59 protein-coding genes, 1 pseudogene and 1 riboswitch (1 of these 61 only partly in view) are annotated in these 54,219 nt (G+C 63.5%); of the genes and pseudogenes, 25 read left to right on the top strand and 35 right to left on the bottom strand.

Annotated elements, in window-relative coordinates; genetic code table 11:
* The 4 genes from NKJ18_RS21245 to NKJ18_RS21230 all read right to left on the bottom strand — a co-directional run.
* Positions 1–899 carry the 5' portion of a sugar ABC transporter permease gene (locus tag NKJ18_RS21245; RefSeq protein WP_352759524.1) on the bottom strand. 361 nt of this gene lie to the left of the window's left edge, so the window shows 899 of its 1,260 coding nt (coding positions 1–899); its start codon is at positions 897–899; its stop codon lies off the left edge, out of view.
* Positions 896–1,720 carry an ATP-binding cassette domain-containing protein gene (locus tag NKJ18_RS21240; protein WP_023688990.1) on the bottom strand — a complete coding sequence of 275 codons (825 nt, stop codon included), beginning with the start codon at positions 1,718–1,720 and terminating at the stop codon, positions 896–898. Before NKJ18_RS21240 ends, NKJ18_RS21245 begins: the two co-directional genes overlap by 4 nt.
* Positions 1,721–1,873: 153 nt before the next feature.
* On the bottom strand, positions 1,874–2,938 hold the full coding sequence (locus NKJ18_RS21235; RefSeq protein WP_023672498.1) for an ABC transporter substrate-binding protein: 1,065 nt from the start codon (positions 2,936–2,938) through the stop codon (positions 1,874–1,876).
* Positions 2,939–3,166: 228 nt separating this feature from the next.
* Positions 3,167–4,051: an AraC family transcriptional regulator gene (locus NKJ18_RS21230; protein ID WP_352535894.1), complete on the bottom strand. Its 885-nt coding sequence runs from the start codon at positions 4,049–4,051 to the stop codon at positions 3,167–3,169.
* 309 nt (positions 4,052–4,360) lie between these two features.
* Between NKJ18_RS21230 and NKJ18_RS21225 the strand changes: the two genes are divergently transcribed.
* The 4 genes from NKJ18_RS21225 to NKJ18_RS21210 all read left to right on the top strand — a co-directional run bounded on the left by NKJ18_RS21225 (position 4,361) and on the right by NKJ18_RS21210 (position 8,237).
* Positions 4,361–5,422, top strand: coding sequence for a maleylacetate reductase (locus NKJ18_RS21225; RefSeq protein ID WP_352759523.1), 1,062 nt, complete (start codon positions 4,361–4,363; stop codon positions 5,420–5,422).
* 301 nt (positions 5,423–5,723) lie between these two features.
* Complete coding sequence (locus NKJ18_RS21220; RefSeq protein WP_352759522.1) at positions 5,724–6,605, top strand: metal ABC transporter solute-binding protein, Zn/Mn family; 882 nt, start codon at positions 5,724–5,726, stop codon at positions 6,603–6,605.
* Between the two features lie 26 nt (positions 6,606–6,631).
* Positions 6,632–7,426 (top strand): metal ABC transporter ATP-binding protein, encoded by a 795-nt coding sequence (locus tag NKJ18_RS21215; protein ID WP_352759520.1) that lies wholly within the window; start codon positions 6,632–6,634, stop codon positions 7,424–7,426.
* Positions 7,410–8,237 (top strand): metal ABC transporter permease, encoded by an 828-nt coding sequence (locus NKJ18_RS21210; protein ID WP_352759518.1) that lies wholly within the window; start codon positions 7,410–7,412, stop codon positions 8,235–8,237. The genes NKJ18_RS21215 and NKJ18_RS21210 overlap by 17 nt, the downstream gene beginning before the upstream one ends.
* Before the next feature lie 740 nt (positions 8,238–8,977).
* Here the strand turns inward: NKJ18_RS21210 and NKJ18_RS21205 are convergent.
* Entirely contained in the window at positions 8,978–9,331 is a 354-nt protein-coding gene (locus NKJ18_RS21205) for a cupin domain-containing protein (RefSeq protein WP_352759516.1), read from the bottom strand.
* 461 nt (positions 9,332–9,792) lie between these two features.
* Here NKJ18_RS21205 and NKJ18_RS21200 point away from each other — a divergent pair, with 461 nt between their 5' ends.
* Positions 9,793–11,751 carry an acyltransferase family protein gene (locus tag NKJ18_RS21200; RefSeq protein WP_352759514.1) on the top strand — a complete coding sequence of 653 codons (1,959 nt, stop codon included), beginning with the start codon at positions 9,793–9,795 and terminating at the stop codon, positions 11,749–11,751.
* A 49-nt stretch (positions 11,752–11,800) separates the two neighbouring features.
* Here the strand turns inward: NKJ18_RS21200 and NKJ18_RS21195 are convergent, their stop codons facing one another.
* Positions 11,801–12,793, bottom strand: coding sequence for an HNH endonuclease (locus tag NKJ18_RS21195; RefSeq protein ID WP_023685451.1), 993 nt, complete (start codon positions 12,791–12,793; stop codon positions 11,801–11,803).
* A 244-nt stretch (positions 12,794–13,037) separates the two neighbouring features.
* Here NKJ18_RS21195 and NKJ18_RS21190 point away from each other — a divergent pair, with 244 nt between their 5' ends.
* On the top strand, positions 13,038–14,312 hold the full coding sequence (locus NKJ18_RS21190; protein ID WP_023689001.1) for a DUF763 domain-containing protein: 1,275 nt from the start codon (positions 13,038–13,040) through the stop codon (positions 14,310–14,312).
* A gap of 147 nt (positions 14,313–14,459) precedes the next feature.
* The gene (locus NKJ18_RS21185) at positions 14,460–15,227 is read left to right on the top strand and encodes a COG3904 family protein (protein ID WP_155923295.1); all 768 of its coding nucleotides are present in this window, start codon (positions 14,460–14,462) and stop codon (positions 15,225–15,227) included.
* Between the two features lie 57 nt (positions 15,228–15,284).
* On the opposite strand, the gene NKJ18_RS21180 is transcribed toward NKJ18_RS21185, so the two are convergent.
* Positions 15,285–16,169, bottom strand: coding sequence for an NmrA family NAD(P)-binding protein (locus NKJ18_RS21180; protein WP_352759512.1), 885 nt, complete (start codon positions 16,167–16,169; stop codon positions 15,285–15,287).
* Between the two features lie 203 nt (positions 16,170–16,372).
* On the opposite strand from NKJ18_RS21180, the gene NKJ18_RS21175 reads away from it, so the two are divergent.
* Positions 16,373–16,681: a hypothetical protein gene (locus NKJ18_RS21175; protein WP_023672486.1), complete on the top strand. Its 309-nt coding sequence runs from the start codon at positions 16,373–16,375 to the stop codon at positions 16,679–16,681.
* A gap of 65 nt (positions 16,682–16,746) precedes the next feature.
* Here NKJ18_RS21175 and NKJ18_RS21170 read toward each other — a convergent pair whose 3' ends face one another.
* The 3 genes from NKJ18_RS21170 to NKJ18_RS21160 all read right to left on the bottom strand — a co-directional run bounded on the left by NKJ18_RS21170 (position 16,747) and on the right by NKJ18_RS21160 (position 18,775).
* On the bottom strand, positions 16,747–17,346 hold the full coding sequence (locus NKJ18_RS21170) for a DUF6456 domain-containing protein (protein ID WP_023751861.1): 600 nt from the start codon (positions 17,344–17,346) through the stop codon (positions 16,747–16,749).
* A gap of 275 nt (positions 17,347–17,621) precedes the next feature.
* Positions 17,622–18,314: a GcrA cell cycle regulator gene (locus NKJ18_RS21165; RefSeq protein WP_023693856.1), complete on the bottom strand. Its 693-nt coding sequence runs from the start codon at positions 18,312–18,314 to the stop codon at positions 17,622–17,624.
* 86 nt (positions 18,315–18,400) lie between these two features.
* Positions 18,401–18,775, bottom strand: a complete 375-nt coding sequence (locus NKJ18_RS21160) for a hypothetical protein (protein WP_023672483.1) — start codon at positions 18,773–18,775, stop codon at positions 18,401–18,403.
* An 80-nt stretch (positions 18,776–18,855) separates the two neighbouring features.
* On the opposite strand from NKJ18_RS21160, the gene NKJ18_RS21155 reads away from it, so the two are divergent.
* Positions 18,856–19,518 carry a LexA family transcriptional regulator gene (locus tag NKJ18_RS21155; protein WP_023672482.1) on the top strand — a complete coding sequence of 221 codons (663 nt, stop codon included), beginning with the start codon at positions 18,856–18,858 and terminating at the stop codon, positions 19,516–19,518.
* A gap of 168 nt (positions 19,519–19,686) precedes the next feature.
* On the opposite strand, the gene NKJ18_RS21150 is transcribed toward NKJ18_RS21155, so the two are convergent.
* From NKJ18_RS21150 to NKJ18_RS21135, 4 genes are all read right to left on the bottom strand, one after another.
* On the bottom strand, positions 19,687–20,694 hold the full coding sequence (locus tag NKJ18_RS21150) for an ABC transporter substrate-binding protein (protein ID WP_352759510.1): 1,008 nt from the start codon (positions 20,692–20,694) through the stop codon (positions 19,687–19,689).
* Entirely contained in the window at positions 20,691–21,473 is a 783-nt protein-coding gene (locus NKJ18_RS21145) for an ABC transporter ATP-binding protein (protein ID WP_023695506.1), read from the bottom strand. Before NKJ18_RS21145 ends, NKJ18_RS21150 begins: the two co-directional genes overlap by 4 nt.
* A complete protein-coding gene (locus NKJ18_RS21140; RefSeq protein ID WP_023831086.1) occupies positions 21,470–22,312 on the bottom strand; it encodes an ABC transporter permease in 843 nt (280 codons plus the stop codon). Before NKJ18_RS21140 ends, NKJ18_RS21145 begins: the two co-directional genes overlap by 4 nt.
* 255 nt (positions 22,313–22,567) lie before the next feature.
* Positions 22,568–23,176: a YkoF family thiamine/hydroxymethylpyrimidine-binding protein gene (locus tag NKJ18_RS21135; RefSeq protein ID WP_023751860.1), complete on the bottom strand. Its 609-nt coding sequence runs from the start codon at positions 23,174–23,176 to the stop codon at positions 22,568–22,570.
* A riboswitch (TPP riboswitch) is annotated at positions 23,167–23,279 on the bottom strand. It overlaps the preceding gene by 10 nt.
* Positions 23,280–23,489: 210 nt before the next feature.
* On the opposite strand from NKJ18_RS21135, the pseudogene NKJ18_RS21130 reads away from it, so the two are divergent.
* A pseudogene (locus NKJ18_RS21130) lies at positions 23,490–23,879 on the top strand (GSU2403 family nucleotidyltransferase fold protein); the annotation flags it as partial.
* Between the two features lie 265 nt (positions 23,880–24,144).
* Positions 24,145–24,396: a hypothetical protein gene (locus NKJ18_RS21125; protein ID WP_023684826.1), complete on the top strand. Its 252-nt coding sequence runs from the start codon at positions 24,145–24,147 to the stop codon at positions 24,394–24,396.
* A 155-nt stretch (positions 24,397–24,551) separates the two neighbouring features.
* Here the strand turns inward: NKJ18_RS21125 and NKJ18_RS21120 are convergent, their stop codons facing one another.
* The 4 genes from NKJ18_RS21120 to NKJ18_RS21105 form a co-directional block, all read right to left on the bottom strand.
* Positions 24,552–24,791: a DUF2934 domain-containing protein gene (locus NKJ18_RS21120; protein ID WP_023740111.1), complete on the bottom strand. Its 240-nt coding sequence runs from the start codon at positions 24,789–24,791 to the stop codon at positions 24,552–24,554.
* 92 nt (positions 24,792–24,883) lie between these two features.
* Complete coding sequence (locus tag NKJ18_RS21115) at positions 24,884–25,099, bottom strand: hypothetical protein (protein WP_023670360.1); 216 nt, start codon at positions 25,097–25,099, stop codon at positions 24,884–24,886.
* A gap of 98 nt (positions 25,100–25,197) precedes the next feature.
* Entirely contained in the window at positions 25,198–25,527 is a 330-nt protein-coding gene (locus NKJ18_RS21110) for a DUF1236 domain-containing protein (RefSeq protein WP_023670359.1), read from the bottom strand.
* A 342-nt stretch (positions 25,528–25,869) separates the two neighbouring features.
* Complete coding sequence (locus tag NKJ18_RS21105) at positions 25,870–26,172, bottom strand: hypothetical protein (protein ID WP_352759508.1); 303 nt, start codon at positions 26,170–26,172, stop codon at positions 25,870–25,872.
* A 160-nt stretch (positions 26,173–26,332) separates the two neighbouring features.
* Here NKJ18_RS21105 and NKJ18_RS21100 point away from each other — a divergent pair, with 160 nt between their 5' ends.
* A complete protein-coding gene (locus NKJ18_RS21100) occupies positions 26,333–26,662 on the top strand; it encodes a hypothetical protein (protein ID WP_023705173.1) in 330 nt (109 codons plus the stop codon).
* Positions 26,663–27,035: 373 nt separating this feature from the next.
* On the opposite strand, the gene NKJ18_RS21090 is transcribed toward NKJ18_RS21100, so the two are convergent.
* The 3 genes from NKJ18_RS21090 to NKJ18_RS21080 form a co-directional block, all read right to left on the bottom strand.
* Positions 27,036–27,257, bottom strand: a complete 222-nt coding sequence (locus NKJ18_RS21090; RefSeq protein ID WP_023670355.1) for a hypothetical protein — start codon at positions 27,255–27,257, stop codon at positions 27,036–27,038.
* 266 nt (positions 27,258–27,523) lie between these two features.
* The gene (locus tag NKJ18_RS21085) at positions 27,524–27,931 is read right to left on the bottom strand and encodes a hypothetical protein (protein ID WP_352759505.1); all 408 of its coding nucleotides are present in this window, start codon (positions 27,929–27,931) and stop codon (positions 27,524–27,526) included.
* A gap of 153 nt (positions 27,932–28,084) precedes the next feature.
* Complete coding sequence (locus tag NKJ18_RS21080; protein ID WP_023689015.1) at positions 28,085–28,321, bottom strand: hypothetical protein; 237 nt, start codon at positions 28,319–28,321, stop codon at positions 28,085–28,087.
* 233 nt (positions 28,322–28,554) lie between these two features.
* Here NKJ18_RS21080 and dinB point away from each other — a divergent pair, with 233 nt between their 5' ends.
* Positions 28,555–29,796, top strand: a complete 1,242-nt coding sequence (gene dinB / locus NKJ18_RS21075; protein ID WP_023824431.1) for a DNA polymerase IV — start codon at positions 28,555–28,557, stop codon at positions 29,794–29,796.
* A 27-nt stretch (positions 29,797–29,823) separates the two neighbouring features.
* Here dinB and NKJ18_RS21070 read toward each other — a convergent pair whose 3' ends face one another.
* Entirely contained in the window at positions 29,824–30,789 is a 966-nt protein-coding gene (locus NKJ18_RS21070) for a LysR family transcriptional regulator (RefSeq protein WP_352759503.1), read from the bottom strand.
* A gap of 111 nt (positions 30,790–30,900) precedes the next feature.
* On the opposite strand from NKJ18_RS21070, the gene NKJ18_RS21065 reads away from it, so the two are divergent.
* From NKJ18_RS21065 to NKJ18_RS21040, 6 genes are all read left to right on the top strand, one after another.
* A complete protein-coding gene (locus tag NKJ18_RS21065) occupies positions 30,901–31,524 on the top strand; it encodes an SDR family oxidoreductase (protein ID WP_352521045.1) in 624 nt (207 codons plus the stop codon).
* Positions 31,525–31,535: 11 nt separating this feature from the next.
* Entirely contained in the window at positions 31,536–31,811 is a 276-nt protein-coding gene (locus NKJ18_RS21060; RefSeq protein WP_352521046.1) for a hypothetical protein, read from the top strand.
* A 2-nt stretch (positions 31,812–31,813) separates the two neighbouring features.
* A complete protein-coding gene (locus tag NKJ18_RS21055; protein ID WP_352443676.1) occupies positions 31,814–32,404 on the top strand; it encodes a DUF924 family protein in 591 nt (196 codons plus the stop codon).
* 201 nt (positions 32,405–32,605) lie between these two features.
* Positions 32,606–32,704 (top strand): hypothetical protein, encoded by a 99-nt coding sequence (locus tag NKJ18_RS21050; protein WP_023670351.1) that lies wholly within the window; start codon positions 32,606–32,608, stop codon positions 32,702–32,704.
* A gap of 58 nt (positions 32,705–32,762) precedes the next feature.
* Positions 32,763–32,861, top strand: coding sequence for a hypothetical protein (locus NKJ18_RS21045; protein ID WP_023684816.1), 99 nt, complete (start codon positions 32,763–32,765; stop codon positions 32,859–32,861).
* Positions 32,862–32,934: 73 nt separating this feature from the next.
* Positions 32,935–33,027, top strand: coding sequence for a hypothetical protein (locus tag NKJ18_RS21040; protein WP_023689018.1), 93 nt, complete (start codon positions 32,935–32,937; stop codon positions 33,025–33,027).
* Between the two features lie 90 nt (positions 33,028–33,117).
* Here the strand turns inward: NKJ18_RS21040 and NKJ18_RS21035 are convergent, their stop codons facing one another.
* The 8 genes from NKJ18_RS21035 to minC all read right to left on the bottom strand — a co-directional run bounded on the left by NKJ18_RS21035 (position 33,118) and on the right by minC (position 39,594).
* Positions 33,118–34,287, bottom strand: coding sequence for a hypothetical protein (locus NKJ18_RS21035; RefSeq protein WP_352759500.1), 1,170 nt, complete (start codon positions 34,285–34,287; stop codon positions 33,118–33,120).
* Between the two features lie 144 nt (positions 34,288–34,431).
* Entirely contained in the window at positions 34,432–35,313 is an 882-nt protein-coding gene (locus tag NKJ18_RS21030; protein ID WP_023693874.1) for an EamA family transporter, read from the bottom strand.
* 311 nt (positions 35,314–35,624) lie between these two features.
* A complete protein-coding gene (locus tag NKJ18_RS21025) occupies positions 35,625–36,206 on the bottom strand; it encodes a dihydrofolate reductase family protein (RefSeq protein ID WP_352759498.1) in 582 nt (193 codons plus the stop codon).
* A gap of 165 nt (positions 36,207–36,371) precedes the next feature.
* Positions 36,372–36,908 carry an SRPBCC family protein gene (locus tag NKJ18_RS21020; protein ID WP_023684811.1) on the bottom strand — a complete coding sequence of 179 codons (537 nt, stop codon included), beginning with the start codon at positions 36,906–36,908 and terminating at the stop codon, positions 36,372–36,374.
* Positions 36,905–37,351 (bottom strand): ArsR/SmtB family transcription factor, encoded by a 447-nt coding sequence (locus NKJ18_RS21015; protein ID WP_352759496.1) that lies wholly within the window; start codon positions 37,349–37,351, stop codon positions 36,905–36,907. The genes NKJ18_RS21020 and NKJ18_RS21015 overlap by 4 nt, the downstream gene beginning before the upstream one ends.
* A gap of 269 nt (positions 37,352–37,620) precedes the next feature.
* Positions 37,621–37,893, bottom strand: a complete 273-nt coding sequence (gene minE, locus NKJ18_RS21010) for a cell division topological specificity factor MinE (protein ID WP_023684809.1) — start codon at positions 37,891–37,893, stop codon at positions 37,621–37,623.
* The gene (minD, locus tag NKJ18_RS21005) at positions 37,890–38,705 is read right to left on the bottom strand and encodes a septum site-determining protein MinD (protein ID WP_023670342.1); all 816 of its coding nucleotides are present in this window, start codon (positions 38,703–38,705) and stop codon (positions 37,890–37,892) included. Before minD ends, minE begins: the two co-directional genes overlap by 4 nt.
* 61 nt (positions 38,706–38,766) lie before the next feature.
* Positions 38,767–39,594 (bottom strand): septum site-determining protein MinC, encoded by an 828-nt coding sequence (gene minC, locus NKJ18_RS21000; protein ID WP_352759494.1) that lies wholly within the window; start codon positions 39,592–39,594, stop codon positions 38,767–38,769.
* Between the two features lie 201 nt (positions 39,595–39,795).
* On the opposite strand from minC, the gene NKJ18_RS20995 reads away from it, so the two are divergent.
* The 3 genes from NKJ18_RS20995 to NKJ18_RS20985 all read left to right on the top strand — a co-directional run bounded on the left by NKJ18_RS20995 (position 39,796) and on the right by NKJ18_RS20985 (position 42,078).
* Positions 39,796–40,179 carry a hypothetical protein gene (locus tag NKJ18_RS20995; RefSeq protein WP_352759492.1) on the top strand — a complete coding sequence of 128 codons (384 nt, stop codon included), beginning with the start codon at positions 39,796–39,798 and terminating at the stop codon, positions 40,177–40,179.
* Positions 40,180–40,280: 101 nt separating this feature from the next.
* Positions 40,281–41,396 carry a GmrSD restriction endonuclease domain-containing protein gene (locus NKJ18_RS20990; protein WP_352759490.1) on the top strand — a complete coding sequence of 372 codons (1,116 nt, stop codon included), beginning with the start codon at positions 40,281–40,283 and terminating at the stop codon, positions 41,394–41,396.
* 13 nt (positions 41,397–41,409) lie between these two features.
* Positions 41,410–42,078, top strand: a complete 669-nt coding sequence (locus NKJ18_RS20985; RefSeq protein WP_352759487.1) for an MAE_28990/MAE_18760 family HEPN-like nuclease — start codon at positions 41,410–41,412, stop codon at positions 42,076–42,078.
* A 141-nt stretch (positions 42,079–42,219) separates the two neighbouring features.
* Here NKJ18_RS20985 and NKJ18_RS20980 read toward each other — a convergent pair whose 3' ends face one another.
* Positions 42,220–43,002: a hypothetical protein gene (locus NKJ18_RS20980; protein WP_352759486.1), complete on the bottom strand. Its 783-nt coding sequence runs from the start codon at positions 43,000–43,002 to the stop codon at positions 42,220–42,222.
* A 445-nt stretch (positions 43,003–43,447) separates the two neighbouring features.
* On the opposite strand from NKJ18_RS20980, the gene NKJ18_RS20975 reads away from it, so the two are divergent.
* Together NKJ18_RS20975 and NKJ18_RS20970 are read left to right on the top strand one after the other, a co-directional pair.
* The gene (locus NKJ18_RS20975; RefSeq protein ID WP_352759484.1) at positions 43,448–43,978 is read left to right on the top strand and encodes a FecR domain-containing protein; all 531 of its coding nucleotides are present in this window, start codon (positions 43,448–43,450) and stop codon (positions 43,976–43,978) included.
* 20 nt (positions 43,979–43,998) lie between these two features.
* Entirely contained in the window at positions 43,999–45,861 is a 1,863-nt protein-coding gene (locus tag NKJ18_RS20970; RefSeq protein ID WP_352759482.1) for a CHASE2 domain-containing protein, read from the top strand.
* Positions 45,862–45,976: 115 nt separating this feature from the next.
* Here the strand turns inward: NKJ18_RS20970 and NKJ18_RS20965 are convergent, their stop codons facing one another.
* The 4 genes from NKJ18_RS20965 to NKJ18_RS20950 all read right to left on the bottom strand — a co-directional run bounded on the left by NKJ18_RS20965 (position 45,977) and on the right by NKJ18_RS20950 (position 52,234).
* Positions 45,977–46,288, bottom strand: a complete 312-nt coding sequence (locus NKJ18_RS20965; protein WP_352759480.1) for a DUF2934 domain-containing protein — start codon at positions 46,286–46,288, stop codon at positions 45,977–45,979.
* Positions 46,289–46,373: 85 nt separating this feature from the next.
* Complete coding sequence (locus tag NKJ18_RS20960) at positions 46,374–46,964, bottom strand: BA14K family protein (RefSeq protein ID WP_352759478.1); 591 nt, start codon at positions 46,962–46,964, stop codon at positions 46,374–46,376.
* A 188-nt stretch (positions 46,965–47,152) separates the two neighbouring features.
* Positions 47,153–50,962: a methionine synthase gene (gene metH / locus NKJ18_RS20955; RefSeq protein ID WP_352759476.1), complete on the bottom strand. Its 3,810-nt coding sequence runs from the start codon at positions 50,960–50,962 to the stop codon at positions 47,153–47,155.
* Positions 50,963–51,112: 150 nt separating this feature from the next.
* Positions 51,113–52,234 (bottom strand): KamA family radical SAM protein, encoded by a 1,122-nt coding sequence (locus tag NKJ18_RS20950; protein ID WP_352759474.1) that lies wholly within the window; start codon positions 52,232–52,234, stop codon positions 51,113–51,115.
* Between the two features lie 201 nt (positions 52,235–52,435).
* Between NKJ18_RS20950 and NKJ18_RS20945 the strand changes: the two genes are divergently transcribed.
* On the top strand, positions 52,436–54,082 hold the full coding sequence (locus NKJ18_RS20945) for an acyl-CoA synthetase (protein ID WP_352545418.1): 1,647 nt from the start codon (positions 52,436–52,438) through the stop codon (positions 54,080–54,082).
* Positions 54,083–54,219: the final 137 nt, after the last annotated feature.

The following is a 54,219-nucleotide window of genomic DNA, read 5'->3' as shown; positions in this document are numbered from 1 at the left end:
GCGCGGCGCGCCGCTTCGCGGTTGCCGCCGACGGCGGTCATCGAGCGGCCCCATTGGGTGCGGGTCAGCGCATAGTTCATCGCCACCACCAGGCCGACGAACAGGCCGAACATCCACGGTATGCCGCGCGCCTGGTTGAGATAGCCGACGATCAGTTCGAGCAGGATGGTCAGGGCGGCGACGCGCACGATGAGGCCGCCGACCGACGGCGCCGACAAATTGACGGCCCGGCGGCGGCTGACGGTGCGCAGGCCGGTGACCAGCATTACGATGCCGGGCAATGCCGCCAGTGCATAGGACAGCCAGTCCGGCATGACCAGCAACTGGCCGAAATTCACCAGGTTCGAGCCATAGGGCAGATTGATCGAGCCGGTGGAGCCCAGAATATACAGTTGCAGGCCGAGCACGGCGAGCAGGCCGGCGAGCGTCGAGACGAAGCTTGGCATGCCGAGCCGGTTGAACAGCAAGGCATAGAGCGCGCCGATGAAACCGCCGACGGCAACCGCGGCGAGGATGGCGAGCGCCACCGGCCAGCCCTGGTTGACCCACAGCGTGCCCACCATGGCCGAGGCAAAGCCGCTGATCGAGCCGACCGACAGGTCGATCTCGCCGACCATCAGCACGAAGACTATGCCGAGCGCGATGACGCCGACGGTCGAGCAGTCGAACAACAGATTAACGAGGTTGCTTGACGAAACGAACACCGGGTTGAGCGCGGTGAACACGCTCCAGATGATGACCAGGCCGACGATGACCGGCAACGAGCCGAGGTCGCCGGAGCGGACGCGGTCGAAGAAGGCGCTGATGGCGCCACCGACGCCGGCCTGGTGCTTGACGCGGACGTCGCTGCGGTCGAGCGCCGTCGACGAAGAGGTGTCCTGCTTGGGCTCCGCGCTCATGGCCGCTGCTCCTGGTTGTGCGCTTGTTCGGCGGCCTTGCGCCGTTCGGCGCGGCGCGACACTGCATTGTTGGCGGCGCCGGTGATGGCGCTGACCAGTTCCTGGTTCGAGGCGTCGGGTTCGAAGACGCCGTTGTTGCGGCCGAGCCTGAGCACGACGATGCGGTCGGCGACGGCGCGCACGTCCTCCATATTGTGACTGATCATCAGCACGCCGAGCCCACGCTCGCGCACCCGGTCGATGAGGTTCAGCACTTCCGCCGTCTGGGCGACGCCAAGAGCGGCGGTCGGCTCGTCGAGCAGGATGACCTTGGGGTCGAGCAGCAGCGAGCGGGCGATCGCCACGGTCTGGCGCTGGCCGCCGGACAGCGAGGCGACCGCCTCGCGGACGCTTGGAATACGCGCCGACAATTCGTTGAGCAGCGTCCAGGCGCGAATTTCCATCGCCACCTCGTCCAGCCGCAGCGGGTTGATCTCCTTGCCTAGAAAGATGTTGGCGACGACGTCGAGGTTTTCGCACAGTGCGAGATCCTGGAAGACGGTGGCGATGCCGAGCGTCAGCGCGGCGCTCGGGTCGGGCATCGTCACTTGCCTGCCGCGGAAATTGATGGTGCCCGAGCTCGGCTGGTGGACGCCGGCCAGAATCTTGACCAGCGTCGACTTGCCGGCGCCATTGTCGCCGACCAGCGCCACCACCTCGCCGGCATGGACATCGAGATCGATATCGGTGAGCGCCGAAACGGCGCCGAAATTCTTCGAGATGCCGCGCAGGCTGAGCACCAGCTCGCCTGCCGAAACCGGTCCGTCAGAGATGTCAGACATGGTGGCAAACCTTTCCGGATGGGCGGTCAAGAGTGACTGCGAACTTCCGGCCGCCGCAAGGGCGGCCGGAAAGCAGGATCAGGATTCTAGGTCATCCTTTTATGCATGTCGTTATCCCAAAACCGCTGCGCACTTTTGGGGCGACCTGCATTGTCACTTTGTGATGCCGAGCTTCTTGCAGCCTTCGGCATAGCGGTCGACGCAAAGCTCTTCGGCGGTGTTGATCTTCTTGTCGATGATCTCGGCCTTGAGGTTTTCCTGCGTCACCACCGCCGGCGTGAACAGCTGCGACGGGGTGTCGTAGAGGGTCATTTCGGCCTTCGGCGTCTCGCCCGACAGAAGCTGGACGGCGACGTTGGCTGCAGCCGCCGCAACGATCTCGCTCGGCTTGGAGATGGTGTTGTACTGGTCGCCGGCGATGATCAGCTGCAGGGCGGCGATGGTCGCATCGTTGCCGGTCACCGGCGGCACCGGATCGACACCGGCGGCCTTGAAGGCGGCGATGGCGCCACCACCGGTGCCGTCATTGGCCGCAACGACGCCGACGATCTGCGTGGAGAAGCGGGTGATCTGGCCGCTTGCCCATTGCTGCGCCTTCGGCGGCGCCCATTCCGGCGTGTCGTATTCGGCAAGGATCTTGTAGCCGCTGTTGTCGAGGCTGGAATGGATGCCCTTCTTGATCAGCCCGGCGGCCGCGTCGGTCGGCGATCCGTTGATCTGCAGCAGGCCGCCGCTGGCGGGGTCGACCTTCAGCGCCTTGAGGTGTTCGACGAGCGAGTCGGCAATGGCCTTGCCGATGCCTTCATTGTTGAACGAGACGTAGAAGTCGGCAGGTGCGGTCGGGATCGGGCGATCATACGCGATGACCTTGACGCCTTGGCTCTGCGCCAGCTTGACCAGCGAGGCGGCGGCGGTCGAGTCGACAGGGTCGAGCACGATCGCCTTGGCGCCTTGCGAGATCACCGAGTTGAACTGCTGCTGCTGGCGCGAGGCGTCGGCATCGGCGTTCTGGTAGATCACCTTGCAGCCGGGGCAGAGTTTTTTCATCTCGGCGACGAAGCCGGGATAGTCGTGCTGCTCGTAGCGCGTCGAGGCCTGGTCGGGCATCAAGAAGGCGACCGTGGCGTCGGTAACCGGGGCGGCAAAGGCAGCGGTGCCGCCAAGAAGAGAAAGAGTGAGCGCGATGGCTCCCGTCGATTTCCAGGCAAATCTGGTCATTTCGATAGCTCCGTTTCAAGGAATGGTTTCATGAAGCCTTGGACACCACATGGCGCCGGGCCTTGACTGCAGTCGGCTGTTGCGAGGAACAACGGAGCACTTGATCCGTGCTGCGCATCCTCTTGATATCTCTGGATTTCGGGACAAGCGATCTCCAGCACGGGGCGCCTCCAACGCACCCCGCGTTCTTACCTCAGTAAATGTCTAGGCTCCTCCCGGTCCTCCCTGTTAGGCGGCAATCTCCGCGCTGACGTTTTCCGCCAGCAGGGCCCTGAAGCGCGAAGGCGACATGCCTTTCTGGGTCAGGAACTGGCGGTTGAAATTCGAGATGTTGTTGTAGCCGGCGGCGTAGCAGATCTCGGTGATCGGCATGTCGGCCTCGCTCATCAGCAACTGGCAGGCAAGGTTGATGCGCAGCCGGTTGACGTACTGAACCAGCGCCATGCCGGTATGACGGCGGAAGCTGCGCGAAAACGCGCTCGGGCTGCGCCCGGCAATCGCCGCCAGATCGCTTTCGCTGAACGGCTCGGTCAGGTTGGCGTTGATAAAGGCAAGCGCCTTGTTGACGCCGGCCGACATGAAGCCTGAGGGATCCGGCAGATAGCTGGCGCTGGTCAGCGTCCGTACATCGGCGGCGCGGCTCAGAATATCGATCAGCTCCATGAACAGCGCGATGCGGCGAACGCCTTGCGCCTCGACTAGTTCGGCCAGCACAGGTGCGGCGAGCTTGGCGGTAGCGGTGGAGAACAGCGCGCCGCGGCGGCTGAGCTCGAGAATGTTTTCACAACCGGCAAGTTCCGGCAACGCGGCGGTGGCGTCTGCGATGAACTCTTGCGAGAATTGCACGACGCGGCCGCGCAGCGGCACGCTGGCGCCTGCCGGCACGTCGCTAACCCAATTGTGCGGCAGGTTCGGGCCAGTGAGCACGAGATTGCCGGGCTCGAACTCGCCGATGAAGTCACCGACGAAATAATGGCCCGTGGTGGCGACGACGTGATGGATTTCGTATTCGGGATGGAAGTGCCAGCGCACCGTGCGGAAGGGGTAGCCGTGGGCCCAGGCCTTGAACGACTCGCCGCGTCTGATCTGGACGACTTCCAAGTCCGGATTCATGTCAGTTCCTCCCGGCGCCGGTCCGGTCATGCGACCAGTTGCAGTGCCATCTCCCGCAGGCCGCGTTTGCCGCTCTCTGCAGTGATCGAAGCTTAGGCGGCAATTCATGCAGCCGCCACCACGGTGTGTCCACCTCACTGATACTTTTTTGACGTTTTTGTGGTCAAGGCGATACGTTTGCGAGTACGCGGGAGAGATCAGGCCCCGCTTGCGAGACGGTGACGACGCAAACGATGTCGCCGGCGGCGAGAGCTGGTCGCTCGATTTCGGCTCCGTCACAGTGATAATATGCAAAGGGAGCGGATCGGCATGACAAGGACGTTCACCTACTCCGGCAGCCCTGCGCATATTGTCTTCGGCAATGGCGCGTCGTCCGAGGTGGGCACCTGGATCGAAAAACTCGGCTGCAATCGCGCGCTGGTGCTGTCGACGCCGCATCGGGCTGCCGACGGCGAGGCGCTTGCCAAATCCCTCGGCGCGCTGGCGGCCGGCAGCTTTTCGGGCGCCGCCATGCACACGCCGGTCGAGGTAACCCAAACGGCAATGGCCAAGGCGACCGAGGTCAACGCTGACTGCGTTGTCGCGCTTGGCGGCGGCTCGACCACCGGTCTCGGCAAGGCGATCGCCTGGCGCACCGACCTGCCGCAGATCGTCATCCCGACCACCTATGCCGGCTCGGAGGTGACGCCGATCCTCGGTCAGACCGAGAACGGCGAAAAAACCACAATGCGTGACGCAAGGATCCTGCCGGAAGTGGTGATCTACGATCCAGAGCTGACCGTCGGCCTGCCGATAGCGATGAGCGTCGCGTCAGGACTCAACGCCATGGCGCACGCGGCCGAAGCGCTTTACGCGCAGGATCGGAATCCGATTTCCACCCTGATGGCGAAAGAAGGATTGCGCGCCATGACGGCGGCGCTGCCGGTGTTGACCAAGGAGCCTGGAAATATCGATGCACGCGGCGATGCGCTTTACGGCGCCTGGCTGTGCGGTACGGTGCTCGGCGCCGTCGGCATGGCGCTGCATCACAAGATCTGTCACACGCTGGGCGGCTCTTTCGACATGCCGCATGCCGAGACGCATGCGGTGATGTTGCCGCACGCGATCGGCTTCAACGCCGCCGCGGTGCCCGACTTGTTGAAGCCGGTCGCCGACTTGTTTGGCGGCAGTGCGGGCGGCGGTCTCCACGATTTCGGCAAGGCGGTCGGCGCGCCCCTTACATTGAAAGAACTCGGCCTCATGCAGGCCGATCTCGACCGCGCCGCTGAGATTGCGACCAGGAACCCATACTGGAATCCGCGGCCTTTCGACCGCGCCGCAATCCGCGCCCTGTTGCAGGACGCGTGGGAGGGAAGGCGCCCGCAAAACTGACGGCAACAAGCAGGAACTTACCCGCCGCGAATTCATCAGGATACCGCCACGAACCGGTGTGTTCGCGGCGGCCTGGCGGTGCCGGCGATCGCCTGCCCTTTCGCATATAGCCACAGGCATGAGTGGCTCCGCCTGATCGGCGCAGGCCGCTCACGCTTTTGTGCGCGTGAAAAACTGCGCGGCTCGAAAAGCCCATTGACATCAGCCGTATTTTCGACGCAAACGTTATATTGTTACTGTTATACAGTTACACAGCCCGCCTCTCCGGCGACATACCTTTCAGACTGCAAGGAGACCACGGATGCGTCGCATTCCCTTTCTCGCCGCGCTGCTCGTCGCGGTGCCGCTTTTGACCGGCACGGCTGTCGGCGCCGAAGACAAGCTGACCATCGTGGCGGCCGAGAATTTCTATGGCGACCTTGCCCGCCAGATCGGCGGCAGCAACGTCACCGTCACCAGCATCCTGGCCAATCCCGATGACGATCCGCATCTGTTCGAGACCAGCCCGTCGACGGCGCGCACCATCGCCGACGCCAAGATCGTCATCTACAACGGCGCCGATTACGATCCGTGGATGGATAAGCTGCTGTCGGCCTCGACAGCCAAGGATCGCACGACCATCGTCGCCGCCGACCTGATCGGCAAGAAATCCGGCGACAATCCGCATCTGTGGTACGACCCGGCGACGCTGCCGGCCATCGCCAAGGCGCTGAGCGCCGATCTTGCCAAGCGCGATCCGGCCAATGCCGTGCATTATGAGGCGAACCTGAAGGCATTCCAGACCTCGCTCGAGGCCATTGACAAGGAAATCGCCGACGTCAAGAACACCTATGCCGGCACCGAGGTGACGGCTACCGAGCCGGTCTTCGGCTACATGGCGGAAGCGCTCGGTCTCAAGATGCTGAACTACGATTTCCAGGTGGCCTTGATGAACGATGCGGAGCCGAGCGCCACGCAGGTGGCGGCGTTCGAAAACAGCCTGAAGGACGGCTCGGCCAAGATCCTGTTCTACAATTCGCAGGTGACCGACGAGGCAACGACAAGGCTGCTCGACATCGCCAGGCAGAATAAGGTCACTGTCATCGGCGTCACCGAGACGGAACCGGCGGGCCAGACGATCCAGACCTGGTTCCGCGGCCAGATCGACGCGGTCCAGAAGGCGCTCGCCGCCCGCACACAATGAACGTGACTGCGAATGAATGTGACTAAATGAACGCAATCGAATTCGACAGGGTCACGCTGACCTATGGGGGACGCCGGGTTTTATCCGACGTCTCCTTTTCTCTACCGCAAGGCGCCTTTGTCGGCCTGCTCGGCGCCAATGGCGCCGGCAAGACGACGATGCTGCGCGCCATTCTCGGCCTGATCAAACCGGCCGGCGGCGCCATTTCGGTGCTTGGCAAATCGCCGACGCGCGGCAACGCCGACATCGGCTATATGCCGCAGGCGCGGCGCGCGCTTGGCGATGTCGGCGTCAGCGGCCTCGACTTCGTGCTGAGTGCCGCCGGCGGGCATCGCTGGGGCTGGCCCGTCGCATCGGCTGCCGAGAAGGAGGCGGCGTGGAAGGCACTTGAAGAGGTGGGCGCCGGCAGCCTCGCGCGCCGTCCCTTGGGCGAGCTTTCCGGTGGCGAGCGCCAGCGCATCCTGATCGCGCAATCCTTGATCGGCAATCCGCAACTGCTTTTGCTCGACGAGCCGCTGATCAGCCTCGATGCGGGCCATCAGCGCGCGATCATCGACCTGGTGCACGACATCGGCGAGCGGCTCGGCATTGCCGTGCTGTTCTGCTCGCACGAGATCAACCCGCTGCTGCGCGCCGTCGACCGCGTGCTCTATCTCGGCAACCGCAAGGCGGCGATCGGTTCCGTCGACGAGGTCATCAGCGGTCCGGTGCTGTCGAAACTCTACGGCACGCATATCAATGTGGTGCGGGTTGCCGGCCGCATATTCGTCATGGCCGACGATGTCGAACTGGAGAGCGGGGCGCATGTCCACGATCTTTGACTATGAATTCATGCGCAACGCCTTCTATGCCTGCACCATCGTCGGCATCGTTTCGGGCGCGGTCGGCTACTTCCTCGTGCTCCGGGGCCAGACCTTCGCCGGTCATGCGCTCTCCCATGTCGGCTTTCCCGGCGCCACGGGCGCCGGCCTGATCGGGCTGTCGCCGTTTCTCGGCCTCACCGTGTTCACCGTCGCCGCCGGCATCGGCATCGGCCTGCTCGGCGAACGCGCGCATCGCGACGTCGCCATCGGCATCGTTTTGACGCTGTCGCTCGGCCTGGGCTTGCTGTTTCTGCATTTCTACACCGCCTTCGCCTCCCAGGCGACCAACGTGCTGTTCGGCAATGTGCTGGGCATCAGCCTGCGCACCGTCATCGTGCTTGCGGTCCTGGCAGTGGCGATCCTCGCAGCTCTTGTGCTGATCGCGCGCCCGCTGCTGTTCGCCAGCCTGCAGCCGGAACTCGCCGAAGCGCGCGGCGTGCCGCTCACTCTTGTCTCGACCCTGTTCATGGTGCTGGTCGCCGTCGCCACGTCCGAGGCGGTGCAGATCGTCGGCGTGCTGCTCGTCTTCGCGCTGATGGTGGCGCCTGCAGCCACCGCGCTCAGGCTTACCAGCGGCGTCGGAGCCGGCGTGCTGGCGTCCATCGCGCTTGCCGTGATCATCGCCTGGATCAGCCTGACGCTCGCCTTCCTGACCGACTGGCCGACGAGCTTCTGGATCACGGCGCTGGGCGCGGCGGCCTATGTCGTCAGCGGCATGGTCCGGCGCCCGTCGGTCCGAGAGACTCAGAGCGCCGACGCCGGCCCCTGAGGCTTGCCCTCCGGCAGGTCGATCGGGTCGGCTGGGGTGCAAAACTGACGTCAGGGAAATACACCCAAAAAAAGTCAGGTCTACAATCCGGCTCCTGAAACGTTTCAGCCGCGAAAGACAATTCATCCAATCGCCTAGATCGCGACCTCTGTCGCGCCAAAGGTCCGCTCCGGAGCGGCCGGAACACCCGGAAAACCGCCATTTCAAGCGCATTTTGCAGCGGCGAATGGCTTGCGCGAGGCCGGCTGGAAAGCTGATCGGGAGGTGCAAAAGGGACCTCCCGCGGCCATTGCGGGCGGCGTTGACAGACCGCGGTGCTGCATGCGTATAGCAAGCCATGGGTCACGCCATGGCCGTGGCGGTTGAGACGGGGCTGGGGGGTTTCGTAACAACAGCATTGACGGCCCGGCGCCGGACGGGCGGCATGCACTCTCGAAGTGCGCCGCTCGCTCTTGGCTGACGCGCCGGCGACCCGGCAGCAGTCCTGGCCTGCGTTCTCTCGACCAGGCTCCGCAGAACGCCATCGTCTCAGCTTTTCGATCCGCATCGGTTCGAAGCGAACGAGGTGACGCCCTCTTAACCGATATTCGCTACGCTACGTCCCCCTCCCCCTACTGGGCGAGGGGGACGCTGGCGATGAACCGCGCCGGCCGAGGTGTATCGGCACCGATCAGGAACTGCCGACGACGCGATCAAGCAAGGCTGACGACGAGCCGATCAGGCGACCCTGGCGACGTCGATCAAGCAAGCTTGACGACGAAGTGCTTGGTTACCGGCTCGAGGATCTGCCAGGTGCCCTTGAAATCGGCTTCGACCACGAGCGCATCGCCCGGACCGACCTCGACAGGCGTGCCGCCATCGGGCGTGATGATGATGCGGCCGGCGATCATGTGCACGAACTCATAGTCGGTGTAGGTGGCGTGATAAGTTCCGGGCGAGGCGCGCCAAGTGCCCGACAGCACCTTGCCGTCGGCGGTGGTGTGCTGCACGGCGGTCTGCATGGTCGGCCGGCCCGCGACAACGATCCAGCCCGGTAAGTCGCCGCCCTCGGCATGCTCGACAGCGCCGAATTTGAAAATGGTGGTGTTGGTCATGGGAGGCTCCGTTTGAATTGCATGGCTGCCGGTTGGATAGCCGATGCGTGTGACGGGAGCAACGCAAGGGCCGACCCCGGATGTCGGAGATTTGGCGAAGGAGGCGGGGAGCTAATCTCCCCCATCGAAGGGGAGATGTCGCCGAAGGCGACAGAGGGGGTCGCCGCGCGTGGAGCGCCTGCCTTCACTTGCAGGATTGGGCCGAGTCCGGTCGAACCGACCCCCTCTGGCCTGCCGGCCATCTCCCCCACAAGGGGGGAGATCAGCGGCGTCGCCTCCTCCAATGTTGCACTGCGTTAGACTTGTTGCATTGCGATATCGACCCATAGGGCGGAGTCTTGGTCCGACTGTCAACGGTTGCAGCGCCGTGTCCCGTTGGGCGCAAAGCTGCCGCACGTATGATCCCGGCGCGATCGTTACTCGCCGAGGCGGGGTCATGCACCAGCACGAGGTGGCAAGTCGTGTCAGCATCGTTCCGGCCCGATATCGAAGGACTGCGTGCCTTGGCGGTGGCAGGCGTGATCGCCTTTCATTTCGGCTTCACCGGCCTGCCCGGCGGCTTCACCGGCGTCGACATCTTCTTCGTCATCTCGGGCTATCTGATCACAAAACACCTGCTTGCCGAAATCACCGAGACCGGGCGGCTCAACCTGTGGCGCTTCTATGCCAGGCGCGCTCGGCGGCTGTTGCCGGCGTCGCTGTTCGTCATCCTCGCCACACTGGTGGCCGGCGCCTTCATCCTGTCGCCGGAGGAACAATCGCTCTATTCCAAAGGCGCCATGTTCGCCTCGGCCTACATGATCAATCTGTGGCTGATCCGCTGGTCGTTCGATTATTTCGCCGCCGATGCGGCCAGCAACCCGTTTGTCCATTTCTGGTCGCTGTCGGTGGAGGAGCAGTTCTATGTCGCCTGGCCGGCGCTGCTTGTGCTGGCGGCATGGCTACGCCCCGGCAAGCGCGGCGCGATCCTGGTGATCGGCATTGCCGGCCTCGTCTCGTTCGCCGTCTGCGCGTGGCTCACCACGGTCTCGCAGCCCTGGGCCTTCTATTTCTCGCCGCTACGCGCCTGGGAGTTCGCCGCCGGCGGGCTGGCCAGCATGGTGCCGCAACAAGTCTGGCAAAACCGCCCGCGGCTCGCCGCGCCGCTGGCGTGGCTCGGCCTGGCGCTGATCGCCGGCGCCTATCTCTCCTTCAGCGAGGAAGCCCCCTTCCCCGGCTTCCTCGCCCTGGTGCCGGTGGCCGGCACAGTGCTGTTGCTGCTCGCCGGTTCAGCGCATGCGCAGCAAGGGCAGAGCGCTGAGAAAAGCCCGAGCGCGGCACTGGCGCTGCCGCCCCTGCAATGGGTCGGCAAACTCTCCTACTCGCTCTATCTCTGGCACTGGCCGGTGATCGTCTATGCCACGATGGTGGTGCCCGAGCTGTCGCCGCTCGGACGCCTCGCCTGCCTGGCGCTCACTTTGGCGCTGTCGGTCTTCACCTATCATGTCATCGAGAACCCGATCCGTCGCAATGGCTGGCTGATGGCCAGTGCGGCGCGGGCGCTGGTGCCGGCCGTCCTCCTGACCGGCACCAGCGTCGCAGCCGCATATGCCAATGCCAGGCTGGCCGTCCACGATCTGGACCCTGAGCAGCGCAGCATTGCCGCCAGCGCCGCGCAGCCTTCCACGGCGCGCGCGGCCGGCTGTATTCTTTCCTTTGAGACGGTGACGCCGAAGGCCTGCGTGTTCGGCAACAAGGACGCCCCGCGCTCGATTGCGCTGTTCGGCGATTCGCATGCCGACCACTGGTCGACGCCGCTGATCGAGGCGGCGGCCAAGAACAACTATCGCCTCGTCACCTATCTCAAATCGTCCTGCCGTGCCTCGCGGGTGACGACCTGGAACTGGCGGCTGAAGCGCGACTACACCGAATGCGACCAGTGGCGGGAGCAATCGGTCAAGGACATTATCGCGTTGCACCCGCACATGGTGGTGATCTCGGAATTTTCGATCGGCAATGTGATGAAGGAATCGCCCGAGGAACTGAAGCACGCCGATGGGAACGAGGAGTGGAAGACCGGCCTGCGCTGGACGCTGGCGGCATTCAGCCGGGCCGGGATCAAGGTCGCGGTAATCCGGGACGTTCCCTACAATGGAAGCTATGCCGACAAATGCGTGGCGCGGGCGCTGTGGCGCGGGCAGGTGCCTGAAGTCTGCGACACGCCGAGGGACGCGGCGGCGAACGACGACATCGCCGCGGCCGAGCGCGACGTCGTGCGCAGCGTGCCCGGCGCCACCTATGTCGACCTGACCAGCCAGTTCTGCGACGCCCAAACCTGCCACGTGTTCATCAACGGCCAACTCGCCTTCCGCGACCGGCACCACCTGGCGACGCTATTTGCTGAATCACTGGAGCCGCTCTTGGAGAAGGCGGTGTTTTAGGGGGCGGCGAGGTAGGGGGACCTGACGGCTGACGCTCAGTTGATGCGAGCTATGCCACAAACACATCCTCTCGATGGTGAGCGAGGTAAGCCTGCTGCGGCGGGGTGAAGGTGCTAGTGCGCCAGACGGCGGGGGCTTCGGCAAAGCCGAAACTCTGCATCACCAATTGCTCGAATCCGAGCCGCCGCAAATCAGTCTTGTCGACGCGCTGGGATATGAGGACCTGCCCGCTATCTTCAAAACTGATGAAGCCACGGTCAAAGAGGTGGTCGGCATCAGGCGTGAGGAGCAGCCCGTTCATGCCGTCCAAGCGCTCCTGCGCGGAAGCGCATAGGCGCCAAGGCTTGATGTGGCTTGCAATCAGCAACGAGGGATTGGTGACCCCTGTGAGTCGGCACGAGCGCTCCATGGCTTCGACATTGGAACGAAATTTACCTTGGCCGCGACGAGCTTGAATGACGCTCGTCTTTACAGTGTCCTCGAGTTGGAGGTCGTCTCGGATACGGCGCTCAACGACGTCCTCTAAAATTTCATTGACGACTTCGAAAGTGAGACTGTTTGCGCCACCACGCCTCAAAGCTTCGCGGTCGAAAGCTGTACCCGCGACAATTGTGTGAAACACCTCTTGCGATACGCTCGCGAGATAGGCGTTTTGACGGCCTGATCCGGAGTTTGGGTCGATGGGCGAGTATCGGGCAGGCAGAAGCGGACCCAATTCGCCAATTATGTCCGACGGGCGCACCGTCGGCAGGAGCGGCGCCCAATACACCGGGAGAAGCCAACCTTCCTCGTTCCAATTGGCTCCAGTGTTCTTGAACTCCGGTGGTTTCGGTGCTGTGAATGCAAACTCCGCTACCCGACCAATATAGCGCACGGCTTGACCGAAAAAAGACAACACGAGGTCACCAGGTGTCGCCCGACGCATATTTTTGTAGAACTCGCTGCGTGCCCCATTCTTCTGAGTTTTGGGCGACCAGAGATATTGCCCGTCGATCTCTTGGCAGGCGGTCTGACTGTGATTTACCCACCAGAATTGCGACATCGTTTTTGATTTTAATAGTTGCCGTCGGCTGGGTAAGCTCTATTCGAGACCTGTCTCGCCTACAAGCATGGAGCCGACCTTATTGCCAGGTGCGACAGGCGGCGTAACTGCATCTTTCGGCGAGACGCCAAGAAGAGCGTAGGGCGACGATAGTCGCCGCCCCCACCCCACTTGCAAATCGCCCCCCAAATGCCATCTAGATCACAGGCGCACCGCCGGTGCGCCTTAGCCACGGAGCTTTCACTTGACGCAGCGAAGCGGCAGTGCGGATTTGCCGCTGCATGGCGGGCGGGTTCCGAAATGGCTGGGCGATCGCATGACGCGGCTGGGCGCTGTGCTGTGCGAGGCGATCATCCATCACTATGGCCGCGACGAGCTGTTGCGGCGGCTGGCGCATCCGTTCTGGTTCCAGTCTTTCGGCGCCGTCATGGGCATGGACTGGCACTCCTCGGGCATCACCACCTCGGTCGTCGGCGCGCTGAAGCGCGGGCTGAACCCGATGTCGCGCGAGCTCGGCATCCATGTCTGCGGCGGGCGCGGCGCGCATTCGCGCAAGACGCCGCAGGAGCTGACCGCGATCGGCGAACGCGTCGGCATCGATGGCGCGGCACTCGCCACCGCCAGCCGCCTGGTCGCCAAAGTGGACAGTGCGGCCGTGCAGGACGGCTTCGACCTCTATCTGCACGGCTTCATCGTCACCGACGACAGCCGCTGGGTGGTGGTGCAGCAAGGCATGAACGGCGACAGCCGCCAGGCGCGGCGCTATCACTGGCTGTCGGAAGGGCTGACAAGCTTCGTCGACCAGCCGCATGCGGCGATCGAGGGCGAGCGGCAGGGCGAGATCGTCAACCTGACCGACCATCGCGCCGCGCCGTCACGTAGCGGCCAGATCGACCTGTTGAAGACCATGAGCCCGGAACGGATCCTCGACGAGCTTGCCGTGCTGGAGCCGCCGCCGAAAGCAGCGCCTGCGAAACCGGCGGCGCAGCCGATGCTGCCCAATCTGGTGATGCCGGCGCATCACGACGTGCGCGAGAGCGACATCGTCATGCACCGGCTGCACGGCAACATTTCCGCCGCCATCGAAAGCGGGCCGGCCGACTTTCCCGAGCTGCTGCTGGTGCCCGGCGTCGGCGCGCGCACGGTGCGGGCGCTGGCCATGGTGGCGGAAGTGGTGCATGGCGCGCCCTGCCGCTTCTCCGATCCGGCGCGCTTCTCGCTCGCCCATGGCGGCAAGGACCGCCACCCCTTCCCGGTGCCGCTGAAAGTCTATGACGAGACGATCGCGGTGCTGAAATCGGCCGTCGGCAAGGCCAAGCTCGGCCGCGAGGAAGAGCTCGGCGCGCTGCAGCGGCTGGATGGCGAAGCGCGGCGGCTGGAGCGCTACGTCACCGGGCCAAGCCTTAAGGAGATCGTCGCCGGCGAGTTCGACCAGTCGCATCTGCTTGGAGGGCGCAGTGTGTTCGGGTGGGAGGGGGCGGCGGAAAGCGACGACGGTTCAGACAGGGGCCGCCAGTAGCTGCCTGTCCATCATGCAGAGATAGTGCGCGGCCCATAGAAACACGTGCTCGGCTTGTTTTGATAATGCTTGCAAAGACCCATTTCTCAAGTGATGCTCTGCCAGGCGAGGCTCGGCATGAAGACATTCGCATGGACGTTGGTTTTCGTGCTGCTGGCGATTGGCGGCGCGATCGCCCAAACGACGCCTGAGCCTGCCATACTGGCATATACACCGCCGATGCACTTCGTCGTTGTACGCAACAGCACGCCAGGATGCGAGCCGACATGCCCGGAATGGATTTCGGCGGAAGGTCACATCGTGGCCGGCACGCCAGCTTTGCTGAAGGCTTTGCTGAAAAAACTCGGCCCCCGCAAATTGCCTTTGGCGTTGAATTCCCCGGGCGGCGAGACCGATGCGGCGATGGCGCTTGGCCATATGATCCGCGCCAGCGGGCTCGACACGATGGTTGGCAAGACGGAGTTCTCCGAATGCGCGCCAGACACAAAAGCCTGCGGGCCGGGCGACCTCCGCTTCGGCGTCGCCAACCCCGTCGGCGCAGTCTGTTCGTCAGCTTGTACGATGGTTCTTGCGGGCGGCGTACGGCGCCTGGCAGACAGCCGCGCCTTTGTCGGCATTCACCGGATCATGCTGCCGGCCGCCAAGAAAATCCACGGCAAGAAGACCATCGTCCTCGTTCCGATACCCAAATGGTATGAACGCAAGGTCGACAGCTATTTCACCGAGATGAAAGCAGGTTCGTGGATCGTATCGGCCATGCAAAAAATACCCGACGACAGCATACGATACCTCGTGACATACGAACTTTTGGACCTGAATCTGATAACCGAAACCGGTCACGGCGACACGCGCACCTCCATCGATATCTGCAAGACCACGCCGCCGGCGGGCAACTGCCGAACGGTCAGGCAATAGGAATAGCGGGCCACGTAGGTCGTCGAAGCGCCTGTTTCTCAACAGCAACCCTTCACTTTACGCTGCGCCCTTCAACAGGTCTTCCGGCCGGCCCTCGACGAGCGCAGCAATATAGCTTTCCAGGCTGGTCGTGCCGCGCTCCGGGTTTTCCGGCTGCATCGGCTTGTCCAGCGTGGCCCCGGTCATGCGGGCATAGGACTCGGCCGCCGCTTTGGAGAAGCCTAGTTTTTCGTAGGTTTCTGTCCAGCGCTCCCGCGGCACCGTGACCACGCGCACGTTTTTGCGCAACGCCGCACTGAAGGCTGCGGCGACATCGGCGGCGGAGTAGCGCCGAGGACCCTCGATATAGTGCGTGCCGGTCTTGCCCGCCGGCTCCAGCAGACGTCTCGCCGCAGCCTCGCCGAGATCCTGCGGCGCCACCATCGGCAGCTCGAAATCCGCCGGGAAGAAGGAGGTGATGACGCCGTCGCGCCGCGCCGTCTCCAGGGCCTGATCCCAGTTGCTCATGTAATAGGCGGCGCGGTTGATGCTTGCCGGAATGGCCTGGGCCTTCAGCTTCTGCTCGAGGCCGTAAAGGACGGTGAGATCGCCGACACCCTCGCCGGCCTGCGCGCCATAGGTCGATTCCGCTACCACTTTTTCGAGGCCGGACCCCTCCAGTGCCGTCGCAATGGCGCCAACCGTCTTGCGCTCCTCGGCGTCGGTGTCGGTCGATGGATCGGCCGGCGGGTTGAGCAGAAACGCCCGCTTGCCGCGCCGCAAGACTTCACGCAGCGCCTCGACATCGAGCACATCGGCAACCGCGGCCTCCGCGCCCTGTTCAACCAACCATGCGGCCTTCGACTCGTCGCGCGTCACCACCGTGACATCCTCGCCCTGCCGCAACAGCGCCATTGCCGCCGCCGAGCCGACATGGCCGGTACCTCCAAGAATGACATGCATGGTCTCGTCCTTCCCTTGCTGATTCATGCCGGATTAATGGCTGGGGCGGCGAAGGGTTCAAAAATCGGGGGACGATGCTGACAGGAGGTGACGCTGACTTTCCTCGCAATGCACGGCGCAGGGGTCGTTCGCATCTTGCAAAATTATGGAACGAGGTCGTGTCCAGCGAGTTATATTAGCGCAACCTTGAATAGGAGGCAGCTATGAGAAAGCTCCTGCTTGCTTCGGCTATCGCTATCACTGCGGCGGCGGCGATGATCGCTCCGGCGAATGCCGGCGGGCGCGTCGTGATCGGCATCGGCAACGGCTACTATGACGATGACTACAATGACAGCTATGGCGACTATTACGATCGCTACGCTCCTCGCCCCTACTACCAGTATAATGCCTACGATAACGGCTTCAGGTACCACAGGTATCACAGGCACCATCGCCATTGCCGTATAGAGTTGGTCAAGCATTGGCGCCATCATCACAGGATCGTCGAGGAAATTCGCGTTTGCGAACGGTGATCCGATAGGGTGAAACCGGTCGGCCGGCATCTGCCGGCCGGCCGCTTCCTGCGCGGCTGCCGGCCTTATCGCGGCTTCCGCATCAGCATCATCCCGTAACCCACGGCCAAAAGGTCGAGCCCGACCTTCAACAGCTTCACCACCACATCTCGTCCCTCGCCGGTGCGTTCGGCGAGCGCCTTCACCGACTGGCCTTCGAGGCAGATCTTGCGAACCACCTCCGCCACTTCCCAGTGGGCCATGGCGGCGATGGCATGGGTGTGGGCGCGGCCGGCGTTGAGCACGCGGTCGGGGATGCCGCCATTGATGCGGCCGCCGTCAATGCGCTCTTCCCACGGCATCGGCCGCAGCCCGTCACGCGAGGCGCGCTCGAAATCGTCGCGAAACCGCTGGCCGGCCTCACGCTGCTGGCGGGTCAGCGAGGTGATGCCGACCAGCGGATCGACATTGCGCACCCGCACGATGCCGCCGGTCGCGGTGTAGCCGTCATTGGAGACCTCGTAGACGCGCCGCGCCTCTTCGGTGCCGACGCTCAACCGCTTGCGGCCGAAGCGATCGTCCTTCAGCGCGAAATCATGGCCGATCTCGCGGCGGATGCGCACCTGCTCGGCTTCGCCTATGGGGAGTTTTGGTGGCTGCCGTTTCTGCGCGGTTTTTTTGCTCATCGGGGGATCCTTGTGGGATTGGGTTGTTGAGCCGGAAGGTTGGCGTTCCTTCGCGCCCCCCTCTGCCCTGCCGGGCATCTCCCCCTCAAGGGGGGAGATTGGCAGCTTTGGTCATGTCGCTGACTTGCAACGCCGGCGATCGGCAAATGCCGTGGTGGCATCCGATCTCCCCCCTTGAGGGGGAGATGGCCGGCAGGCCAGAGGGGGGCGCTGTCCCGCCGACCTTTCGATCATTGGTGATGTCGTTCCCGAGGCGAGGAACGGAGCCCAGCCGCTCACACCACCTCCGCCACAGGTCGGTGGAAACGCGTCTGATGATATTCGCAGTAGCTTTTCAGCGCCCTTGTGCGCAGGCCGCAGCACAGCATCTCGAGCCCCGGCCGACTGCCGGGAGCATCGTTGTCGGGGTCTTCCTCCAGCGTCAGGTCGAGCGGCGCGCGGCAGCGGTCGAACAGGCAGTCGATGAAGCGCATGGCGGCGACATGCGGCTGACGCCCGAGCGAGGCAGGGCGCGGCGCCGGCACATTGAAGCGGTAGATTTCGCCGTCCACCACCAGCCGTCCTTCGCCCGGGATCGAGGGCGCCGGACGGGCTGGCAACAGAGGCCTGGCCGATGGCTGACGGCTCGGTTTGGCGGCCGGTTTGACCGGCGCGGCCTGCTTCGAAACTCCTACTTCCCTTACGAGCTTGCTTGGCTGCGCCGGCGGATTCCTCTTGGCGGTATTCTCGTTTGCCGCAGTCTTCCCCGTCGCATTCTTCCTCGGTCGGCCGCCGGACCTGCCGCCTCTGGGGTTGGCGAAGCCGATGGTCTTTAACGCGCTGTTGCGGTGGACGATGCCGATGATGGCATTGCGCGAGACCGGACTGCCGCGCAGCGCCGTGAAGCGGACGGCGATCCCTGTGGCCGACAGGCCATCCCTCAGCCAGACGGCGATCTCCTGCAATTCGGTGTCGGTATAGGCAGTCATGTCGGTATCCATTGATTGCGCGCGCAAAGGCCGAGCGCCGGCCCCGAGGGCCCACGGGAAAAAATCAGAGCGGATGGTCGGTGCGGTCAGCCGATACTGGCGGCCGGCAGCGAGCCGGCGAGATGTCGCAAGGCGGCTTCGGCGGCCGCTTTGGTGAGGGCGGAAACCGCCCTGCCCGTCAGCCGGTCGAACAGGATGACGGTGCCATCTTCCGTGCGGATGCAGGAAAGGCCCTGCCCGCCGGAAACAGCCCTTGGCGCACCGGCGGCGCCATGGGCCGAAGAGGTGGCCGGAGCCGGGAGAGGAGCGGCTCCGGCCGTTCCGGTCGATCGGGGGAACGACGGTTCGACCGGATCCGGGGCAAGAGCCCCGGTTTGCGTCCGGACCGGGGAGGAGGACAGCCCGGACGATGGGAGAAAGCTGAGGATGCCTGCGGAAACGCTTGCGGTTTGTTCGATCATGCGCTAAGCGTACGATATGTACGAAACGTACGCAAGCGAAATCGTACGTATTGGACGATAAATTTCAGGCAATTTGTACGATGCAGGAACCGAGGCACAGATTGCAGCAGGCACGGGCGGAGGCGGGTTATGCCTCGCCGAGCGACGCCGCGCGGGCATTGCGCGACATCAACAAGAACACGCTGATCAGTCACGAGAACGGCAACCGGCCGCTGTCGCGCAAGGCGGCGGAGAAATACGGCCGCCTGTTCGGCGTCGATCCCGGCTGGCTCTTGTTCAACGGTGACGGCGGCAGCCTTGCGGGGGGCCATTTCGGCTTTGACGAGTCGGGCCGGCAGATCCCGATGCCGTCGCTGGCCACCGTCGATGTGCCCATCGTCTCATGGATCAGCGCCGGCGAACTCGGCAGCCAGGACATGGTGGTCAATCTGAGCGACTATCCGACCATCCCCACCACCGATCTGGAGCAGGGCCAATGGATTGCTCTGCGCGTCGACGGCCCGTCGATGAACAAGATCTCGCCACCGGATTCGATCATCTTCGTCAACCTCAGGGACAAGCGGCTGGTGACCAATGGCTGCTACGTCATTTCGGACGAATCCGGCCAGGCCACCTACAAGCGCTACCGCCCCAACGAGAACCCGCCCTTCCAGCCGGCCTCCTACATGGACATCCCGCCGCCGGCGCTCGAAGGCGCCATCACCATCATCGGCCGGGTGAAGCGCTCGATGATCGATATGTGAGGGAGAAGGCGGTGAGGCGCAATCTCCCCCCTCGAGGGGGAGATGGCCGGCAGGCCAGAGGGGGTCGCCGCGCGTAAGGCGCTGACGTCCTCTGTCCGCGATAGGAAGTCGCGTCAGGACGTACCGACCCCCTCTGTCGCCTTCGGCGACATCTCCCGAGGGGGGAGATTACGCGCCCAAAAACTCGTTCGTAAAATACCCCCCTAAATCCGGCTTCTCCTTCAGAACCTTGCCATCGCCATCGAGCAATATGCCGGCGTTGAAGAGATAGGTTCCCATCGCCTCGATCTTGGCCTTGTCGATGGTGCCGATGACGCCGGCCTGGCTTCTGAGGAAGTGCCCGTCGACGAGCATCTTCAGCGAAGCGTGGATCAGCGCCGGGTCGGTCAGCGCATCCTTGTTGGAAGCGATCAGCAGATCGCCGGCTTCCTGCGGGTGATCGCAGGCAAATTGGTAGCCGCGCCGCGTCGCCTCGACAAAGGATGACGCCGCCTTTGGATTTGCCTGGAGATAGGCATCACTGGAGGCGATCAAGGTGGTGTGCTCGTCGGGCACGCCGTAGTCGGCGTAGCGGAAGCCGCGCTGCCTGACGCCTTTCAACTCGGCAGCGACGCCTTCCCAGGTCGAGACCTCCAGCGTGAAGTCGACCGAGCCGTTGGCCAGCGCCTCATAGGCCGAGGTGCCTAATGTCACCGTCTCGAAAACGCCCTTGCCGCCATCGTGGCGGATGATGGTCGAGATCAGCGTGTTTTCCCAGGCGCTGCCGAAGCCGCCATAGGTCAGACCGTCGAGATTCCTGGGACTCTTGATCTCGCCGCGATCCGCGTTGAAGACCAACCGGCCGGTCTCCTGCTGGACCACGGCGTAGACCGCCTTGAGATCGGCGCCGGCAGCCCGCTGGGTAAACAGGCCAACGCCGGCAATGCCGAAATCGGCGATGCGGTTGGCGACCAGCGTGCCGGCGCCAGTATCGCCATAGGGCAGGATCTCAACATCGAGCCCGGCCTCGTTGTAGAATCCTTTGTCGCGGGCAACGAACAGGCCGACATGGTTGGTGTTGACCGTCCAGTCGAGCGCAACGGTGATTTTTTGCGCAGCCGCATGAGCGCGCGAGGCCAGCGGCAGTCCGGCAGCCAGCGTCAGCAGCAAAGCCTGCCGGCGTGTGAATTCGGTCATGAAAAACTCCTTTGAGCGGTCTGCGGAAACAAGCCCCGGTCAGTCCCGGGATTGAGCAGCGTGTCGAGGATGTCGGCTTCGAGCGCGGCGGCCTGGCGCGCGGCATCGCTGCCGGTGGTGCGCGGGCGCGGCAGCGGCACGGCAATCTCGCCGATGATGCGGGCCGGCCGCGCCGACATCAGATAGATGCGATCGGAGAGGTAGACGGCTTCGCGCACGTCATGGGTGATCAGCAGCGCCGTCCAGCGTTGGCGCTGCCACATGCCTTCCAGCCAGCGCTGCATACCCGCGCGGGTCAGTGCATCCAGCGCGCCAAAGGGCTCGTCGAGCAGCAGCATGTCGCGCTGCTGCACCACGGTGCGCAAAAGGGCGGCGCGCTGGCGCATGCCGCCGGAAAGCTCGGCCGGCCAGGCGCGCTCGAAACCGGCAAGGCCGAACTCAGCGAACAACGGCGCGACGCGTTCGCGCGCCGCCTTGCGGCCAAGACCCTGCACTTCCAGCCCCAGCGTCACATTGTCGATGACGCGCCGCCACGGCATCAGCGCGTCGCGCTGCGGCATGAAGGCGAAGGGGCTGCCCTGCAATGGCGCGCCGTCGAAGCGCATGTCGCCCTCGCCTTTCAGCGCGCCGGTCAGCAACTGGAACAGCGTCGACTTGCCGGCGCCGGAAGGGCCGAGGATGGAGACGAACTCGCCGGCCGCGACATGAAGCGAAATGCCGGCGAGCACCTCAAGCGCGCCGAAGTTCTTCCTGATGTCCCGGAGTTCGAGCCGCGTCATTGACGGTTCTCTTCTGCAGCTTCAACCTTGCCGTCGCGGCTTTCGCTCCCTGCATTCTCCCAAGGCATGGCGAAGCGCTGGACGAGCACCGCAATGGCGAACAAGACAAGCGTGAGCGCGGCGCTGACGGCGACCGCGGCGAGCACCAGATCGGGCCGAAAGTTGTTCTTGGCATTGAGCATGTAGATGCCCAGCCCCTTCGCCGCCCCCGCATATTCGGCGAAGATCGCGCCGACGACGGCGTAGGTGATGGAGATGCGCAGCCCGGCGAAGAAATAGGGCAGCGCCGAAGGCAGGCGCGCCAGCCAGAAGATGCGCCAGCGCCCTGCCCCCATGGTGGCGAGCATCTGCGAAATCGCCTTGCTGGTCGCGGCAAAACCCTCGACCAGCGCCACCATCATCGGGAAGAAGGTAACGAGCGCCACAAGCAAGATTTTTGGCATCAGCCCGAAGCCGAACCACAGTACGATGAGCGGCGCAATCGCGACCAGCGGCAAGGTCTGGCTGATAATCAGCAGCGGAAACAGCGCGCGGCGCAGCGGGGCCAAGAAATCGACCAGCGCCGAAAGCACGAAGGCAGCGACCAACGAGCAGGCGAAGCCGGCTGATGTGGCGCGGATGGTGGGCAGCGTGTTGTCGGCAAGGGCAGCGCGATGCTCCCAGGCCTGCTGCAGCACGCGCGACGGCGCCGGCAGCATGGTGGGCGCAGCGCCACCATAGCGGGCGTAGAGCTCCCACGCCGCGAGGAGCAGGGCGGAGGCGCAGGCGGCGGGGATGGTCTTGGCGATGGCTGCGGCTAATCTCCCCCCTCGAGGGGGAGATGTCGCCGAAGGCGACAGAGGGGGTCGTCTCGCATAGAGCGCCCACGCCTTGCCGATGCGAAAAGGACGTCGGCGCTCCACGCGCTGGGACCCCCTCTGGCCTGCCGGCCATCTCCTGCTCGAGGGGGGAGATTCGTGGGCATCGCGGTCTTCGCCAATCGCCAATGGCTCCCCTCCTCTCTGTGCTGAGGGGTCAGAGGCATCTCCTCCACGCAATGGGTCAGATAAACCAGCCACGGCAATATCCTCAAGGAACGACGCTTGAGCCGCGGCTCAGACGGCGCTCGGGCTGTTCGCCGAGATCGTGATGTCGAGGGTGACGTGGCCGGCGCCGGGGCCGAAGCGGCAGAAGGCCTCGTTGAGCGTGGCAAACACCGCACCGGCATCGCCACGCAATTTGGTGCAGAAGTTCTTTGAGCGCTCAAAGACGCCGGACTGTTTCAGGAAATCGATGCAGCCGTAGATCTCGTCCATATGGTCGCCCGTGCCCATAACGTAGAGCGAGAACTGCGCCGCCACCGGCTGGCCGGTCGACGGCGTGGCCTGGACAGCGCGGATCGCGGCGATCTTGCGCTCGTCCAGCGGAATGGCGGGGCCGCCGGTCTCGTCGGAGCGGCAGATCGGATCGTCGGGCTCGCCCGGACAGCCGCGCGAGATCGCCGCCGAAAGCACGCAGTGCTTGCCGCTTTTGGCCGCCGCGACGAACAGGTCGCGCATGGCGGGAAACAGCACCTCGGGCGGCCCGACCATAAGGGTCGAGATGTCATCGGTTTCGATCCGCAGCCGGTCGCGCCAGGGATCGAGCGCGCCGAGCGCGCCGAGGATGACGCCGACGAAATCGTCGGTCATGGGATAAAGGGAAATCTGTGCGCCTGAAAACATCGCCCGCCTCGCTCCGCTGGTATTATCCAGATCAGCTTTAGGGTCCGAAGGCTTGCCGCCCTCATCTCAGCCCCGACGATACGGAGCACCCCTGTGGATGGGCGGGTTAAAGCACCGTTCGCGGCATTGGGGAAGCCGTTTGTTGAGGCACTGCGGGAAAGTGTTTTGGGCCAGACGTGCCGGGCGCCCGGGCGTTAACAGACGACTCGTCAGTTCGTTGCGTTATAACGTTTCCACGAACTTCTTATAACTGCGTTGAAATTCAAGCTGATAAACGTAATTATAAGAAAACGGCAGAGACTCCGCGCAGCCCTTACGGTTTCTGGATTTCCTTATCCGCGACCCCATCCGGACTGTGCTCCTGCATCGCTCGGGCTTGCCTGTGCTGGTCCCCTCGCCCCAGCGCTACGCCATCCACAAGCTGATCGTCGCCTCGCGACGCGGGCCGAGCGCTGGCGCCAAGCGGGAGAAGGATCTCCATCAAGCGCGCCTGCTGACCCAAGCGCTCGAAGCCACGCGTCGCCAGGACGACCTTGCCTTCGCCTTCATGGAAGCGTGGGACAAGGGCGAAAACTGGCGCGAGACGATCCGGGGCGGCTTGAACCTGTTCGACGCCGCCACGAGGGAAAACAGTCACACCATCCTGGGGAAATCCCTCCGCGAAATTGGTGCGACTCCTGAAGGATTCACGATGCGGGATTAGCTGAAGCGACCGCTGCTATATTCATTTCCATCGTCCCAACCGTACGAAATTGGCTTGACGCCTATTCGTACATAAAGTACGATATCTCTTTTCGCAGAGAGGAATGTCCTTGAGCACAGCGAACCATGTTGCCTTCGCCGATCTCTCTCGGCCTTTGCTGTCACCCCCGTCGTTGCCGCCGCCTTTGTTGCCGCCGCCTTTATTGCCGCCCCCTTTGTTGCCCTTGTCATTCGATCAGTGCGAACGCCTCGCCGGGGCTTGGCGAATGGCCAGCCAAGACATCGCCGACGACATCCGCTTCATCCGCCAATATCTGAAAGTCGTTGCCGAGAAGGACGAGAGGCTGTCGACCGGCACCCTTGTTCACAGCCGCGCCTATGTCGAGGCCTGCGCCGGCTGGCTGCCACAGACTGTAACGCGCTATCTGCGCCACCTGCGCCAGATCACCGAATGCGAACTGGCCATGACAGCTGCCGGCATTCGCTTTGCGCTGTCGAGTTATGCCTGGGAGGCATGAGGGCGCCTGTCGCCAAACACAAGGAATTGCGCTGCCCGTCGCAGGCGCAATTCGTCAGGTTGAGAGGCTCGGGCGCGCCTGAACGGCGGGCGCCAAGGATGGCCCGGCCAGCGAATTCCGGCCTTGCTTTATTTCGACTGGCCTTATTTCTGGCCTTATTTCGATTTGGCTTTGCCGGACTTTGCGGCGGCAGGCTTCGCTGCCTTTGACTTGGCGGCTGCCTTGGCGGGCTTGGCGTCAGCTTTCTTCGCCGCCTTTTTGGGCTTGGCGACCGCGCCATCGACTTCAGCCGTGGCCTGCTCCCAGTGTTCCTGATGCGCGCCTTCAGGCCGGCCGGCCTTTTCCCAAATCTCGTGCGCGCGCTGGCGAATGCGGTCCTGTTTGTCGTCCGTCACTTAAGCCTCCGTGGTTGGGTCCGGTCGGTTGGTCCAGATTCCACGAAAACATTAGCCGAAAATTCGGCCGGCGTCTTGAGTGACGAGACATCTCAGCGCGGGTCGGAAATCACCGCAACGCCGAGCAGCGCCGCTTTCTTGACGATCAGCCCCGCGAGGTCGGCATCCGAACGATCGGTGCCGGTGCGCTCCCGCAGGAGCGCGATCGCTTCCTTCATCGATAACAGCGCCGTGTTGCGCTCGGCCAGCAACTTGTCGCAACACGCCGCAACATTGGCGGAGTTCGGGGTCTCGACATGCGGCAACATGGCAATTCTCCTTTCATCATGTTCGTCATTCGGCCCTGCCGCCCTTTTGGGAAGAACGACAGGGCCGTATCACCGATGAATGGTTAGGTTGTCGAGCGTTACTCGACCACCTCGACAATCCTGCGCGTGCTGGGGTCGACCAACACGGTATGGTTGTCGACGACGGCGTATCTGTACTGAACGTCGGGAACCTCCTGCAGCTCGACAGTGTCAGGCAAGGCAGTGCCGACATTCAATTCGACGCCGAGCAGATTGACCGAGGCAAGCGGATGTTTCTTTACGTACTGGTGCACGACCGTGCGCTGTTCCGGGGTGATGATCACCTGCTGCTGTGCCGGCTGCGTGACGATGACCTCGTCGGCGGCGGCAATGCCGATACCAGCGATCATGGCGAGCCCGGCGACGGCGGGAATAAGGATGGTTTTCATCTTCGTCTCCTGTCGTTGTTGGCGAGCTCCGCCGTGTTCCCGCATGAGGCGAAAACAGCGCAGATCGAGGTGGCGGGCTCCTGGAGGCAAACGCAGCCGGTACGGTCTTGTTCCGCAAGCGGAGACTAAATTGATCGGCTTCTCGGTCATGCCAGCAGAACCCGCACCCGCAAGATTCGCATTGAAGCACAATCCCTCAGGAGACCTTCGACGCGGACGATGCACGGCTCCAAATTCCGGTGGCGATCGCGGCCGGCGCCGGCATTGATCCGGTGACCGCGTCGCCCGGCCAGGACCGGAACCGACCGCCTTCGTGCCACGCCGTGAAGTTTCAAGCAAAGGTCATTGCTTCGGCGGCTGCGCAGGCACCTCGCCAGGCTTGATCACCGGCGTCTTGCCCTGGTCCGGCGGCGGCTGCGTCATACCCTGGTCACCACTGGGCGGCGGCTGCAGCACGCCGCCGCAGGGACCGAGCGTGCTGGTCGATTCGCCACCGCCATTGGCGACCGGCGGCTTCCGAGCATCGTCCTGAGGCTGCGCCTGGCAAGGCGCGGCAGGGCCGTGCTGGTCGCCATTGTCCTGCGCAGCCGCCGGGTCGGGCAGCGCCAAGAGCAGCACGCATGGGATGAGGGGGAAAGTCTTCATGGTCCAGCTCCTCTGGATTCATCTCCTTGGCAAAACAGACTAGTCCTTGGCAAAGCAGACTGGCGGCAATTGGTTCCACGGAGATGGAGTGGTTGCCGGAACCTGACAGCCGGAAGTGAGTTCCACCTTCTCGACGCAAAGCCGCCCAGAGGAGGCAATCATGGAAGAACGAAACAGAAAACCCAATGACGAGGTCGAGGCGCCACCGAGCAAAAACGATGCCCGCGACAGGATCGCCAATGACGAGGTGGAAGCGCCGACGCCGCGCCGGCAGGATTGGGATGCGCTGCGTGGCGCAACGGTCCTGCCCGACGGAGCAGATGAGGAAAGCCTACCGGACACCACCGGTGTCGAGAAGGAAGGCGAATTGCCCGAGGAGGATGACGACAACCCCTACCAGGACAGTGACGATGCCTTGCCCGACGACGCCGAGGAAGCCGCCATTGGTCACGACCTGGCGAGGCGCGGCGGCCCGTTCGACGACGTGTAAGGGCAGCGACCGCGGACTTTCGAGAGGTTTCCCGGGACGTCCACGCCGTCACCAGTTGGACCAAGTATGAGCTGAAGGCGATGCCGGAGCATCGCGATATTTCGAAGGATCCGGCTGGCCGGATCCTTCGTTTAAGGCGCCTTGGCGGTTTGGCTTAGCCCTTGTGTCAAGGGCTGGACGGCGACAATCTCGGCACCTTCGACAGCCGAGAACGCGAAGCCCAATATTTCAAGCGCCGTCGAGGGCCGCTCGCCTGAAATCTTCAAAGTGCGCAAGAAATCCCACCGCGGGCGGTGCAGACACGCTCCGGCATCGCGGCGCTGCGAACCGGGCCATCGACCGCCGGCACTTGAGTGCCGACGGGCTCTGACCTTCAATTCGACCCGGGATCGCCGAGCGCCTCGGTGACGAAGGACGCCGCGATCAGGTCGTCGGCGTCGAGGCGTAGGGAGCCTTCGACACCTCCCATGATGGCTGCGACCTTCTGGAAGGTCTGCATCTCGTGTTCAGTAACGCTGGCGTCTCGCATCCTGGCTTTCAGATCGGCGATGCGTCGGCCCAGTGAGGCCGACGTTCCGATTTCTCTGTTCGACATGGTGTCCTGCTCCTCCCCCAACCCATGCTGTGGACGTACTCAAGGCTGCCTATATATAAGGCAGCGCGAATACAGTCGCCGCAACGCGCGATATCTGGGAAGGTTCCGGCGCCAAATAGTCACGAAATAATACGTGGTGGGACTCGGGTATGTTAAGCGCCGACGCGGCGATAGACACCGCAGCCAGCGGCTGCGGCCATCGGCCTGGCCAACCCGTGTCGCGGGTCGCGAACGCGGGTCGGACTTTGATCGCCGCGCGCGAACAGTCAGCGAGAGGCCGGAACCACGCCGGACGCCGAGCGCGCCGTTTCGGGCGAAAACACCACGAAAGCAAAAACCAGAACGGCAGCGGCGATAATGAGCGAGCCGCCGGCGACGATCGGTTCAAGCGCCGGGTTTCCCTGCAGCATCACATACAGCGCCGGCAGCATGATCACCAAGCCGAGAGTGTAGAGCCCGTAGTGGATCATGGCGACGCGACGCGCCGCCTTTTGCGGATTGAGCGCGTAGTAGCCGCCGAAGATGGCGCTCGTCACCCAACCGAGCAGATTGATATGCGCGTGCGCCGGAAAAGCGGCGTGGTCGCCCGAGATCGCCATCTGCAGGCCGGCCGCAATCCCCAACATCAGGAACAAGATGGCAGTTTTGAAAAAGAGTTCCGAAACCCTCGGCATGTCATTTCTCCCCCTATGCGGTCTGCGACCGCTTGCGTCCTGGAGAATACACCCACGCGCAGAACTTTTCCACGCCCCGCTTATGGGGCCATGCCTGCACAGCTTTTTGCACGCTGTTCGACTTTTCTGGCTGCAACAACCCGGCGCCGCCCGCTACGGCGTCAGCAAGATGTCGGCGCCCGCTCGCTCATCGAACACCACCGCGCAGCCGCGCCCCAGCGCCACTGCCGACAGCGCGTTGGCCACCGTCTCGTCCGGCGATACGAAATCACCGGTCAGCACTCGCAACTCCTCTACCGCCCTGGCCATTGACACGCAGTGCCCGGCAACGCGATCGCTCGTGCAGGCGTCAACGACGCTGACGAGGTCGATCATCTCGAACTGGCCCATACCGGCCTCCACAAAAACAGCGTCCCGTCGCGGATATGAACGCTGAGGCGAGAGACAATGTTCCGCAGGTCCGATGCCCAGGCGGAGCACTCGACAGCCCGATCTGGAACGGACCGGCCGGCGACAACCGCTTCGCTTGACAATAGGCCCTGTTTGTTCTCTATTTGTTCGGCAAAAACGCCTCTCACAACAGACGCGGCTAATGCTGCAACGCCGCAAAGGGAACGGTCGGGATGGAGCCCACCATCCTGCATGCGGATCTCGACGCCTTCTACGCCTCGGTCGAGCAGTTGCTCGACCCGGCGCTCAGGGGCAAGCCGATCGCCGTCGGCGGCGGCGTCGTGCTTGCCGCCTCCTACGAAGCCAGGGTTTTCGGCGTGCGCGGCGGCATGCCCGGACGACGCGCGCGCGAGCTTTGCCCCGGACTGATTTTCGTCGGCGGCCATTTCGCCGACTATCAGCGGCTGGGCGACGCCGCCATCAAGGTGCTCGACGATTTCACGCCGCTGGTCGAGCGGATTTCCATCGATGAAGCCTTTGCCGACGTCGCCGGCTGCACGCATCTGTTCGGGCCGCCGGCCGAGATCGCCGCCACGGTGCGTCGGCGCGTCCGGGCAGAGCTCGGCCTGCCGATCTCGATCGGCGTGGCGCGCACCAAGCATCTGGCCAAGATCGCCTCGCAGGTGGCCAAGCCCGACGGGCTGGTGGTGGTCGATCCGGACACCGAACTTGCCTTCCTGCATGATCTGCCAGTCGGGCTGATGTGGGGCGTCGGCCCGGCGACCAGAGCGCGGCTGGCCGAGATCGGCATCGAGACCATCGGCCAGTTGGCAAAGACGCATAGCGGGGCGCTGCGAAGGTTGCTCGGGCCCGCCGCCGGCGAAAAGCTGGCGTCGCTGGCATGGAACCGCGACCCGCGAAAGCTCGAAACCCACAGGCCGTCGCATTCCGCCGGCGCGCAGTCGGCGCTTGGCAGACGGCCGGCCGAGGCGCGTATCTTCGGACCCGTGCTGCTGCATCTGGCAGACCGGGTCGCAAGCCGGCTCAGGGCGAAGTCACGGCCCGGGCGCACGGTGACGGTGCGCGTGCGTTTCGCCGATCTGCACGCTGTCACACGCTCGCTGACGCTCGATCAGCCGATTTCGGCAACCGCGATGCTGGCCGAAATCGCCGGGGAGCTGGTGCGCGGCGTGCTGGCCGCCAACCCTCGGGAGAAGACCATCTCGCTGCTGGCGATCTCGGTGTCGCAGCTGGAAGAAAGTGCCGAGCTGCAGTTGGAGCTGCCGCTCGGGCTTGCCGATGAAAAGCAGCGGCCCGGCAGCAGGCAAGGCCTGGCGCGCTTTGGCGCCGACCGCGCCATCGACAAGATCCGCCAGCGCTTTGGCAGAGAGGCTGTCGGCTATGGCGCCGTGGCGCTGGAAGCCCGGCGCTCGGTTCCCGATGCCTTCCGCGAACTGGCGGAAAAGGAGCTTTGAGCACCGCCGCGACGGCTAGGCCAATGCTTAGGCCGCACCCGAAGATAGTGCTGCATTTCCGGTCTGCCTGAGCAGGCCGACCAGCCAGGCCAAGCCCGCATCCATCAGCGCAACCTTCGGCACGATGCTGTTGATGTTGAAGTGGCCGAGCCGGATGGGTGCATCGACGCCGACGACACCGAAACGGCCGCCATACATGGCGAGGAACCGGCGCGGATAGGCCGATATCAGATCAGTCTGCGCAAGCACGGCCAGTCCGAACATGAAGTTGGGGACAGTCAGCGCGACGCGACGCGACAGGCCGCGTTCAGCCAGCACCCTGTCGACAAACCCGTTCGGATCGCCATTGTTCGAGACGACCATATGCTGCACGCTGCAATAGGCGTCGAGGCACGGATCGCCGGCGAAGCGGTGGCTGGCGCGCATGGCGACGACGAAATCCTCCTCATAGAGCTTGTCGACGGTGAAGCGTGCCGGCAGGCCGTCGAACGGAATCACCGCGACATCCATGGCGCGCGCTTCGAGTTCGGCGACACAGTCGCTCCAGGCAGTGGTGGGCGACGGTTCACCTTGGCGCGGCAGCAGTTGCCGGATGCCGATGTCGATGCCGGGGGCCAAAAGGCGGATCTGGTCGAGCAGCGGCGGCAGGAGCACCGACGACACCGCATCCGGCGCACCGATGGTGAAGCGGCGCGTCGAGCGGGCCGGATCGAACGGCTCGGCGCTGGCGATCACCCGGCGCACCCGCGCCAGGATCTCGGCCACCGGTTCGGCAAGCTCCGTTGCCCGGTCGGTGGGCACGACGCCGCGCGGCGTCTTCAGGAACAGCGGATCGCCAAGCACCTTGCGCAGCCGGCCAAGGCCATGGCTGACCGCCGAGGCCGACAGGTTTAGCCGCTCCGCCGAGCGACCGACATGCCGCTCCTCCATGATGGCCTGGAACAAGACCAGCAAATTGAGATCGGCGCGCGCCAGGTCAATTTTGTTCAGCATATTCCTGAAATCATATCACTGGATTCAGCAGAGTAAAGTTGCGAATGCCTTCTTCGACGCGAAGACGGTGGTGCCGGTTTCGTCGGCACTCATTCAGAGAGGAGCAAATCCATGCCAAACTTTCCCAATTCGGTTCTGGTCACCGGCGCCTCCGGCGCCCAAGGGTCGGCCATTGTCAGCGCTTGCCGCGCCGCCGGCGCCACGGTGCGTGTCCTGTTACGCAAGGGCTCGCCCGATCCGTTCGGCGATGGGGTCAACATCGTGCGCGGTGATCTCGCCGACCCCGGCCGACTGGCCCTCGCCTGCCTCGGCGTTGATGCGGTGGCGCTGACCTTGCCGGTCGGTGCAAGCCCTGAAGAGATCCTGCGCTACGGCCGCAACATTGCGGATGCGGCGCAGCAAGGCGGCGTCAAGCTTCTGGTGTTCAACACCAGCGGCCATGTGTCGGGCCATTCCGGCACGGCGGTGATGGACGCCAAGGCCGAACTCATCGACTACATCAAGACGTTCGGCCCGCCATCTATCGTCCTCAAGCCGACGCTGGCCATGAGCAATATCGCGGCGCCCTGGAGCGCGCCGGCGATCATGCATCAGGGCGTCCTCGCCTATCCGCTGCCGGCCAACTTCCAGACCTCCTGGATCTCCTGGCAGGATATGGCGGCCTACGTGTCGAAGCGCTGCGGCATCCGGAGCTTGCCGGTGCCAGCTTCGACATTGGCGGGCCGCAGGCGCTGACCGGACCGGAGATGGCCGTCATCCTGTCAGGCATTGTCGGCCGCGAAGTCAGCTATTATCCGGTGCCGCTGGCGGACTTCGCCGCCGCGCTCGAAACCGTGCTCGGCAAGGACGCCGCCGAACAGACTGCCGCCAGCTATGCCTGGATCCACAACCAGAAGCAGACCGTGCTTGCCGTCGATTTCGGCCAGACGACCCGTCTGCTGCCGGTGAAGCCGACCTCATTCGCCGATTGGGCAAGAGCGCTGGACTGGGCGGCACTGGCCGGCGATGCGAAGGCGGCCTGACAATGGACGCCATCGCAACCGTCGAACCGGGCGGCCTCGCCGCCCGGAAGAATGTGCCGGATGCCGCTGCCGCCGTGGTCGGCTTCTGGTGGCAGGCAGGACCTGCCGCGTGGTTCGCCAAGGATGCGGCCTTCGACCGCGAGTTTCGCGATCGCTTCCTGCGGCTGCATGAGGCCGCAGCGCGCGGCGACTGCGATGGCTGGATGGCGACGCCCTACGGGGCTCTGGCGCTGCTCCTGCTGCTCGACCAGTTCCCGCGCAACGCCTTTCGCGACACGCCGCGCATGTATGCCAGCGACGGGAAGGCCCGCGCGATCGCTACTGAGGCGATCGATGCCGGGTTCCAGCGGATGGTCGATCCCTCGCTGCGGCTGTTCTTCGGGCTGCCCTTCGCGCATTCCGAAGCGATTGCCGACCAGGACCGCTCGGTGGCGCTGTCGCGCGACATCGGCCCGTCCGACCTGAAGCGGGCCGAACATCACCGCGACATCATCCGCCGTTTCGGACGTTTTCCGCACCGCAACCCGATCCTCGGCCGCGCCATGCACGCCCAAGAACAACGCTTTCTCGATGAAGGTGGATTTGCGGGTTAGAGCATGATTCCAAAAAGCAGGCCCGGTTTTTGGAAAAGATCATGCTCCAACAAAGGGTTAGATCATGATGAGATTGCAACCAAATATCTCATCATGATCTAGTGCATCGGGACCAAGAAAACCCGGGGCGGGACGACGGCGCCGCGAAGGTTGACAGTGCCGATCCGTCTGGCATTATCGCGTAAGCTTGGAGGATTCACTATGAAGAAAACCTATTCGAAGCCTGTTCTGGTCAAAAAAGGCAAGCTTTCGCAGGTTACGGCGCTCGCCAATGGAGCGGGTTCCGGCCCGATCGAGTGAAGTTGTTGAGTCGGACTTTCGCCTGATCTGGCGGCCCGCCTGACACTGGAGATGCGGCATGAAGAAGACCTATTCGAAGCCGGTGCTGGTCAAGAAGGGCAAGCTCTCGCAGGTTACAGCCGACAATGGTAACGGCTCCGGGCCGGTCGCCGTCTAGCAGCCGATTATCCGACGCCTCGTGCCGTCTGGCCGGGAACAGGGCTTTGGGTGCCCGACGTGGAGAGTGGAAAATGAGGAAGACCTATTCCAAGCCAGTGCTGGTAAAAAAGGGCAAGCTCTCGCAGATCACCGCGAACGGCGCTTCTGCTCCTATTCCGGGCTAAACTCGTTCCCCGGTAGATCGAGATCCTCCTGGCAGAGTCGGGCGGCTTGATCGTTTCCGGAGCATGATCTCCCGCAGGCGGCGGGACCGTTCAGCGCACAACCACCAGATCGTCGAGCACTAGCTGCCAATAGTGGCTCGTGGAGAGGCGTACGCGCGTCACCGCCGCCAGCATCGGCGCATAGTGGACGGGCGCCAGTGCCGACAGGACGATCGTGTCGCTGGCGATCAGCCGGTCGCCAAGCCAGCTCTCGACCAGTGCGGTTTCGCCTTCGGACTTCAACCATGCCGCCGTCAGCATCACGGAATGGAACCCGAACGGTTTGTCGCTCGAGAATTCGGCCGGGTGTCCGCTGCTCGTATAGCAGACATGGTCTCCCGAGATATTGCCGTTGACGTAGCCTTCGCTGCCTTCGGTGTGATCGCGCGCCAGTGCGTTCAGGTTGAACCAGGTCAACCCGGCATAACCGGACGGCACCTTGCGCAGGCCGCGCGTCGTGACATCGTCGAAACCGATGGCCTGCAAGGACGCGGCGCTGTCGACTGCCGCATTCTCGGGCGACAGCAGACCGAGCTCGGTCGGGTAGGCCGACAAGGCCAGTCGTCGTTCCATGCCACCGCCGGTGATTTCGATCGCGTCGGCGTCATCGGGCAGATCGAGGCGGAAGCCATCGCTGAGCGGATGCACCGCCACCTCTTGCCCTTTCGCCATCACCGAGATGCTCGTCGAAACACCGTCCGCTACGCGGCCGCTGAGCCGGCGTATCGCAAACAGGCCGACCGGCTGCAGCATTGCGTCCGACACCAGCCCGGTGGGCGAGCCCGGCAGCGGCCGGAGGTGCTGCGACTGGACCTCGTTGGCGCTGCTCGAGCGCCAGCCGGGCGGAACCGACACGGTGAAGCGGTAGCTGCCCGGCACATGGATGGGCGCGGCCCGACGTTTCGTCGACGCCAGGAAATTGGCAAAGCCGCCGCGATTGCTCCGCGCCGCGGCGACGAAGCGGCCGTCGCCATCATGCAGTCTGACCATGATGCCAGCCATCGGGCGGTCGCCGAGCCCGTAGCGACCGTCGCGATCGGCATCGAAATAGACAAAGGTCGAATGATTGAGCTTGCCGTGGTTGCCCGACCAGTCCCGGCGCACGGCGTAGTCGTTGGCCGGATCTTCACGAAGCCGGGCTCTGAGACGAGACCGCGCCAGCCGCCAGGCGAGAGCCGCAACGACAGCGGCGAACCCGACAAGGAGTATTGCCTTGATCACGGACGGCTCAAGCAATGCTGTCGGCCCTGCTCATCTGGATCTCCTGCACATACATCGATCCATATATCGATGCTGCAGGCGCTTGAGCAACCGGACACGGGACCGGCGGACATGGCGTCGGCCTCATATACCCATCTCGGGCAACTATTCCGGCGACGGCACCGGCGGCTTGGTGGTCAGCGCGGCGCCGAAGGCGGCGACGACCACGGCGGCGACGCCCGCGCACTGCAGCGGGCTCAGGGTCTCGTGCAGGAACAGGAAGCCGGCCAGCGCGCCCAGCGCCGGCTCCAGACAAGTCAGCGTGCCGTAGAGCCTGGCCGGCATCCGGGTCAGCGCCACCATCTCCAGCCAGAACGGCAAGGCGCTGGAGAACAGCCCGACCAGCAGCGCGCTGACCAGGATCGCGGGTGCGATCAGGCCGGTACCCGCCTCGGCTAGGCCGAACGGCAGGGCGAGAGCAGCGGCAATGACCAGCCCGTAAGCCGTGGTCTGGCTGCCAAGCTCGGCGCCCGCCTTTTGCGCAAAGACGATGTAGAGCGCCCAGCAGCCGCCGGCGGCCAGCGCCAGCATCACGCCGATCGGGTCGAGTGCACTGCCGGAGTGGATGAAGGGCGACAACAGCAATATGCCGGCAACGGCCAGCACCACCCAGACGAAGTCGGTGGCGCGCCGCGACGACAGCGTCGCCACGAGCAGCGGGCCGCAGAATTCGAGCGCCACCGCGACGCCGAGCGGAATTCTGGCGAGCGCTGCATAAAACAGCAGGTTCAGCGCCGCGAGGTTGACGCCGTAGGCGATGAGCCAGGGCAGCACGGCGCGCGACGGCCGCACCCGCCACGGCCTCAGCACCGCCGCCAGCATCAGCGCCCCCACGACCAGCCGCAGCGCCGTGGTGCCATTGGCGCCGATCAGTGGAAACAGGCCCTTGGCGAAGGTGGCGCCGATCTGGATCGACACCATGGCGCCAAGCAACGCGCCGATCGGCAAGCCCTTCGCTTCAGCTGCGGCAATCTGCGTCGACGTCAATTCCAGTCCCTCCGCGCGGTGCGCCGCAGCGTTGGCCCGAGATATGGATAATAGGCCTGGCTGTCGTGTGGCACGGGCAGACTGTTGATGGGGCAAGACGTGGAAGGCGAACGCCGACGCATTTCCTCTCCCCCGTCGATCGGGGGAGAGGTGTCGAGCGAAGCTCCACCGAGTTGGGGGGGACCCTCCATCACATCCGCCCGATTGCCTGCTTGCCGGAGGCGGCGACCGTGGGTTTCATGAGCGCCTTCCCCCACTCCGTCGCCGCTTCGCGGCGCCACCTCTCCCCTCCGGAGGGAGAGGAAAAGAGGCTAGCTCGCCAGCCGATACACCAGGCTCACACGTCCATCCGAAAGCGCCTCGGCCTTGCGCAGTTCCAGTCCGTGCCGGGCGTGCACCGTGCCGAACAGCGCCTTGCCGTCGCCGGCGAGCAGCGGGTAGACGATGAGCCGCATTTCATCCACTAGCCCCGCCTGGATCAGGCTGGCGGTGATGCGGGCGCCGCCCATGAGATAGATGTTCTTGCCGGGCTCGCGCTTCAGCGCCGCGATGTCGTCGAGGCTGCGCAGGAAGCGCGTCGAGGCCCAGGCGGCCGAAGTCATGGTGTTCGACAGCACATAGTGCGGGGTTTTCGCGGCAAAGCGCGCCCATTCGAGTTCGGCCGGGTCGACCAGCCTGCCGGTCATCGGCAATGGCTGGTCCGGCTCGTTCTGTTGGATCGCGCTCCAGTAGCGCTCATAACCGGCATACATGATGCCGCCGAGCAGGCAGGCGTCGATCTCAGGCATCAGGCCGTATTCCTCCGACCAGTTGTCGACCCAGTCGGCAAAGCCTTCGGGGCCTTCGATCTTGCCGTCGATGGAGATCTTCATTCCGGTGATCAATTTACGCATGACTTCCTCCTTCGGGCTTGCGGGATGCAAGCACGTTGCCTGGTTTCATTTCCGCTGGCGCGCCGCGGTGTCTGGCGAAGGCGCGTGTTTCGCCGGCCCTTGCGCCGGCATCCGATGCAAGGGATCGATGGTGCCCGGTTGGACCGGGCGATGCGTTAGGTCAGGTCAGGCCGGCAGGCGCCGGTCGTATTCCGCCACGATACGGCTAAAGCTGTCCCAGAACGGTTCGGGCTTCTCGGCCGCCACGCGGGCAACCAGGAGGTCGAGATGCACGTGCCAGCCTGCGGCATGCATCATCAGGCTCGAGCGGTCCGGCAGGCGGCGGTGGACCAGGGTGAGCAGGACGTCGTCGCCGCGCTGCGCCAATTCGAAGGTGACATTGCCGCTGCCGTTCCAGGTGATGGTGAGCTTACGCGGCGGGTCGCACTCGACGATCTGGTTGTGCATCCGCTGCTCGCCGCCACTGAAACTGGCCGGCCTGTCGCCGGGCGGGTCGGTCAGTTCGTCGTTGCGCCAGACCAGCTCGAAGGAAGAGCCTTCCTCCATCTCCATGTCGCCGGCCGCCAGCCATTGGCGGCGCAGGTCGCTCTGCGTCAGATATTCCCAGACGCGCTCCCTGGTTCCGGGCAAAAGCCGTTCGATCCTCAAAGTGGCCGGCTGGATCAGCTGGGCGTAGCCGTCGAAGCTGTTCATCTGGTTCATCGGTCGTCTCCCTCGGATGATGTTGGCCTGGATGTGCCTGGCTTGGGTGATTCCGGCTTGGATGGTTCTGGATTTGCCGGTGCCGGCGTTGTCTGCGCTGCCGGCGTTTTGCGCCCCGCCTCCTCGCGCAAAAGCTGTTCGAGCACATCGAGGCGGCTGTTCCAGAAACGCGCGTATTGGCCGAGCCACTGATAGGCGGTGGCCAGCGGGCGGGCCTCGAGGCGGCAGACATGGGTGCGCCCGCGCACTTCGCGCCGGATCAGCCCGGCATGCTCCAGCGCCTTGATGTGCTTGGAGGCGGCGGCCAGCGACATGGCAAAGGGTTGAGCCAGCTCGCTCACCGTACGCTCGCCGCCGGCGAGGTGGTTAAGCATGTTCCGGCGCGTGGCGTCGCCGAGGGCGTGAAAAACCTGGTCCATCTGGGGCGTCTCTAATTCAACCATGTAGTTGAATATAGAGGCGAGATTTTAGATAGTCAACCGTTTGGTTGAATGTTTTTTGGGGAGAGGCGCTGGCCCCCTACCTCCCCCTTGTGGGGAGGTCGGACCGTAGGTCCGGGCGGGGGTACTAGCGCTGACCGTGGGGGATGTGGATTTCCTCTTCCCTCACGAAGTCTGGGAGAGGAACCCAAGATGGCGGAGGTCCGCGCAGACCCCCACCCCGATCCGCTTTGCGGATCGACCCTCCCCACAAGGGGGAGGGTAAAGTGCCCTCACCCCGCCATCGCCAGCGGCACCGCGCTCTTGTTGGGGATCTGGATGTCGATCTCCAGCGTCGACATGGTCTCGCCGCGGTCCATCGAAACTTGCAGATAATCCTGGTCGATCTGCACGTGCTTGGCGATCACCGCCATGATCTCCTCGCGCAGGATGGAGACGAGATCGGGCTGGCTGCGGTTGCGGCGCTCATAGGCAAGCAGCACTTGCAGCCGTTCGCGCGCCACCGGCGCGCTGGTGCGCCGCTTGAAGATGTCGAGCAGGTTCATGCCGCCCTCCTTCCCAAAAGACGATCGAGGAAGCCCTTGCGCTCGAAGGGCACGATGACCGGCAGCTGTTCGCCCTCGAGGCGCTTGGCGGCGTCGATGTAAGCCTTGGCGGCGGCATTGAGCGGCTCCGACAGCGTCACCGGCGAACCGAGGTTGGAGGCGCGCAGCACATCCTGGCTCTCGGGGATAATGCCGAGCAGCGGCACCGACAGGATCTCCAGCACATCGTCGATCGACAGCATTTCACCGCGCGCGGCGCGCCCCGCATCGTAGCGCGTGACCAGCACATGCTTGGCGATCTGCTCGCCCTCCTCCGCGCGCAAGGTGCGGGAATCGAGCAGGCCGATGATGCGGTCGGAATCGCGCACCGACGACACTTCCGGATTGGTGACGATGACCGCCTCGTCGGCAAAGCGCATGGCGAGCTGCGCGCCACGCTCGATGCCGGCCGGGCTGTCGCAGAAGACATAGTCGAAGACCGAGCGCAGCTTGCCGATGACCTCGGCCACGCCCTCCTCGGTCAGCGCATCCTTGTCGCGCGTCTGCGAGGCCGGCAGCAGGAACAGCGTCTCGACCCGCTTGTCGCGGATCAGCGCCTGCGACAGTTTTGCCGAGCCCTGGATGACGTTGACGAGGTCGAACACCACGCGCCGTTCGGCGCCCATGATCAGGTCGAGGTTGCGCAAGCCGACGTCGAAATCGACCAGCGCCACCTTCTTGCCGGTCTTGGCGACCGCCGCCCCCAGAGCCGCGGTCGAGGTCGTCTTGCCGACGCCCCCCTTGCCCGAGGTGACCACCACTACCTTGCCCATCAATAAAGCCTCCGTTGTTGTTCGTTATGTCGCTGACCGGGCGCGAGCCGCGCCCGCCGCATTAGCTGAAAGGGGCGATGCGCAGCATGCCGTTGTCGAGAAATGCCTGCACAGGCTTGCCCCGGACTGACGGGTCCATCTCCTCGGCCGTGCAATACCAGCCGTCGACCGACAGAAGCTCGGCCTCGTTCCTGCGGCAGAAGACGCGCGCGGCCGTGTTGCCCTGCGCACCCGCCGAAGCGCGGCCGCGCAGCGTGCCATAGACATGGATCGAGCCGGTGGCGACGATTTCGGAGCCGGAGGCGACCGAGCCCAGCACGATGACATCGCCATGCGGATGGAAGATCAGCTGACCCGAACGGATCGGCGAGCGGATCATCAACGTGCCGGCGTCCGGGGCCTTGGCGTCCTGCGGCAGCGCCTTGGCCCCGCTCGCCGGCTTCGAATCACTCGAAGCCTTCAAATCGCCTGCCTTCAGATCGGCCTTCGCATCACTTGCCGGCTTCATATCGCTAGCCGCCTCATCCGCCCTGCCCGCCTTGCGGCTCGGCTGCAGCAGCCCGTCGGTGGTCGCCTCCTTGGCGCCGACCAGCACCGGCGGCAGATGCGCGCCAAGCTCGGCGCCGCCATCGAGTTCCATCGCATAGACGCGAATGCCGCGCTGGCCGAGCACGCCGATCAGCGCTTCGATGGCCACGACATCGGGCTTCAGCACGTTCAGATCGAGCACCACCGGGCGGCCGGCAAAATAGCCCGGCGAATTGCCGATCCAGCGATCCAGGCTCTCCAGCCAAACATCCAAAGGCGCCTCCGGCGTCAGCGTGAAAGCGACGAAGGAGCGGGCGCGAAAGCGAATGGATTTGGCCTCGAGGGGAGCGGCAAAGGTCACGGCGGGCGATTCCTTACTGATAGGTAAACGCTAGCGGTGGTATGGTTAATGAAAGGTTAACGGGAGGGCATTCGCGTGCAGCGGGAGGGCGGTTCCTGACAGCCGGTGCCAGTCTTTCTGCCAGCCTTGCAAAGGCACGAATACACCGACCATTCCCCGGCGGCCAGGCAAGCTGCAATCGCAACGACCGCATCGCGACAAGTGTCGGCGCAGATTGTTGAAAATAATCATGTATTGCTGGGCGTTGAATACTTGCGCACCGCCATGCGCCGCGTAATGTCGTCGTGGGACGGGTTTTATTGGGGGGAATTTATGAAGCGCATTGTTTTGACGCTATCGCTGCTGGCCGGCATCGCGGGATGCGCCACGCCGCCGGACAAGATAGCGGGCGTTCCAAATTCCGGCCCCTGCACGCCGGCCGACAGGCAGCGCCTTGCCGTCATATCGAACCAGCAGAACAAGTCAGCATCCGGCGACGCGCTTGGCGTCTTCTTGATCGGCGTGCCGCTTGCATCCATGTCGGGAGGCGATCATGAAGCCGAGATTGCGATTCTCAAGGGACGCTGCGGGCCGCCGAAGACTTAACAGGCAAGGTCGCTCCGAGACCTTGCGCCTGCCGGCTTAGGCGCTAGTGTGTGCACCTAACGTCAATCGCGAAACAAATTATACAGAATGGCAAACATGTTATGACCCTTCTTGAACAGGTAAAAACGGCGCGAAAGAAGGTCGTTACAGACGGCTATGAAATGTCCCTAGGAGAATTAATAAATCTATACAGGGACGGCGAGCTTAAGATCGATCCGGTTTTCCAGCGCCTATTTCGTTGGGAAGACGAGCGGAAGACCCGATTTATCGAATCAATTCTTCTAGGAATCCCATTTCCGCCTATCTTCGTCTATCAGGACGAGAGCGGCGTTTGGGAGTTAATTGACGGACTCCAGCGTCTTTCGACTGTATTCCAGCTTACCGGCGAACTCAAAGGGGAGCGGGCACAAGAACTTGGACCGCTGATACTCAATGGAACGCAGTTCTTGCCTAGTTTGGATGGCAAGCGTTGGGTGGACTCTGCCGAAGGTTCCGGAGACGGCATCGGACAAGTGCTCCAAATTGATATCAAGCGCGCACGCGTACGGGTAGAAATACTGAAGAGCGAAAGCGACATCACCGCTAAATTTGAATTGTTCCAAAGGTTGAACACTGGCGGTGCTGGTCTTACCGAACAAGAGGTCCGAAATAGCATTGCAGTTTCTGTCAACCGAGCCTTCTACGACTGGCTTATCGCGCGCGCCGCAGAAACTCCGTTTATGAGGACAACGGACCAAACTGAAACGGCTCTCGAATCCCAAGCAGGAGTGGAATTGGCGCTTAGGTTCTTCTCTTTCCGGTCCGTGGCATATCAACCGGGGTTGGATGTACACGAATATCTGGACCAAGCTCTCATGCAAATTGCCACGAATCCTACATATAACATGGCCAATGAGGCCGAAGTATTTGCTCGTACGTTTCAATTCTTAGACGAAGCGCTGGGAGATAAGGCATTCAAGCGCTGGAATGGGCAGGCATTTTCGGGCAAATTTCTAATGTCCGTTTTTGAGGTTCTCGCCACTGGAGTTTCACATAATGTTGAATCATTAGGCCAGATGGGCGCGGCAGACCGGAACCTATTTATCGGGAACACCGCGAAGGGCTTGTGGCAAAATCCGGTCTTTTCAGCCAACTCTGGGGCAGGTGTCCGCGGTACGACCCGCTTGACCAAGTTACTACCTATAGCCGGTCAACTTCTAAACCCTAATCCAGCTTGATTCAGACGCGATCATGCCAAAAATAAGGACGCTAACTCAGCTACAGGAAACGCTGGACGCTGAAATGGGATGGAGAGTCAAAGAGATTGCGTCCCTAAAATTGATGGCTAAAAGCGACGGAGTGAACGGCAAGATGTTCGTTCGCGCAGGGGTCGCGCTGGTTTATGCCCATTGGGAAGGTTTTATTAAATCCGCATCTGAATCTTATTTGAATTTTGTCGACAATCAGGGGCACGTATATCGCGACCTAAAAACCTGCTTCGCGGTGTTCGGACTCAAAGGTAAACTTGCTATGCTGGCTGGTTCTCGCCAGACGAAGCCCAATATTGAGGCTTTTGACTTCGTGTTAACTGAGCTTGATAAACCGGCTCGGATGAGCATGTCGGCGGCGATAGACACAGAATCAAATTTGACATCTAGGGTTTTCGCCAACATAGCAACATCGCTCGACATTGCGACCGCGGGATACGAGACAAAATATAACCTAATTGACGAGAGCTTGGTCAAGCGTCGAAACAAAGTCGCGCATGGAGAGTATCTTGATCTTGAGGTTAACGATTTTCGAACGCTTGCGGATGAAATTTTGCAGATGATGCGTGATTACAAGACCGACCTTCAGAACGCCGCATCGATGGCGACTTATCGTCGACCTATGGAAGCAGCACTACTAGAGGGCAATTAAGTGAGCCTCGGGCGCAACTAGCCATTATGCCATTGAGGCTGCCCCAGATCATGCCAGCACTAGAGTCTGCCGGTCTAGCAAGCACTTTCAGCGCTCTTGAGCTTCCGTATGGCAATGATGCAGCGCTTGTCGCTCGTCGAACTAAGGGTGGGGATGTCTGCTGACCAACTCGTCGATCATAAATCGAACGTAGATCCCGCTTTTGGCACGAAAATAGCCCGCGCTGGGATTGAAGGCTGACTGCACACCTACCAACCGAAGGCACTGCTCCGGCGTCCAGAAACCCATACCTTGTGGCTCAAGATATTCCCAGATCGGACCTCCGCTGCAGCCGCCGAGATGGGGAACGTCACCGGTCGTTCCATCGAGATTTTCAGCCTCTTTCGCAAATTCAAAGAAGAGGTCGAGGTCGGGATGTACGGGCTGTTCAGCTTCGGGAGGAACCTCTGTCAGTCGACGTGAATGAAGTGATAGGAGCGAGCTGCCTAGAAGGCCACCAACACGCTTGCTTTTTATCGACGGATAGCCCGTCAATACGAACCATCCCTCTTCGCTCGCCGTAGCTGTGTTCCCGAACTCAAGGATTTTCCAGCTAGATCGGGCACGATCGATTGACGGTTGATGGCGCAGTTCAACAATCGCAATGTCAATGTCGCGATTGTCAGGCCGGTGTAAGAAATAGGGTCCTATTCCATGCAATGCCGCGGTGCCGCGGCTGGGGAGCACAAGATCTTCGGGTTTGATTTCATCGAAGATGTGGCCTGCCGTGACCAACATAAGGCGGCCATCACAGTTGAACAATGTTCCCGTGCCAATCTGGTCAACCTCATCAGGCATGTACTCATGAAGGATAGGCACTGTCGCAGTTGCCGCGAATCGCTCCACTGCGCGCATAATTTCGGCATCTTGATCAACCAGGTTCATTGCCCTCTCACAGTTTCTCGCACAATCCTCATGAGGCACAATTAACTCAAATAAGTGCTCGAAACACGCATCGGGTCTCAAGGTAGCACTGAATGATCGGGGTGAGAGCGACAAGCGGTGGCGCTCTACGGCGCCCCCCTCTGCCCTGCCGGGCATCTCCCCCACTTGTGGGGAGATTGGCAGCTTCGACGCCTCGCCAGTTCCACGATAGCGGCCGAGCGGCCTCCAGGATCTGGTTCAAGGCCTCCCTTCCCCTGCCTGCCCGGCGAGCGCGACCCGTCATGCCACACATGCTTAACGCCGGAGCAGCTTGTCGTGTTACGATTGCCGGTCGGCATCCCTCAAGCCAACGTGGCTGCAAGTGCCGGCTCGTGAACCAAACATGCGGGCGAGCTGATGGCAGAAGATTTTCCTGCCGCGGAGTTCGCAAAGCAGGGAGACGATGATGAGCGCAAGGGGCCGATTTTTCCGTAGCCTGGTGGCTGTCCTGTTTGCCGGTGTCTTCTGGGTGGATGCCGCCGTGGCGCAGGACGCGGGGTGTAAGTTCGAGCCGGTAGCCGGTACGTCCCGACAGATCCTGAGATGTCGGGAAGGCCTTGCCGTCATTGTGGAAGGTGGCGCTCGCTTTACGCTGGAGGATCGCGATCGAAACGGCAGTCCCGACGCGGTCAAATTGCGCAGCAAGGCGCTGCTGCTCGATGCTCCGGCCGGCGCGGTCCAGGGTGGCTTCGCGGTTATCACCCCGCAGGCGATCGCTGCGGTGCGAGGCACAAAATGGGCAGTCGACGTTGGCAACGGCAAGACGTCTGTTTTCGTCCTTAGAGGTCGCGTCGCCGTGCGAAGACCGGCATCCACCGCCGTCGTGGTCCTCGCACCGGGGGATGGCGTGGACGTCGAGGCCGGGACAGGCAAACTCATCGTCAAGCGCTGGCCCGCCAAGCGCGTTTCCGCATTGCTGGCCCGTTTCGGCCAGTGAGCTTGCCCAGTGAGCTGGCAATGAGCCGACGAGGGCTTCCGACGCTGATCGCGGTCATTCTGGCGGGTCTTTGGGGCGCCGGCCTGGGCTTCGCGCACTGGCGCGGCAATTTGTGGTTTCTCGATCGCGTCGAAGCAACGATGACCGATCTTCGAACGCTTGTTCGAGGAACGGCAAAGCCGCCGGAGCTGATCACCATTGTCGCAATAGACGATGAAGCGGTGCGGCGCGAGGGCAGCTATCCCCTCAGCCGCGCCACGCTTGCCCGAATCATCGATACGATAGAGCCGCTTGGGCCGAAAGCCATTGCGCTCGACCTGCTGCTGGTCGACCCCGGGGCAAAAGACACTGACGAGGCACTCGCGCGTTCGCTGAGCAGGAGTAGAAGCGTAATCGCCGCAGCGGCGATCTACCCCGGAAGCAAACAATGGACGCTGGGCGAAGGACCCCTCGCCCGCTTGCCGAATGCCGAGCGGTTTCTGTGGCCCCTGAAAGTGTTTTCGGGCGCCGCCGCTGTCGGCGTCGTGAACGTGGTCACCGACAGGACGGGAACGCCCCGGTTCGTGCCGTTGCTGTTTCGGGCCGGAGATCAGTTGCAAGCGTCCTTCTCCTTGCGTGTTGCCGCCATGGCAGCGGGAGAGGACCCTGGAATTGCGCCCGATGATCTATCGCTGGACGGACGGTCGATCCGTACCGACATCGGTCACATCCTGCCCCTGACATTCTATGGCCCGCGCGGCACGATCCGCACGATCAGCGCCGCGACGGTGCTGGAGGGCCAACTCGATCCCGGCACTATCCGGGGTCGGATTGTCTTGATAGGAGCGACCGCAACCGGCACCGGCGATGTCTTCCCGACACCGTTCGATCCCATACTACCGGGCGTCGAGGTCATGTCGACGGCGATTGCCCATCTGACGACCGGCGACGGCATAGTGCGCGATCAGAATGTCCGCCTTGCAGACGCAGGCTTTGCAGTGGCGCTGCCCATGCTTCTTGTCGGCCTGTTGGCGTGGCGCCGAAACGCCATCGGCCTCGCGGCGGTCGCCGGCGTGGTCCTGATCTGGGTCGTGGTCAACATGACCGCTTTCCTGCACCATATCTGGCTGAGCGCCGCGCTGCCGATGACCGCTGCCATTCCGCCGGCAATCCTGTTTGGGGCCGCGCAGCTTTGGCTGGGCAGGAGCCGGGCCCAATATTTCGCCACGCAGAGCCAATTGCTTCAACGCGTTGAAGCCCCAGGACTGGGGGCATGGCTCGCCAAGCATGGCGACTTCCTCTCGGAACCCGTCCGGACAGAAGCCGCCATCCTGTTCATCGACCTGTCCGGCTTCACCGGACTGAGTGAAACATTGGGACCGAGCGCCACACGCGAACTCCTGAACAATTTTCACGCATTGGTGGACGAAGAAGTGACAAGCTGCGGTGGCGTTGTCACGAGTTTCATGGGTGACGGGGCCATGATCCTGTTCGGCCTGCCGGAACCGGCGACAGACGACGCCTTCAATGCTGCCCGCTGTTGTGTCGGGCTCTCCAGCCGCACCAACGATTGGCTTGCCTCGTTGCCTGCGTCGACCGCATCCCGGATCGGCTTCAAGATTGGAGCGCATCATGGAACAATCGTGGCCTCACGACTCGGCGGCGAAGGGCGTCAGCACATTGCGGCCATCGGCGACACCGTCAACGTTGCAAGTCGCTTGATGGAGATCGCTGCCGACCAGAATGCCGAAGTGGCGGTGAGTTACGAAATGCTTGAGGTCGCCGGTCGCGACTGCGCGCTGTTCAAATCCGGTGCTTTAAGAGGACCGGTGGAGACCCAGATCCGTGGGCGATCCAGCTCGCTCGCAATCTGGCTTTGGCAGAGTGCCCAGGCGCCGCAGTAGATCCGGCCTTGTGATCGACAGCGCGCCATCCATGCCTTCGCCCGGCGCGCATGCCGAAATGGTGCACCAAAGCCTCGATGCTCGACACCGCTTTCGGCCTGCACATAGCTCACAATCAGGACTTCCGCCGCCCCTCAATCCCCCTCGCCGCCTGCTCAACCGCCGCCCGATCCGTGCCCAGCCTGTCGATCAGCTCCTGCGCCGCGTCGCCCGATATGCCGGTGCGCACGGCGAGTTCCTCGATGGTCAGGACGTCGGTGCTGGCGATCTCGCGCGGCAGGGCGTCGTCGGCGGTCAGCGGCAAGGCGGCTTCGCGGTCGATTTCGGCCTCGGCCCGGTGCCAGTGATGCTCGGGGTCGCCAGTGCCTTCGCGCTCCCAGATCTGGTAGGCGCGCTGCTGTATCTTGTGATGCCGGTCGTCTTCCATGGTGGTTCTCCCCTGGGCTTTGAGGACGATCCGAACGATCCCAGAAATCGCGCGGTCGCAATCGTTGCGGCGCCCTTCGCGCTGGCTATTCGCATTGCCGTCTCGGCCCGCCGGAATATGGCTGGTAGCTGTTGTCTTCCGGACGGTAGGAGCGATAGCGGCTGAAGCAGGAGGCGACATGGTCCGGTTCGCCGCCGGCGGCCGCGTAGGCGCCCGCGCCCTCGACATAGCTTGCCTCTCGCGGCGCGGCGCGGTCGGCGGCGAGATAGGGCGATACGCAGGTGCGCTGCTGTCCGCTATAGGACATGTAGCTGTTGTCCTCGGGATCGTAGGAGCGGTAGCGGCTGGCGCACCAGGCGAGATGCGGCGGCGGCAGTTCGGTCCGCGCGATGGCGGCGGTGACTGTGGGATCGGGCTGCTGCCTAGCCGGGTCCTGGGCTGGCTCCTTGGCGGCGATGTCGGCAGGCGCGGACAGCTCGGGCGGCACACGTTCGAAGTCCTGCGCCGTCTTGTCCACCGGCCGCGCTTTCCGGGTCCACAGTTCCGCCACGCTGACGGTGGGCCTTGCCTCCCGCACAGGCTTGGCGGCAAGCAGCCAGGCTGCGAAAACCAGCCCGCTGCCGAACACCGCAAGGGTCAGCACGAAGCCGCCGACCAGTCCCAAAATCGCTTTCACTCGACACTCCTTGTGTCCCTGCCAATAAAATGCGGGACATCACGGCTTGTTCCAGAAAAGCAGGCGCGAGGGACCTAAGTCTGACCGACCCACAACCGGCAGCTCGCCGAGAACCGGGTGCGGCGCGATTTTTTTCGACGGTGAAAATCAAGGGAGCGGTCGAGCCATTGGGCCAGATCACGTCCCGGCTATTCCGCCGCCTCGGCATAATCCACGGGCACATAGTTGAGGATCGGGCCGAGCCAGCGCTCGACATCGGCCAGCGGCATGGCTTTACGCCGCGCATAGTCCTCGACCTGGTCGCGTTCGACCTTGGCGACACCGAAATAATAGCTTTCGTGATGGGCGAGATAGATGCCGGAGACCGAGGAGCCCGGCCACATCGCATAGCTTTCGGTCAGGCTGACGCCGGCATTGCGCTCGCCGTCGAGCAGCCGGAACAAGGTCGCCTTCTCGGTATGATCGGGCTGCGCGGGATAGCCGGGCGCCGGGCGGATGCCGCGATAAGGCTCGCCGACCAGTTCGTCGGGGGCCAGCTTCTCGTCAGCCGCGTAGCCCCAGAATTCCTTGCGCACCTTTTCGTGCATGCGCTCGGCAAAAGCTTCGGCGAAACGATCGGCCAGCGCCTTGACCATGATCGAGGAATAATCGTCATTGGCGCGCTCGAAGCGCTCGGCGATCGCCACCTCCTCGATCCCCGCGGTGACGATGAAGCCGCCGATATAGTCCGGCTTGCCGCTGTCGGCCGGCGCGACGAAATCCGACAGCGCGACATTGGCCTTGCCGTCGCGCCTAGTCAGCTGCTGGCGCAGCGTGAAGAAGGTTGCCAGTTCCTGCGAGCGTGCCTCATCCGTGAACAGCCTGATGTCGTCGCCGACGGCATTGGACGGCCAGAAGCCGATGACGCCGCGCGGCGCGAACCATTTTTCCGCGATGATTTTTGTCAGCATCGCCTGCGCATCCTCGAACAGCTGGCGCGCCGCCGGTCCCTGCTTCTCGTCGTCGAGGATCTTGGGGTAACGCCCCTTTAGCTCCCAGGTCTGGAAGAACGGCGTCCAGTCGATGTAGCGCGCGAGCTCCGTCAGGTCCCAGTTGCCGAAAACCTTGACGCCGGTGAAGGACGGCTTCGGCGGCTCATAGGTCGACCAGTCGACCTTGTGCGCATTGGCCCTGGCCTTGGCCAGCGGCAGCCGCTGCTTGTCGGCCTCGGAGCGGGCATGCGCGTCGGCGACCTTTTTGTACTCGGCCCGCACGGTGTCGACGTAGCCGCCCTTGGTCTCGTTCGACAGCAAGGATGACACGACGCCGACCGCCCGGCCGGCGTCATTGACATAGACCGTCTGTCCCTTGGAATAGCGCGGGTGGATCTTCACCGCCGTGTGCACGCGGCTGGTAGTCGCGCCGCCGATCAGCAGCGGAATGTCGAACCCTTCGCGCTCCATCTCGGCGGCCATGTGCACCATCTCGTCCAGCGACGGGGTGATCAGGCCGGACAGGCCGATGATGTCGACATTTTGCTCGCGAGCCGTCTGCAGGATCTTCGCCGCCGGCACCATGACGCCGAGATCGATGATCTCGTAATTGTTGCAGGCCAGAACGACGCCGACGATGTTCTTGCCGATGTCGTGGACATCGCCCTTTACAGTCGCCATCAGGATTTTTCCCGCTGTCTGGCGCTCGCCATTGTCGATCCCATTGGCGGCGTTGGCCAGTTTTTCGGCCTCCATGTGCGGCAGCAATCCGGCCACCGCCTGTTTCATCACGCGCGCCGACTTCACCACTTGCGGCAGAAACATCTTTCCAGCGCCGAACAGATCGCCGACGACATTCATGCCGGCCATCAGCGGGCCTTCGATGACATGCAGAGGCCGCTCGGCCGCAAGCCGCGCCTCTTCGGTGTCGGCGTCGATGAATTCGGTGATGCCGTTGACCAGCGCATGGGAAATCCGCTGCTCGACTGTCCAGTCGCGCCAGGCGAGATCGCGCTCCCTGGCTTCCTTGCCGGCCGTGCCCTTGAAACGCTCGGCGATCTCCAGCATGCGTTCGGTGGCGGTGCCGCCGGCCCTGGGCGCGCGGTTGAGCACGACGTCCTCGCACGCTTCGCGCAGCTCCGGCTCGATCGTGTCGTAGACGGCCAGCTGGCCGGCATTGACGATGCCCATATCCATGCCGCGCTGGATGGCATGGTAGAGGAACACGGCGTGCATCGCCTCGCGCACCGGCTCGTTGCCGCGGAAGGAGAAGGACAGGTTCGAGACGCCGCCCGAGATATGCACATGCGGCAGCGTGGCGGTGATCTCGCCGGTGGCCTCGATGAAGTCGACGCCGTAATTGTCGTGCTCCTCGATGCCGGTGGCGACCGCGAAGACGTTGGGGTCGAAGACGATGTCTTCGGGCGGGAAACCGGCCTGTTCGGTGAGCAGCTTGTAGGCGCGGGTGCAGATCTCGACTTTGCGCGCCCTGGTGTCGGCCTGGCCGGTCTCGTCGAAGGCCATGACGACCACCGCCCCGCCGTAGGCGCGCACCAGCTTCGCATGATGCAGAAAGGCTTCCTCGCCTTCCTTCATCGAGATGGAATTGACCAGCGGCTTGCCCTGCACGCATTTCAGCCCGGCCTCGATGATCTCCCATTTCGAGCTGTCCACCATCACCGGGACGCGGGCGATATCAGGCTCGGCGGCGATCAAATTGAGGTACTCGACCATCGCCTTTTTCGAATCGATCAGGCCTTCATCCATGTTGATGTCGATGATCTGTGCGCCATTGGCGACCTGGTCGCGCGCCACGTCGAGCGCCGGAACATAGTCGCCCGCCGTGATCAGCTTTCGGAACTTGGCCGAGCCGGTGACGTTGGTGCGTTCGCCGACATTGACGAAGGGAATCTCGTCGGTCAGCGTGAACGGCTCCAGCCCGGACAGGCGCATCTTGCGCTCGATCTCGGGGATGGCGCGCGGCGGATACTTTTTCATGGCGCCGGCGATGGCGCGGATGTGGTCCGGCGTCGAGCCGCAGCAGCCGCCGACGACGTTGACGAGCCCTTCCCGCGCAAAATCCTCGATCTGCGCGGCCATGAAGTCCTGGCTCTCGTCATAGCGGCCGAATTCATTGGGCAGGCCGGCATTCGGATAGGCGCAGACGAAGGTGTCGGCGGCGCCTGAAATTTCGGCCAGATGCGCGCGCATCGCATTGGCGCCGAGCGCGCAGTTGAGGCCGATGGTGAAGGGGCTCGCATGGCGCACCGAATGCCAGAAGGCGGTCGGCGTCTGGCCCGACAGGGTGCGGCCGGAGAGATCGGTGATGGTGCCGGAAATCATCACCGGCAAACGCAAGCCCTTTTCGAGAAAAATCTCGTTGCAGGCGAAGATCGCCGCCTTGGCGTTCAGCGTGTCGAAGATGGTTTCAATGAGAATGATGTCGGCGCCGCCGTCGATCAGGCCGCGCAGCTGCTCGCCATAGGCCAGGCGCAATTCATCGAAGGTCACGGCGCGATAGCCGGGATTGTTGACGTCGGGCGACATCGAGGCGGTGCGGTTGGTCGGCCCGAGCGCGCCGGCGACGAAACGGCGCTTGCCATCTTCCTGCTGTGCCCTCGCCGCTGCCCGACGCACCAGTCGCGCGCCGTCGCGGTTCAGCGCGTAGACGGCATCCTCCATGCCGTAATCCGCCTGGGCGATCGAGGTCGAGGAGAAGGTGTTGGTCTCGAGGATATCGGCGCCAGAGATGGCGTATTGATAATGGATCTCCTCGATCGCCTTCGGCTGCGTCAGGATCAAGAGGTCGTTGTTGCCCTGCTGGTGGCAGGTGCAGCCGGCAAAAGCCTCGCCGCGGAAATGCTCCTCGTCGAAGCCGAGACCCTGGATTTGGGTGCCCATGGCGCCGTCGAGAATGAGAATGCGCTCGCGCGCCGCCGCCGTCAGCGCCGCAAGCACTTCGGACCCATCGGGATTTGCCGCGACGGGGCCGAACAATGCGTCCAGCGATGCAGAATTCTGCGACATTTTTTATCCTTGAGGCGACAACCATCACATAAGGATATCTTTATGTCAACATACGGAATGCAAGCGAACGCGTCGTGGCGAGAGTTTGGTGCGATGGTCGTCCCGATCGACAATGTGACGGTGGCGGTCATCGTCGCCGCTGCGCCCTGCCTACACCACGACGTCCCGATACAGCCTCACCTCGCCGTCCTGGCCGCGGATGCGCCAGTCCTGCCCGTCCCGGCCCTCGACATGGCATGGCCCGAGCGGCACCTTGCCACCGCCTTCCGGCAGGTCCAGCACATAGACCGGATTGCAGATGCCCGACAGGCGGGCGCGCAGCGCGCCGGCCAGCGCCTGTCCCTGCGCAATCGTGGTGCGCCTGTGCGCCATGCCGCGCGCGAGGTCGCCATGGTGCAGGTAATAGGGTTTGACGCCGAGCCGGTACATCAGTTCGCGGCAGAGTTCCTCCAGCACCTCGACCGTGTCGTTGACGCCCTTGAGCAGGACACTCTGGTTGAGCAGCACGAAGCCTGCCTGGCGCATGACGCGGCAGGCCAATTCGGTGGCCGGCGTGATCTCCCGCGCATGGTTGAAATGGGTGACGATTGTGACCATCAGCCGGCCCTGCAACGCGCCAACCAGCCCCGGCGTGATGCGCGCGGGCAGTACGACAGGCACGCGCGTGTGGATACGCAGCAGCCTGACATGCGCGATCGCCTCGATGCGGGCGCGGATTTCAGCCAGCGCCTTGTCGGGCAGCGAAAGCGGATCGCCGCCCGTCAGGATCACTTCGCGGATTTCGGTATGGCCTTCGATATAGGCAAAAGCCTCTTCGAGCGCTTCTCGCGTATAGCCGCGGCCGATCGAGGTCAGGGATTCCTTGCGGAAGCAGAAACGGCAATAGACCGCGCATTGGTAGGTCGCAAACAACAGCACCCGGTCGGCGTGGCGGTGCGTCAGTCGCGGCACCGGACTGAAGGCATGGTCGGCGATCGGATCGTCGAGCTCGCCTTCCGTTTCCGTCAGCTCATCCGGCGATGGAATGACCTGGGCGCGGATCGGATCGGCGGGATCGTTCCAGTCGATCAGGTCGAGATAGGTTTTGGGGGCACGCACCTTGTGGCGTACGGCCGCCTCCTGCGCCGCCGCGCGCTCGGCGGGTGACAGCGGCAGGGAGGCGAGATCGCGGACGTGGCGCACGCCCGCGCGGATGTCGTCCTGCCACGCGGTGTCGGCGTCGCGTCCTTCGTCGGCTGTGGCCGCGTCATCGAAAGTTGAGTTTGGGATCATTGGGGCCTCGGGGCAATTCTGGCGGTGCTATCGGCCGGATGGATGGTTCGGTCAACAGCAGTGGCTCGGCGCGGATTGTCGCTGCGCTGCGGTCCTTCGCATCCCCCGACTATCGCCGTAATCGACCAGCGCAGCAATTTCAGGCAATCTGACCGATAAGGCGCTCCAAGGGGAGATGGGCGCCGCTTAGGGAGGACCGCGATGAGCAAAATGCCGCGCTATGAGGATGCCGCTCAGCGCTTTCGCATCGAAGATGAGATCGCGCGGTTGTATGGCAACCCTGGAACCGGCATCAATGCCTATGTCGAATGCTGCGGCCGCTACACCGGAGAAGACCGGCTGGCGCTGCGCGCGATCTCGGCCGGCGGCGAGCTTCGCGAATTCAGCTTCGACGATCTCGCCGACATGTCCGGGCGCGCCGCCAATGTGCTCAAGGCCGCCGGCGTCGGTGCCGGCGATGTCGTCGCCGGCATGCTGCCGCGCGTCCCCGAACTGGTGGCGCTGATCCTCGGGACGTGGCGCATCGGCGCGGTCTACCAGCCGCTGTTCACCGCCTTCGGTCCGAAAGCCATCGAGCACCGCCTCGGCTATAGCGGCGCCAGGATCGTGGTGACCAACCCGGCCAATCGCGGCAAGCTCGACGAGGTCGAGACATCAGCGCAAATCGCCACCATTCTTGGCAATGGCGGTGTGCTACCTGCAGGCGACATCGATTTCCGCGCCGCGCTTGCCGCCGCCTCGCCCGAGTGCCAGCCGGTGATGCGCAAGGGCGACGACTTGTTCATGATGATGTCGACGTCGGGAACGACCGGCCTGCCCAAGGGCGTGCCGGTGCCGCTTCGCGCCCTGCTCGCCTTCGGCGCCTATATGCGCGACGCGATCGGCTTGCTGCCCGACGACATCTTCTGGAATATCGCCGATCCCGGCTGGGCCTACGGCCTCTATTACGCCATCACTGGCCCGTTGCAGCTCGGCATCGCCACGACCTTCTATGAAGGCGCCTTCAACGCCAAGAGCACTTACGACATCATCGAGCGGCTCGGCGTCACCAGCCTTGCCGGCTCGCCGACCGCCTATCGCCTGCTGATGGCGGAAGGCGCGGAAGCTGCGGCCCGAGTCAAAGGCAGACTGCGCGTGGTGAGCAGCGCCGGCGAGCCGCTCAACCCGGAAGTCATCCGCTGGTTCGACGCAAATCTCGCCGCGCCCATTCACGACCATTACGGCCAGACCGAGAACGGCATGATGGTCAACAACCATCATGGGCTCTCGCATGTCGTGCGCGCGGGCTCGGCCGGCTTCGCCATGCCCGGATATCGCATGGTGGTACTGGACGAGGCCGGCAACGAGCTCGGCCCCAACCAGCCCGGCATCCTCGCCGTCGACATCGCGAAGTCGCCGCTGCGCTGGTTCGACGGCTATCACCAAGCCGAGACGCCGGCGACCACGGGCGGCTACTACCGCACCGGCGACACGGTGGAGTACGAGCCGGACGGTTCGGTTTCCTTCATCGGCCGCGCCGACGATGTCATCACCTCGGCCGGTTATCGCATCGGCCCGTTCGACGTCGAAAGCGCGTTGATCGAGCATCCGGCGGTCAACGAGGCGGCTGTCGTCGGCGTGCCCGATCCGCAGCGCACCGAGATCGTCAAGGCCTTCGTCGTTCTGGCGCCGGCTTACAAGGGCAATTCGGAGCTCGCCGAAGAGCTGGCCCAGCACGTCAAGAAACGGCTGTCGGCGCACGCCTACCCGCGCGAGGTCGAGTTCATCACGGAACTGCCGAAGACCCCAAGCGGCAAGATCCAGCGCTTCCTGCTGAGGAAGGCGGAGGTGGAGAAGCGCAAGGCGTGATTAGGCGCCAATCTCCCCCCTCGAGGGGGAGATGTCGCCGAAGGCGACAGAGGGGGTCGTTTGGCCGGCAGCGCAGAAGGCGTATAGCGGGGCAAAAAGAGGAAACGCGTGAACCCCCGGCCCCCCCGCAGGCCCGC

Origin of the sequence: Mesorhizobium sp. M0217 (assembly GCF_040321955.1) — a bacterium.
Taxonomy (GTDB): domain Bacteria; phylum Pseudomonadota; class Alphaproteobacteria; order Rhizobiales; family Rhizobiaceae; genus Mesorhizobium.
The sequence above is the reverse complement of the archived record's forward strand: the minus strand, read 5'-3'. Positions and strand labels throughout refer to the sequence as shown.

Bases quoted from the DNA above. Each gene is read 5' to 3' on its own strand.
- NKJ18_RS21240 (WP_023688990.1), bottom strand. From the start codon at position 1,720: ATGTCTGACATCTCTGACGGACCGGTTTCGGCAGGCGAGCTGGTGCTC.
- NKJ18_RS21235 (WP_023672498.1), bottom strand. From the start codon at position 2,938: ATGACCAGATTTGCCTGGAAATCGACGGGAGCCATCGCGCTCACTCTT.
- NKJ18_RS21230 (WP_352535894.1), bottom strand. From the start codon at position 4,051: ATGAATCCGGACTTGGAAGTCGTCCAGATCAGACGCGGCGAGTCGTTC.
- NKJ18_RS21225 (WP_352759523.1), top strand. From the start codon at position 4,361: ATGACAAGGACGTTCACCTACTCCGGCAGCCCTGCGCATATTGTCTTC.
- NKJ18_RS21220 (WP_352759522.1), top strand. From the start codon at position 5,724: ATGCGTCGCATTCCCTTTCTCGCCGCGCTGCTCGTCGCGGTGCCGCTT.
- NKJ18_RS21215 (WP_352759520.1), top strand. From the start codon at position 6,632: ATGAACGCAATCGAATTCGACAGGGTCACGCTGACCTATGGGGGACGC.
- NKJ18_RS21210 (WP_352759518.1), top strand. From the start codon at position 7,410: ATGTCCACGATCTTTGACTATGAATTCATGCGCAACGCCTTCTATGCC.
- NKJ18_RS21205 (WP_352759516.1), bottom strand. From the start codon at position 9,331: ATGACCAACACCACCATTTTCAAATTCGGCGCTGTCGAGCATGCCGAG.
- NKJ18_RS21195 (WP_023685451.1), bottom strand. From the start codon at position 12,793: ATGTCGCAATTCTGGTGGGTAAATCACAGTCAGACCGCCTGCCAAGAG.
- NKJ18_RS21180 (WP_352759512.1), bottom strand. From the start codon at position 16,169: ATGCATGTCATTCTTGGAGGTACCGGCCATGTCGGCTCGGCGGCGGCA.
- NKJ18_RS21175 (WP_023672486.1), top strand. From the start codon at position 16,373: ATGAGAAAGCTCCTGCTTGCTTCGGCTATCGCTATCACTGCGGCGGCG.
- NKJ18_RS21170 (WP_023751861.1), bottom strand. From the start codon at position 17,346: ATGAGCAAAAAAACCGCGCAGAAACGGCAGCCACCAAAACTCCCCATA.
- NKJ18_RS21165 (WP_023693856.1), bottom strand. From the start codon at position 18,314: ATGACTGCCTATACCGACACCGAATTGCAGGAGATCGCCGTCTGGCTG.
- NKJ18_RS21160 (WP_023672483.1), bottom strand. From the start codon at position 18,775: ATGATCGAACAAACCGCAAGCGTTTCCGCAGGCATCCTCAGCTTTCTC.
- NKJ18_RS21155 (WP_023672482.1), top strand. From the start codon at position 18,856: ATGCAGGAACCGAGGCACAGATTGCAGCAGGCACGGGCGGAGGCGGGT.
- NKJ18_RS21150 (WP_352759510.1), bottom strand. From the start codon at position 20,694: ATGACCGAATTCACACGCCGGCAGGCTTTGCTGCTGACGCTGGCTGCC.
- NKJ18_RS21145 (WP_023695506.1), bottom strand. From the start codon at position 21,473: ATGACGCGGCTCGAACTCCGGGACATCAGGAAGAACTTCGGCGCGCTT.
- NKJ18_RS21135 (WP_023751860.1), bottom strand. From the start codon at position 23,176: ATGTTTTCAGGCGCACAGATTTCCCTTTATCCCATGACCGACGATTTC.
- NKJ18_RS21125 (WP_023684826.1), top strand. From the start codon at position 24,145: ATGGCCAGCCAAGACATCGCCGACGACATCCGCTTCATCCGCCAATAT.
- NKJ18_RS21115 (WP_023670360.1), bottom strand. From the start codon at position 25,099: ATGTTGCCGCATGTCGAGACCCCGAACTCCGCCAATGTTGCGGCGTGT.
- NKJ18_RS21110 (WP_023670359.1), bottom strand. From the start codon at position 25,527: ATGAAAACCATCCTTATTCCCGCCGTCGCCGGGCTCGCCATGATCGCT.
- NKJ18_RS21105 (WP_352759508.1), bottom strand. From the start codon at position 26,172: ATGAAGACTTTCCCCCTCATCCCATGCGTGCTGCTCTTGGCGCTGCCC.
- NKJ18_RS21100 (WP_023705173.1), top strand. From the start codon at position 26,333: ATGGAAGAACGAAACAGAAAACCCAATGACGAGGTCGAGGCGCCACCG.
- NKJ18_RS21090 (WP_023670355.1), bottom strand. From the start codon at position 27,257: ATGTCGAACAGAGAAATCGGAACGTCGGCCTCACTGGGCCGACGCATC.
- NKJ18_RS21085 (WP_352759505.1), bottom strand. From the start codon at position 27,931: ATGCCGAGGGTTTCGGAACTCTTTTTCAAAACTGCCATCTTGTTCCTG.
- NKJ18_RS21080 (WP_023689015.1), bottom strand. From the start codon at position 28,321: ATGGGCCAGTTCGAGATGATCGACCTCGTCAGCGTCGTTGACGCCTGC.
- dinB (WP_023824431.1), top strand. From the start codon at position 28,555: ATGGAGCCCACCATCCTGCATGCGGATCTCGACGCCTTCTACGCCTCG.
- NKJ18_RS21070 (WP_352759503.1), bottom strand. From the start codon at position 30,789: ATGCTGAACAAAATTGACCTGGCGCGCGCCGATCTCAATTTGCTGGTC.
- NKJ18_RS21065 (WP_352521045.1), top strand. From the start codon at position 30,901: ATGCCAAACTTTCCCAATTCGGTTCTGGTCACCGGCGCCTCCGGCGCC.
- NKJ18_RS21060 (WP_352521046.1), top strand. From the start codon at position 31,536: ATGGCCGTCATCCTGTCAGGCATTGTCGGCCGCGAAGTCAGCTATTAT.
- NKJ18_RS21055 (WP_352443676.1), top strand. From the start codon at position 31,814: ATGGACGCCATCGCAACCGTCGAACCGGGCGGCCTCGCCGCCCGGAAG.
- NKJ18_RS21050 (WP_023670351.1), top strand. From the start codon at position 32,606: ATGAAGAAAACCTATTCGAAGCCTGTTCTGGTCAAAAAAGGCAAGCTT.
- NKJ18_RS21045 (WP_023684816.1), top strand. From the start codon at position 32,763: ATGAAGAAGACCTATTCGAAGCCGGTGCTGGTCAAGAAGGGCAAGCTC.
- NKJ18_RS21040 (WP_023689018.1), top strand. From the start codon at position 32,935: ATGAGGAAGACCTATTCCAAGCCAGTGCTGGTAAAAAAGGGCAAGCTC.
- NKJ18_RS21025 (WP_352759498.1), bottom strand. From the start codon at position 36,206: ATGCGTAAATTGATCACCGGAATGAAGATCTCCATCGACGGCAAGATC.
- NKJ18_RS21020 (WP_023684811.1), bottom strand. From the start codon at position 36,908: ATGAACCAGATGAACAGCTTCGACGGCTACGCCCAGCTGATCCAGCCG.
- NKJ18_RS21015 (WP_352759496.1), bottom strand. From the start codon at position 37,351: ATGGTTGAATTAGAGACGCCCCAGATGGACCAGGTTTTTCACGCCCTC.
- minE (WP_023684809.1), bottom strand. From the start codon at position 37,893: ATGAACCTGCTCGACATCTTCAAGCGGCGCACCAGCGCGCCGGTGGCG.
- minD (WP_023670342.1), bottom strand. From the start codon at position 38,705: ATGGGCAAGGTAGTGGTGGTCACCTCGGGCAAGGGGGGCGTCGGCAAG.
- NKJ18_RS20990 (WP_352759490.1), top strand. From the start codon at position 40,281: ATGACCCTTCTTGAACAGGTAAAAACGGCGCGAAAGAAGGTCGTTACA.
- NKJ18_RS20985 (WP_352759487.1), top strand. From the start codon at position 41,410: ATGCCAAAAATAAGGACGCTAACTCAGCTACAGGAAACGCTGGACGCT.
- NKJ18_RS20980 (WP_352759486.1), bottom strand. From the start codon at position 43,002: ATGAACCTGGTTGATCAAGATGCCGAAATTATGCGCGCAGTGGAGCGA.
- NKJ18_RS20975 (WP_352759484.1), top strand. From the start codon at position 43,448: ATGAGCGCAAGGGGCCGATTTTTCCGTAGCCTGGTGGCTGTCCTGTTT.
- NKJ18_RS20970 (WP_352759482.1), top strand. From the start codon at position 43,999: ATGAGCCGACGAGGGCTTCCGACGCTGATCGCGGTCATTCTGGCGGGT.
- NKJ18_RS20965 (WP_352759480.1), bottom strand. From the start codon at position 46,288: ATGGAAGACGACCGGCATCACAAGATACAGCAGCGCGCCTACCAGATC.
- metH (WP_352759476.1), bottom strand. From the start codon at position 50,962: ATGTCGCAGAATTCTGCATCGCTGGACGCATTGTTCGGCCCCGTCGCG.
- NKJ18_RS20950 (WP_352759474.1), bottom strand. From the start codon at position 52,234: ATGATCCCAAACTCAACTTTCGATGACGCGGCCACAGCCGACGAAGGA.
- NKJ18_RS20945 (WP_352545418.1), top strand. From the start codon at position 52,436: ATGAGCAAAATGCCGCGCTATGAGGATGCCGCTCAGCGCTTTCGCATC.